At 53.9% G+C, this 57,671-nt stretch carries 54 protein-coding genes and 1 other RNA gene (1 of these 55 running past the window's edge); 30 read left to right on the top strand and 25 right to left on the bottom strand.

Translation table 11 applies throughout. The features are described 5' to 3' along the window. Nucleotides 1-45 precede the first annotated feature (45 nt). The 4 genes from SPL01S_RS15825 (at nt 46) to SPL01S_RS15840 (ending at nt 2,277) form a co-directional block, all read left to right on the top strand. Nucleotides 46-172, top strand: a non-coding RNA gene (locus SPL01S_RS15825) — RtT sRNA. A gap of 178 nt (nt 173-350) precedes the next feature. Continuing rightward, a complete protein-coding gene (locus tag SPL01S_RS15830; RefSeq protein WP_063201117.1) occupies nt 351-923 on the top strand; it encodes an LOG family protein in 573 nt (190 codons plus the stop codon). Between the two features lie 100 nt (nt 924-1,023). Next, nucleotides 1,024-1,830, top strand: a complete 807-nt coding sequence (gene xthA, locus SPL01S_RS15835; RefSeq protein ID WP_004945359.1) for an exodeoxyribonuclease III — start codon at nt 1,024-1,026, stop codon at nt 1,828-1,830. A 45-nt stretch (nt 1,831-1,875) separates the two neighbouring features. Continuing rightward, nucleotides 1,876-2,277, top strand: coding sequence for a pyrimidine (deoxy)nucleoside triphosphate diphosphatase (locus SPL01S_RS15840; protein ID WP_063201120.1), 402 nt, complete (start codon nt 1,876-1,878; stop codon nt 2,275-2,277). 17 nt (nt 2,278-2,294) lie between these two features. Here the strand turns inward: SPL01S_RS15840 and SPL01S_RS15845 are convergent, their stop codons facing one another. From SPL01S_RS15845 to SPL01S_RS15865, 5 genes are all read right to left on the bottom strand, one after another. Continuing rightward, nucleotides 2,295-2,588, bottom strand: coding sequence for a DUF1496 domain-containing protein (locus tag SPL01S_RS15845; RefSeq protein WP_006325803.1), 294 nt, complete (start codon nt 2,586-2,588; stop codon nt 2,295-2,297). Further along, nucleotides 2,585-4,510 carry a DNA topoisomerase III gene (locus tag SPL01S_RS15850; protein WP_063201124.1) on the bottom strand — a complete coding sequence of 642 codons (1,926 nt, stop codon included), beginning with the start codon at nt 4,508-4,510 and terminating at the stop codon, nt 2,585-2,587. The genes SPL01S_RS15845 and SPL01S_RS15850 overlap by 4 nt, the downstream gene beginning before the upstream one ends. Continuing rightward, nucleotides 4,510-5,628, bottom strand: coding sequence for a tRNA 2-selenouridine(34) synthase MnmH (gene mnmH / locus SPL01S_RS15855; protein WP_063201128.1), 1,119 nt, complete (start codon nt 5,626-5,628; stop codon nt 4,510-4,512). The genes SPL01S_RS15850 and mnmH overlap by 1 nt, the downstream gene beginning before the upstream one ends. Continuing rightward, nucleotides 5,628-6,671: a selenide, water dikinase SelD gene (gene selD / locus SPL01S_RS15860; protein WP_063201132.1), complete on the bottom strand. Its 1,044-nt coding sequence runs from the start codon at nt 6,669-6,671 to the stop codon at nt 5,628-5,630. Before selD ends, mnmH begins: the two co-directional genes overlap by 1 nt. A 154-nt stretch (nt 6,672-6,825) precedes the next feature. After that, the gene (locus SPL01S_RS15865) at nt 6,826-7,377 is read right to left on the bottom strand and encodes an NAD(P)H nitroreductase (RefSeq protein WP_062871040.1); all 552 of its coding nucleotides are present in this window, start codon (nt 7,375-7,377) and stop codon (nt 6,826-6,828) included. A 160-nt stretch (nt 7,378-7,537) separates the two neighbouring features. Here SPL01S_RS15865 and sppA point away from each other — a divergent pair, with 160 nt between their 5' ends. From sppA to chiD, 4 genes are all read left to right on the top strand, one after another. Further along, nucleotides 7,538-9,394 (top strand): signal peptide peptidase SppA, encoded by a 1,857-nt coding sequence (sppA, locus tag SPL01S_RS15870; protein WP_062791851.1) that lies wholly within the window; start codon nt 7,538-7,540, stop codon nt 9,392-9,394. 94 nt (nt 9,395-9,488) lie between these two features. Then, nucleotides 9,489-10,505 carry an asparaginase gene (gene ansA, locus SPL01S_RS15875; protein ID WP_063201135.1) on the top strand — a complete coding sequence of 339 codons (1,017 nt, stop codon included), beginning with the start codon at nt 9,489-9,491 and terminating at the stop codon, nt 10,503-10,505. A gap of 24 nt (nt 10,506-10,529) precedes the next feature. Beyond that, nucleotides 10,530-11,162: a bifunctional nicotinamidase/pyrazinamidase gene (gene pncA / locus SPL01S_RS15880; RefSeq protein ID WP_063201138.1), complete on the top strand. Its 633-nt coding sequence runs from the start codon at nt 10,530-10,532 to the stop codon at nt 11,160-11,162. Nucleotides 11,163-11,394: 232 nt separating this feature from the next. Further along, nucleotides 11,395-12,675: a chitinase ChiD gene (gene chiD, locus SPL01S_RS15885; RefSeq protein ID WP_063201142.1), complete on the top strand. Its 1,281-nt coding sequence runs from the start codon at nt 11,395-11,397 to the stop codon at nt 12,673-12,675. Nucleotides 12,676-12,713: 38 nt separating this feature from the next. Here the strand turns inward: chiD and SPL01S_RS15890 are convergent, their stop codons facing one another. Continuing rightward, nucleotides 12,714-12,986 carry a YeaC family protein gene (locus SPL01S_RS15890; RefSeq protein WP_004945385.1) on the bottom strand — a complete coding sequence of 91 codons (273 nt, stop codon included), beginning with the start codon at nt 12,984-12,986 and terminating at the stop codon, nt 12,714-12,716. Nucleotides 12,987-13,049: 63 nt separating this feature from the next. Next, entirely contained in the window at nt 13,050-13,463 is a 414-nt protein-coding gene (gene msrB, locus SPL01S_RS15895) for a peptide-methionine (R)-S-oxide reductase MsrB (protein ID WP_062871044.1), read from the bottom strand. Nucleotides 13,464-13,811: 348 nt separating this feature from the next. On the opposite strand from msrB, the gene gapA reads away from it, so the two are divergent. Then, nucleotides 13,812-14,807, top strand: a complete 996-nt coding sequence (gene gapA / locus SPL01S_RS15900; RefSeq protein WP_004945391.1) for a glyceraldehyde-3-phosphate dehydrogenase — start codon at nt 13,812-13,814, stop codon at nt 14,805-14,807. Nucleotides 14,808-14,889: 82 nt separating this feature from the next. Beyond that, complete coding sequence (locus SPL01S_RS15905) at nt 14,890-15,765, top strand: D-hexose-6-phosphate mutarotase (protein ID WP_063201146.1); 876 nt, start codon at nt 14,890-14,892, stop codon at nt 15,763-15,765. A 182-nt stretch (nt 15,766-15,947) separates the two neighbouring features. Here SPL01S_RS15905 and SPL01S_RS15910 read toward each other — a convergent pair whose 3' ends face one another. Beyond that, nucleotides 15,948-16,712, bottom strand: coding sequence for a MipA/OmpV family protein (locus SPL01S_RS15910; RefSeq protein ID WP_063201149.1), 765 nt, complete (start codon nt 16,710-16,712; stop codon nt 15,948-15,950). 428 nt (nt 16,713-17,140) lie between these two features. Between SPL01S_RS15910 and yeaG the strand changes: the two genes are divergently transcribed. Next, nucleotides 17,141-19,075, top strand: a complete 1,935-nt coding sequence (gene yeaG / locus SPL01S_RS15915; RefSeq protein ID WP_006325823.1) for a protein kinase YeaG — start codon at nt 17,141-17,143, stop codon at nt 19,073-19,075. A 64-nt stretch (nt 19,076-19,139) separates the two neighbouring features. Next, nucleotides 19,140-20,411: a YeaH/YhbH family protein gene (locus tag SPL01S_RS15920; RefSeq protein WP_006325825.1), complete on the top strand. Its 1,272-nt coding sequence runs from the start codon at nt 19,140-19,142 to the stop codon at nt 20,409-20,411. A 28-nt stretch (nt 20,412-20,439) separates the two neighbouring features. On the opposite strand, the gene SPL01S_RS15925 is transcribed toward SPL01S_RS15920, so the two are convergent. Beyond that, the gene (locus SPL01S_RS15925) at nt 20,440-20,871 is read right to left on the bottom strand and encodes a GNAT family N-acetyltransferase (protein WP_063201152.1); all 432 of its coding nucleotides are present in this window, start codon (nt 20,869-20,871) and stop codon (nt 20,440-20,442) included. A 612-nt stretch (nt 20,872-21,483) separates the two neighbouring features. On the opposite strand from SPL01S_RS15925, the gene SPL01S_RS15930 reads away from it, so the two are divergent. Then, nucleotides 21,484-22,056, top strand: a complete 573-nt coding sequence (locus SPL01S_RS15930; RefSeq protein WP_063201155.1) for a type 1 glutamine amidotransferase family protein — start codon at nt 21,484-21,486, stop codon at nt 22,054-22,056. Nucleotides 22,057-22,104: 48 nt separating this feature from the next. Here the strand turns inward: SPL01S_RS15930 and SPL01S_RS15935 are convergent, their stop codons facing one another. Together SPL01S_RS15935 and SPL01S_RS24725 are read right to left on the bottom strand one after the other, a co-directional pair. Further along, nucleotides 22,105-22,356 carry an alpha/beta hydrolase gene (locus tag SPL01S_RS15935; protein ID WP_232245998.1) on the bottom strand — a complete coding sequence of 84 codons (252 nt, stop codon included), beginning with the start codon at nt 22,354-22,356 and terminating at the stop codon, nt 22,105-22,107. 666 nt (nt 22,357-23,022) lie between these two features. Then, on the bottom strand, nt 23,023-23,181 hold the full coding sequence (locus tag SPL01S_RS24725; RefSeq protein ID WP_004945416.1) for a YqaE/Pmp3 family membrane protein: 159 nt from the start codon (nt 23,179-23,181) through the stop codon (nt 23,023-23,025). 358 nt (nt 23,182-23,539) lie between these two features. On the opposite strand from SPL01S_RS24725, the gene SPL01S_RS24730 reads away from it, so the two are divergent. Continuing rightward, on the top strand, nt 23,540-23,716 hold the full coding sequence (locus SPL01S_RS24730) for a GhoT/OrtT family toxin (protein ID WP_004945419.1): 177 nt from the start codon (nt 23,540-23,542) through the stop codon (nt 23,714-23,716). 50 nt (nt 23,717-23,766) lie between these two features. On the opposite strand, the gene SPL01S_RS15940 is transcribed toward SPL01S_RS24730, so the two are convergent. Then, nucleotides 23,767-25,884, bottom strand: coding sequence for a TonB-dependent siderophore receptor (locus SPL01S_RS15940; RefSeq protein WP_062791855.1), 2,118 nt, complete (start codon nt 25,882-25,884; stop codon nt 23,767-23,769). Between the two features lie 1,053 nt (nt 25,885-26,937). Between SPL01S_RS15940 and SPL01S_RS15945 the strand changes: the two genes are divergently transcribed. Next, entirely contained in the window at nt 26,938-27,270 is a 333-nt protein-coding gene (locus SPL01S_RS15945; protein WP_232245997.1) for a hypothetical protein, read from the top strand. A 10-nt stretch (nt 27,271-27,280) separates the two neighbouring features. Here the strand turns inward: SPL01S_RS15945 and SPL01S_RS25490 are convergent, their stop codons facing one another. Further along, nucleotides 27,281-27,436, bottom strand: a complete 156-nt coding sequence (locus SPL01S_RS25490; protein ID WP_004945427.1) for a hypothetical protein — start codon at nt 27,434-27,436, stop codon at nt 27,281-27,283. A gap of 152 nt (nt 27,437-27,588) precedes the next feature. Here SPL01S_RS25490 and SPL01S_RS15950 point away from each other — a divergent pair, with 152 nt between their 5' ends. From SPL01S_RS15950 to SPL01S_RS15975, 6 genes are all read left to right on the top strand, one after another. Next, nucleotides 27,589-28,398, top strand: coding sequence for an ATP-binding cassette domain-containing protein (locus tag SPL01S_RS15950; protein ID WP_063201162.1), 810 nt, complete (start codon nt 27,589-27,591; stop codon nt 28,396-28,398). Between the two features lie 3 nt (nt 28,399-28,401). Next, entirely contained in the window at nt 28,402-29,184 is a 783-nt protein-coding gene (locus SPL01S_RS15955) for an ABC transporter ATP-binding protein (protein ID WP_063201166.1), read from the top strand. 24 nt (nt 29,185-29,208) lie between these two features. Next, nucleotides 29,209-30,717, top strand: coding sequence for an ABC transporter substrate-binding protein (locus tag SPL01S_RS15960; RefSeq protein WP_063201169.1), 1,509 nt, complete (start codon nt 29,209-29,211; stop codon nt 30,715-30,717). A 23-nt stretch (nt 30,718-30,740) separates the two neighbouring features. Continuing rightward, nucleotides 30,741-32,444 carry an ABC transporter permease subunit gene (locus SPL01S_RS15965; RefSeq protein ID WP_063201172.1) on the top strand — a complete coding sequence of 568 codons (1,704 nt, stop codon included), beginning with the start codon at nt 30,741-30,743 and terminating at the stop codon, nt 32,442-32,444. A 62-nt stretch (nt 32,445-32,506) separates the two neighbouring features. Then, nucleotides 32,507-33,067: a 3'-5' exonuclease gene (locus SPL01S_RS15970; RefSeq protein ID WP_013813244.1), complete on the top strand. Its 561-nt coding sequence runs from the start codon at nt 32,507-32,509 to the stop codon at nt 33,065-33,067. A gap of 110 nt (nt 33,068-33,177) precedes the next feature. After that, nucleotides 33,178-34,371, top strand: a complete 1,194-nt coding sequence (locus tag SPL01S_RS15975) for a multidrug effflux MFS transporter (RefSeq protein ID WP_063201176.1) — start codon at nt 33,178-33,180, stop codon at nt 34,369-34,371. A 3-nt stretch (nt 34,372-34,374) separates the two neighbouring features. Here SPL01S_RS15975 and dadX read toward each other — a convergent pair whose 3' ends face one another. Continuing rightward, nucleotides 34,375-35,448, bottom strand: coding sequence for a catabolic alanine racemase DadX (gene dadX / locus SPL01S_RS15980; protein WP_063201179.1), 1,074 nt, complete (start codon nt 35,446-35,448; stop codon nt 34,375-34,377). A gap of 72 nt (nt 35,449-35,520) precedes the next feature. After that, nucleotides 35,521-36,825 (bottom strand): D-amino acid dehydrogenase, encoded by a 1,305-nt coding sequence (locus SPL01S_RS15985; RefSeq protein ID WP_063201182.1) that lies wholly within the window; start codon nt 36,823-36,825, stop codon nt 35,521-35,523. Nucleotides 36,826-37,361: 536 nt separating this feature from the next. On the opposite strand from SPL01S_RS15985, the gene SPL01S_RS15990 reads away from it, so the two are divergent. Next, the gene (locus SPL01S_RS15990) at nt 37,362-38,897 is read left to right on the top strand and encodes a SpoVR family protein (protein WP_004945446.1); all 1,536 of its coding nucleotides are present in this window, start codon (nt 37,362-37,364) and stop codon (nt 38,895-38,897) included. A 269-nt stretch (nt 38,898-39,166) separates the two neighbouring features. Then, nucleotides 39,167-41,131 carry an acyltransferase family protein gene (locus SPL01S_RS15995; RefSeq protein ID WP_063201185.1) on the top strand — a complete coding sequence of 655 codons (1,965 nt, stop codon included), beginning with the start codon at nt 39,167-39,169 and terminating at the stop codon, nt 41,129-41,131. A 443-nt stretch (nt 41,132-41,574) separates the two neighbouring features. Here the strand turns inward: SPL01S_RS15995 and fadR are convergent, their stop codons facing one another. After that, entirely contained in the window at nt 41,575-42,294 is a 720-nt protein-coding gene (fadR, locus tag SPL01S_RS16000) for a fatty acid metabolism transcriptional regulator FadR (protein WP_062871059.1), read from the bottom strand. 243 nt (nt 42,295-42,537) lie between these two features. On the opposite strand from fadR, the gene nhaB reads away from it, so the two are divergent. Both nhaB and dsbB read left to right on the top strand, forming a co-directional pair. Beyond that, on the top strand, nt 42,538-44,109 hold the full coding sequence (gene nhaB, locus SPL01S_RS16005) for a sodium/proton antiporter NhaB (RefSeq protein ID WP_062871060.1): 1,572 nt from the start codon (nt 42,538-42,540) through the stop codon (nt 44,107-44,109). A 123-nt stretch (nt 44,110-44,232) separates the two neighbouring features. Beyond that, entirely contained in the window at nt 44,233-44,763 is a 531-nt protein-coding gene (dsbB, locus tag SPL01S_RS16010; protein WP_004945454.1) for a disulfide bond formation protein DsbB, read from the top strand. 511 nt (nt 44,764-45,274) lie between these two features. Here the strand turns inward: dsbB and ycgN are convergent. After that, nucleotides 45,275-45,721, bottom strand: a complete 447-nt coding sequence (gene ycgN, locus SPL01S_RS16015) for a cysteine cluster protein YcgN (protein ID WP_062871061.1) — start codon at nt 45,719-45,721, stop codon at nt 45,275-45,277. A gap of 407 nt (nt 45,722-46,128) precedes the next feature. On the opposite strand from ycgN, the gene SPL01S_RS16020 reads away from it, so the two are divergent. After that, nucleotides 46,129-46,377, top strand: coding sequence for a CsbD family protein (locus SPL01S_RS16020; RefSeq protein ID WP_004945460.1), 249 nt, complete (start codon nt 46,129-46,131; stop codon nt 46,375-46,377). A 69-nt stretch (nt 46,378-46,446) separates the two neighbouring features. On the opposite strand, the gene SPL01S_RS16025 is transcribed toward SPL01S_RS16020, so the two are convergent. The 3 genes from SPL01S_RS16025 to SPL01S_RS16035 all read right to left on the bottom strand — a co-directional run bounded on the left by SPL01S_RS16025 (nt 46,447) and on the right by SPL01S_RS16035 (nt 48,594). Then, entirely contained in the window at nt 46,447-47,103 is a 657-nt protein-coding gene (locus tag SPL01S_RS16025; RefSeq protein ID WP_004945462.1) for a fumarylacetoacetate hydrolase family protein, read from the bottom strand. 82 nt (nt 47,104-47,185) lie between these two features. Beyond that, nucleotides 47,186-48,259, bottom strand: a complete 1,074-nt coding sequence (locus tag SPL01S_RS16030; RefSeq protein WP_063201189.1) for a lytic murein transglycosylase — start codon at nt 48,257-48,259, stop codon at nt 47,186-47,188. A gap of 62 nt (nt 48,260-48,321) precedes the next feature. After that, complete coding sequence (locus SPL01S_RS16035; protein ID WP_013813309.1) at nt 48,322-48,594, bottom strand: YcgL domain-containing protein; 273 nt, start codon at nt 48,592-48,594, stop codon at nt 48,322-48,324. Between the two features lie 136 nt (nt 48,595-48,730). On the opposite strand from SPL01S_RS16035, the gene minC reads away from it, so the two are divergent. From minC to minE, 3 genes are read left to right on the top strand one after another with little or no spacing between them, the layout of a single operon-like run. Further along, nucleotides 48,731-49,432: a septum site-determining protein MinC gene (gene minC, locus SPL01S_RS16040; RefSeq protein WP_004945469.1), complete on the top strand. Its 702-nt coding sequence runs from the start codon at nt 48,731-48,733 to the stop codon at nt 49,430-49,432. Between the two features lie 25 nt (nt 49,433-49,457). Then, nucleotides 49,458-50,270, top strand: coding sequence for a septum site-determining protein MinD (gene minD, locus SPL01S_RS16045; protein WP_004945470.1), 813 nt, complete (start codon nt 49,458-49,460; stop codon nt 50,268-50,270). A 3-nt stretch (nt 50,271-50,273) separates the two neighbouring features. After that, entirely contained in the window at nt 50,274-50,543 is a 270-nt protein-coding gene (gene minE, locus SPL01S_RS16050) for a cell division topological specificity factor MinE (RefSeq protein WP_004945472.1), read from the top strand. 239 nt (nt 50,544-50,782) lie between these two features. Here the strand turns inward: minE and rnd are convergent, their stop codons facing one another. From rnd to yoaA, 5 genes are all read right to left on the bottom strand, one after another. Further along, entirely contained in the window at nt 50,783-51,904 is a 1,122-nt protein-coding gene (gene rnd / locus SPL01S_RS16055) for a ribonuclease D (RefSeq protein WP_063201220.1), read from the bottom strand. A gap of 89 nt (nt 51,905-51,993) precedes the next feature. Further along, nucleotides 51,994-53,682: a long-chain-fatty-acid--CoA ligase FadD gene (gene fadD / locus SPL01S_RS16060; protein WP_006325859.1), complete on the bottom strand. Its 1,689-nt coding sequence runs from the start codon at nt 53,680-53,682 to the stop codon at nt 51,994-51,996. Between the two features lie 208 nt (nt 53,683-53,890). Further along, nucleotides 53,891-54,481, bottom strand: coding sequence for a Slp family lipoprotein (locus tag SPL01S_RS16065; RefSeq protein WP_004945481.1), 591 nt, complete (start codon nt 54,479-54,481; stop codon nt 53,891-53,893). A 101-nt stretch (nt 54,482-54,582) separates the two neighbouring features. Next, a complete protein-coding gene (tsaB, locus tag SPL01S_RS16070; protein ID WP_063201192.1) occupies nt 54,583-55,284 on the bottom strand; it encodes a tRNA (adenosine(37)-N6)-threonylcarbamoyltransferase complex dimerization subunit type 1 TsaB in 702 nt (233 codons plus the stop codon). 65 nt (nt 55,285-55,349) lie between these two features. Then, entirely contained in the window at nt 55,350-57,254 is a 1,905-nt protein-coding gene (yoaA, locus tag SPL01S_RS16075; protein WP_004945486.1) for a DNA repair helicase YoaA, read from the bottom strand. A gap of 181 nt (nt 57,255-57,435) precedes the next feature. On the opposite strand from yoaA, the gene SPL01S_RS16080 reads away from it, so the two are divergent. Further along, nucleotides 57,436-57,671, top strand: the 5' portion of a protein-coding gene (locus SPL01S_RS16080) for a RidA family protein (protein WP_004945489.1). The gene runs 109 nt beyond the window's last position; 236 of the gene's 345 nt are visible here — the first part of the coding sequence; it begins with the start codon at nt 57,436-57,438; its stop codon lies beyond the right edge, outside the window.

The raw sequence follows: 57,671 nt of genomic DNA on the forward strand, positions 1-57,671 counted from the left end.
TCCTTGCAGACTCTCCTTAATTTAAATCAAACTCAACCGTAGCCTATTATTCCCTATCGGGGAAGGATGAGAAGCTTCGACAAGGTTCGAGTCTCACACAGTGAGACAACGCGCTTCAGCGCGGCCCGCAGGGTGAGGAACGAAGAGACGAATAATCCTTCCCCCACCACCATCCTTGTACTTCCCCCTTAATTTAAATCAAACTTAGCCGTAGCCTGTCACATCACTAATCAAAATAGCTGCACATCACATTTATCAGTTACCTTAACCATTCGCCTCACGCTCAGCTTGAACTCCGGTCAACAATTCGCTATACCACTGACTTCTTTAATGCAGTAAGGAAAAAGTGCATGCGTAACAATATCTGCGTTTTTTGTGGTGCCAGCGAAGGCGCTAACCCTGCTTATGCCGATAATGCCCGGCAATTGGGCCGGACGCTTGCCAGCCAGGGTAGACGTCTGATCTATGGTGGCGGTAAAAAAGGGTTAATGGGCATTGTGGCGGACGCAGTGCTTGAAGCAGGTGGTGAAGCCGTGGGTATCATCCCTGAACGGCTGGTAGAAGCAGAAACCGCGCATCGTGGCCTGACCGAATTGGAAGTCGTGCCTGACATGCACACCCGCAAAGCGCGGATGGCGGCCCTGGCGGACGGTTTTATCGCCCTGCCTGGCGGTATTGGTACTTTGGAAGAACTGTTCGAGATCTGGACCTGGGGCCAGATCGGTTATCACAGTAAGCCGGTTGGCCTGCTGGATGTAAACGGGTTCTATCGCCCGTTAAACAATTTCCTGCAGCATGTAGCCGATCAGGGCTTTATGCGCCATGACTACCTCGGCACCCTGCACCTCAGCGAATCACCGCATACCCTGCTGCAACAATTCGACGATTACCAACCGAAGAATTACGATCGCTGGGCAAAATAATCCCACTCCGCTGGCGGCAGTTGCCGCTGGCCTGCGTTACATTTCCGGCCAAACTCTGCTACTATCTCAACACATTTTTCTCGCGAAAACGGCACCGCTCATGAAGTTTGTCTCTTTCAATATCAATGGACTGCGCGCGCGTCCGCATCAACTGTCCGCAATTATCGAACAACACCAACCCGACGTGATTGGCCTGCAGGAAACCAAAGTTCACGATGACATGTTCCCGCTGGAAGAAGTCAGCCAGCATGGCTATCACGTGTTCTATCACGGCCAAAAAGGCCACTACGGCGTCGCACTGCTGACTAAAGATGAGCCGATTGCCGTACGCCGCGGGTTCCCTACCGACGATGACGACGCACAGCGCCGCATCATCATGGCCGATCTGGCCACACCTCAAGGTACATTGACCGTAATTAACGGCTATTTCCCGCAGGGAGAAAGCCGTGACCATCCGACCAAGTTCCCGGCCAAATCACGCTTCTACCAGGATCTGCAGAACTACCTGGAGCAGCAACTTTCCGTGGAATCGCCGGTGCTGGTGATGGGCGACGTAAATATCAGCCCAAGTGATTACGATATCGGAATCGGTGAAGAAAGCCGTAAACGCTGGTTGCGCACCGGCAAGTGTTCCTTCTTGCCGGAAGAGCGCGAATGGATGGACCGCTTGCTGAACTGGGGTCTGGTAGATACCTACCGCCATGCCAACCCGGGGCGCAACGATGAATTCTCATGGTTTGACTACCGCTCACGAGGGTTCGATGAGAACCGGGGTCTGCGCATCGATCTGCTGCTGGCCAGCACGCCGCTGGCAGCACGCTGCACCGCAACCGGCATCGATTACCAGATCCGCGGGATGGAAAAACCGTCGGATCACGCCCCGGTCTGGGCAGAATTCTCGCTGTAATTCCTCCACCCCCGGCAATTGCCGGGGTTTCACTCTGTGGTACGCATGAAAATTATCGACGTCGTCGCCGCCATCATTGAAAAGAATGGCAAAATTTTACTGGCTCAACGCGATGCAAACAGCGATCAGGCCGGCTTGTGGGAGTTTCCCGGCGGTAAGGTCGAGGAAGGCGAAAGCCAGCCGCAGGCGCTGGCACGTGAACTGGATGAAGAGTTGGGGATTATGGCGAGCGTAGGGAATTACGTCGCCAGCAACCAGTGGCAACACAACGAACGCATTATCCGGCTGCATGCCTGGCGTATTGAAGCATTCAGCGGCGAATTGCAGAATCGCTGCCATTCTGATTTTGTTTGGCTAGCACCGGAACGGGCGTTCGACTATGCCCTGGCCCCGGCAGATGTGCCGCTGCTAGCGGCCTATATTGCCTCTTTGCCGCTCAAGAGCTAAACGGCAACGTTACCTCGTCACTTTTTCAAGCGGATCCAGATCAACGGATTGGTGCCAACCACGTTGGGATCGCGAGTGCATTGCAGCACTTCCCCTTCGACCTTGAGCACCGCACCTTCAGAATAGTGTTGATCCTGATAAATGCAGCACCGGCTGCAAGGCTGTGCTGCCGGCTGGGCGGCGGCGTCTTTCGCCGTGCCCCAGATTTCCGGCGCCACCGGCAACACTACATCCACATCACCACGATTGGCCGCCGCAACAGTGGAAAACAACAGCCCACCTGCGGCCAGCATCAGTAACCCATGATTCACTCGCTTTTCTCCCGCGCCTTACCGGCGCTTTTCTTGCGTTTTTTTGCCCCGGCGGAAGGCGACGGCGGCAACCCGCGAAACGCCATACTTGCCCGGCTTTGCTTGGCCTGATAAATCAGCTCCTGCAAAGTGCCTACCAAGGGTTGCATAAAGTCCTGATAGCGGCAGGATTTTTCACTGATTTGCGTCAGCGTAGCCTCCCAGTTGGCCGTCATATCAGGGCGAGCGGCAATATCCGGCAGCGAATGGATCAACGCCCGACCGGTCTCGCTGGAATGAATATAACGCCCTTTCTTGTACAAAAACGCCCGCTTGAACAGCAACTCAATGATGCCAGCACGCGTCGCCTCGGTACCTAAACCATCGGTCGCTCGCAGGATTTTCTTTAGCGCTTTATCTTGTACGAAACGCGCTATGCCAGTCATGGCAGAAAGCAGACTGGCATCGGTGAAAGGCCGCGGAGGCTGAGTCTGGCGTTCCACCACCTCACCACGTTCGCACAATAGCTCATCATCTTTTGCCACCACCGGCAACGGAGAACCTTCGTTTTCTTCGTCGCGTTCTTTGCTGCCCAGCAGCGTCCGCCAGCCCGCTTCGGCCAGGAAACGCGCCTTGGCAACGAATTTCCCCCCGGCGATATCCAGCTCAATCACGCATTTGCGGAACATGGCATCCGGGCAAAACTGCATCAGGTACTGGCGCGCCACCAACCCGTAGACGTTCAATTCGTCCTGACTGAGGCTCACTTTGCTGGCGCGGGCAGTAGGAATAATGGCGTGGTGGGCATCAACTTTTTTATCGTCCCAGCAACGGTTGCGGCGATCGTTGTCGATCACCGGCTGCGGGTAAAGATCCGGTTGATGAGCGCTGATCGCGTTAAGCACCGCATGACGCCCGGCAAAATGTTCTTCCGGCAGATAGCGGCAGTCGGAACGCGGATAGGTGATCAATTTATGCGTTTCATACAACCGCTGGCAGACATCCAGCACCTGCTGCGCACTCAGGTTGAAACGTTTGGAAGCCTCAATCTGCAGCGTCGAGAGCGAAAACGGCAGCGGAGCGGTATCTGATTCCCGTTTATCATTATAGGACGTGACCAGCGCAGGCTGGCCCTCGATGCGTTTAAGCACGTGCTCCGCCAGCGGCCGGTGCAGCAGACGCCCTTCTTCGTCCTGATAAGGCTCACAAGAGTCACTCGGCTGCCAAAGCGCGACAAAGCGCTCTTCCTTTGGCGTCACGATGTGCGCTTTGACTTCAAAGAAGTCTTTTGGCACAAAGTTTTCAATCTCTTCATCACGCCGCACCACTAACCCCAACACCGGCGTCTGCACCCGCCCAACGGACAACACGCCGTCATAGCCGGCATTTCGCCCTAAAATGGTATAGGCGCGGGTCATGTTGATGCCATACAGCCAGTCAGCGCGGGAACGCGCCAGCGCGGAGACGCACAGCGGGATAAAGTCGCGGTTGTCACGCAGCCGTTCTATAGCGCGCTCCACCGCCTGCGGGTTGAGATCGTTAATCAGGCAACGGCGCACGCTGTGACGTTTTTCCGGCGTCAACGCCAGATAGTCCAGCACCTCGTCCACCAGCAATTGTCCTTCGCGATCCGGGTCACCGGCATGCACTACCTCGTCAGCATCATGTAATAGCTTTTTAATCGCATTAAGCTGTTTACTGACCGAGGGACGCGGCTGCAGTTGCCACTTTTCGGGGATAATGGGCAGATCCGCCAGCGACCAGCGCGCATAGCGGCTATCGTAGGCATCCGGCTGCGCCTGCTCTAGTAAATGGCCCACACACCAGGTGACCACATCATTGTTGCCACAGGCAATAAACCCGTCACCGCGACGATGCGGCTTGGGAAGAACGTCGGCAATGGCGCGCGCCAAACTCGGTTTCTCGGCAATAAACAGTCGCATTATTCACCGTTATTCTGGCTGTACGTCATCAGGAATTCTCTTACTTCAGCATAATTCCCGCGGAAGATAATCCGCCGGGATTTCTTTTCCAATTGATAGTGATACATCGGATCATAGTAGTGCTGCAACAACGGCACCAGCCACTCCTGATGCGCGTCACTATTACCGCCGGCATACTGGAATTGCAACGCCCATTCCAGCCGCTGCGTCAGCAGTTGGAAGCGCTCCATTCCCAGGCGACGGCGAATGGCGAACAGGCCGTGATGCAGATACTCAGCGTATTTCTGCCAGCCCAGCTCCGCGCCGTAGGTCTGTTCAAACCCTATGCGCATGCGAACGATATATTCATCCTGCAACCGCGCCAGACGCACCTCAAAGGGATCGTCAATAACGGCCACCGGCGCTTGCTGCATGCGGTTGAAGATCGGTAGCGGCAGGTTATTGCTGCCGATAATGCGCCCTTCATCCTCCAGTATCCAACGGCGGCAGCCACCATGCTGTTTTTTCAGCAATAACACAGCCAGACGATTCTCAAAATCAATCTGCGAGCTCTGCGCCACCAGCGTTCGGCCAAAAGATGAACCGCGATGGCGCGCTGCGCCTTCCAGATCGATACCCTCTGCCAACTCGTTGACCAACAGGGTTTTACCGCTGCCGGTGTTGCCGCCGACCAGCACCATGGGCAATTTTGCGCTCTGTTCCAGCGTGTCGAGCAGGAAATGACGCAGCGCCTTGTAGCCGCCGCTGATGCGCGGGTACGCCACCCCAGCCTCACGCAGCCACTGCTGTACCAGCTGTGAACGCAGCCCACCACGGAAACAGTAGATATACCCTTCCGGCCATTGGGCGCACTGTGCCAGCCAGGCCGCCGTGCGCTGCTCACGCAACCTGCCGTTTACCAAACGGTGGCCCAGCGCTATCGCCGCATGCTGCCCCTGCTGTTTGTAGCAGGTGCCCACCGCCTGCCGCTCGCTGTCATTCATTAGCGGCAGATTCAGCGCATTGGCGAAAGCGCCCTGTTGGAACTCAACCGGCGCTCGCACATCAATCAGCGGAATATCCTGCAAAAAAATACGACGATAGTCGTGGGTGTCGGCCCGTGGTGGAGTAGATGACACTACACAACCTCAATCAGTGGCTTACCCGGCGTTGCCGTATGCAGTTCACCGATGGCGGTTAGCTGAATACCGTGGCGTTCGGCAATCGCCAGCACCTGCTGTTCCGCTTCAGGAAGTACCGCCAGCAACAGACCACCGGAAGTTTGCGGATCGCACAACAACTGGCGCTGCAGATCGGTCATGTTACCAATCAGGTGCCCGTAGCTGTCAAAGTTACGCCCAGTGCCGCCCGGCACGCAGCCTTCGGCAATGTAGCGTTCGACATCCGGCAGTTTCGGCACCTGATCAAACCATAACGTCGCCTGCAAATCTGAACCCTGACAAACTTCGCTCAGATGGCCCAGCAGCCCGAAACCGGTGACGTCGGTCATCGCCGTCACGCCGGCGACCTCGGCAAAATCCGCCCCCGGTTTGTTCAGTTGACACATCACTTCCGTCGCCAAGCCTTCATGTTCAGGGCGCAGTTTGCTTTTCTTCTCCGCGGTGGTCAGCACGCCAATACCCAGCGGCTTGGTAAGGAATAATTGGGCGCCGGCTTTCGCTGCGCTGTTTTTCTTTACCCGGTCAGTATTGACGATGCCGGTTACCGCCAGGCCAAAAATGGGTTCGGGGGCATCAATCGAGTGGCCGCCGGCCAGTGCAATACCCGCCTGTTGGCAGGCGTAACGCCCGCCGTCAATGACCTGCTGCGCCACTTCCGGCGGCAGTGTGGCTATCGGCCAGCCGAGAATGGCTATCGCCATGATCGGTTTACCGCCCATGGCATAGACATCGCTGATGGCGTTGGTGGCGGCGATGCGGCCGAAATCGAACGGGTTGTCGACGATCGGCATAAAGAAGTCAGTGGTACTGATGATGCCAACGCCGTTGCCGATGTCATACACCGCAGCATCGTCACGGGTCTCATTGCCAACCAGCAAGCGCGGATCGACAAACTTTTCCCGTTCGCTGTGCAGAATGGTTTCGAGAACTTTCGGTGAGATTTTGCAACCGCAGCCGGCACCATGGCTGTACTGGGTCAAACGGATCGCTGGCGATGTCATATACCACTCCCTTCGATTAACGGCATTCAAGATATCATAGGGTAGCGCTTGCCGACGGGATTGATAAGAGCGGGCTGCCGATAACCGTACAGCCTGCTCAGAAACAACGCAAAATTGCGGGATTCGGCGCATTTTAGCGCAACCCCGCAGGGGATCAGAAGTAACTGACGAACGGTGTGCTGTCGGGGGCGACAACTTTAGTAGCGGCTTTCAACTGTGGCGTGCCCAGATAGAGGAAACCGACGATTTCGTCTTGCTCACGGCAACCAAAGGCTTCGCGAACCAGCGGGTGTTCGGTCCAGGCACCCGTGCGCCAAATCCCGTTGAAGCCCTGCGCCAGGGCGGCCATCTGCATCGCCTGTACCGCGCAACCGGCAGAAACCACCTGCTCCCAACGCGGCACCTTGGTTTCTTCGTTGCAATGCGCCACCACCGTGATGATAAGCGGGGCGCGGAACGGTGCCTTTGTGGCCTTTTCTATCGCAGCGTCGTCCAGTTGATCCTGTTTCGCAGCAGTTTGTAACAATTGGCTGAAACGCTCCAGACCCTGATTCTCGATCATCACAAAGCGCCACGGCTGCAGCGCACCGTGATCGGGCGCACGAAGGCCCGCATTGATGATATTCTGGCGAATATCCCCCGTTGGCGCTGGGGCCGCGAGGCGTGATGCAGAACGGCGATTCAGTAAAAGATCCAGTGCATCCATCGTAAACTCCCAATAATAATTTTCATTACGATCACGTTAACATAGCTCAACGGTGAGTTACAGCCTCGGCGATAGCCCCCGTGACTCACGATTTAAAGCTGACTTTTCTTCGGCCGCTCATTAGGATAGCGGGACATTCTCGACTCTTGTTGGAGAGCACATGCGCACATTGTGGCAAATCATTGCCGGCGTTTTCAGGTGGACATGGCGTCTGCTGAACTTTATCAGGGAACTGATCCTTAATCTGTTCTTGGTGTTGCTGATCCTGGTTGGGGTCGGTATTTATCTTTCATTCCAGAGTTCCACTACCCCTGCCGTCCCGACGAGCGGTGCGCTGCTGGTTGATTTGAGCGGCGTGGTCGTTGACCAACCGTCAATGAACAACAAAGTACGCCAGTGGGGCCGCGAACTGCTGGGCGCTTCCAGCAACCGTCTGCAGGAAAACTCGCTGTTCGACGTGGTCGACAGCATCCGCAAGGCCAAAGACGACAAAAACATTACCGGCATGGTATTGCAGTTGAATGACTTTGCCGGCGCCGATCAGCCTTCGCTGCAGTACATCGGCAAAGCACTGCGAGAATTCCGCGATAGCGGTAAACCGATCTTCGCCATCGGCGACAGCTATAACCAGACGCAATATTATCTGGCCAGCTACGCCAACAAGGTTTACCTGTCGCCGCAGGGCGCGGTCGATCTGCACGGCTTTGCCACCAACAACCTTTACTACAAATCGCTGTTGGAAAAACTCAAGGTCACTACCAATATCTTCCGCGTCGGCACCTACAAGTCAGCCGTGGAACCCCTGATCCGCGACGATATGTCACCGGCGGCGCGCGAAGCCGACAGCCGTTGGATCGGCGGGCTGTGGCAAAACTATCTGGATACCGTGGCGGCCAACCGTCAGATCACCCCGCAGCAGCTGTTCCCGGGCGCGGCAGGTGTACTGACCGGCTTGCAGGCGGCCGGCGGGGATACCGCCAAGTTTGCGCTGGACAGCAAATTGGTGGATGAACTGGCGTCACGCACCGTTATCGAGAACCAACTGATCAAAACCTTCGGTTGGGATAAACAGGCGAATGATTTCAACGCCACCAGCATCTACGATTATCAGCCAAAACCAACGCCGGATCAGGGCGGCAAAATCGCCGTAGTGTTTGCCAATGGCGCCATCATGGATGGCCCGCAAACGCCGGGCGCCGTTGGGGGGGATACCACCGCCGCAGAACTGCGCCAGGCTCGTCTTGACCCGTCAATCAAAGCGGTGGTGTTCCGCGTGAACAGCCCAGGCGGCAGCGTCAGCGCCTCCGAAGTGATCCGTTCTGAACTGGCTGCAGTGCGTGCCGCAGGCAAACCTGTGGTGGTGTCGATGGGCGGTATGGCGGCCTCTGGCGGCTATTGGGTCTCTACGCCGGCGGACTACATCATCGCCAGCCCGAGCACCCTCACCGGTTCCATCGGCATCTTCGGGGTCATCAATACCTACGAGCAAACGCTGGACAGCATCGGCGTGCATACCGACGGCGTCGCAACTTCGCCGCTGGCGGACCTTGCCGTGACCAAGGCGCTGCCGCCGGAGTTCTCGCAAATGATGCAGTTGAATATCGAGAACGGGTATAAGAACTTTATCGATCTGGTTGCCAAATCACGCAAAATGACGCCGCAACAGGTCGATCAGATCGCTCAGGGCCACGTGTGGCTTGGCAGTGACGCCAAAGCCAATGGCCTGGTCGATCAGTTGGGCGATTTCGACGATGCGGTGAAGAAAGCCGCCGAGTTGGCGAAGCTGAAGCAGTGGCAGCTTAACTGGTTTGTCGATACCCCAAGCCTGACCGACATGGTGCTCAGCCAGTTTGGCGTGTCAATTCACGCCATGTTGCCGGCGGCCATTCAGTCGATGCTGCCGGCTCCACTGGCATCCGTCGCCATGGCGGTGAAAGAACAACCTGGATTGTTCAATAATCTGAACGATCCGCAAAACCGCTATGCCATCTGTTTGACCTGCGGAGAGGTTCGCTAACAAAATAATCCTGAGCCCGGCACACGCCGGGCTTTTTTTCTGCCGTTATCCCCCTATAATTCAGCCCATCTTATTTTCTGTTAAAACAATTACTATGCAAAAAAAATCCATTTACGTCGCCTACACCGGCGGGACCATCGGCATGCAACGCTCTGAACAGGGCTACATTCCGGTTTCCGGCCACCTGCAACGCCAACTGGCGCTGATGCCTGAGTTTCACCGGCCGGAAATGCCGGACTTCACCATTCATGAATACGCACCGCTGATCGACTCTTCAGACATGACGCCGGAAGATTGGCAGCACATCGCCGACGACATCAAACGCAATTACGATAGCTATGACGGCTTCGTCATTCTGCACGGCACCGACACCATGGCCTTCACCGCTTCAGCGCTGTCGTTCATGCTGGAAAACCTGGACAAACCGGTGATCGTGACCGGCTCGCAAATCCCGCTGGCAGAACTGCGCTCAGATGGCCAAACCAACCTGCTGAACTCGCTCTATCTGGCCGCCAATCATCCGGTAAACGAAGTCAGCCTGTTCTTCAACAACAAGCTGTTTCGCGGTAATCGCACCACCAAAGCGCATGCAGACGGTTTCGACGCCTTTGCTTCGCCCAATCTGCCCGCGCTGCTGGAAGCCGGTATTCACATCCGCCGCCAGAACGGCATCGACAGCCCGGTTTGCAACGGCGAACTGCAGGTCCACAACATCACGCCGCAACCGATCGGCGTGGTGACGATTTATCCGGGCATTTCCGGCGCTGTGGTGCGCAACTTCCTGCTGCAACCGGTGAAAGCGCTGATTCTGCGCTCTTATGGCGTGGGCAATGCGCCGCAAAAAGCGGAGCTTGTCGATGAATTACGCGATGCGTCCGAACGCGGCATCGTAGTGGTGAACCTGACCCAATGCATCTCTGGCCGGGTGAACATGGAAGGTTATGCCACCGGTAATGCCTTGGCCCATGCAGGGGTCATCAGCGGCTTTGACATGACCGTCGAAGCGGCGTTGACTAAACTGCATTACTTGCTGAGCCAACCGCTGACGCCGGAGCAAATCCGCAGCCAGATGCAGCAAAACCTGCGCGGCGAGCTGAGCATTACGGGCTAAGTCTACCCAGATTACGGAGCCGAGATGAAAACCGCCCTGTTGTTAATCGATTTGCAAAATGATTTTTGCCCCGGTGGCGCGTTAGCGGTGACGGACGGCGATGCCACCGTTATCGCCGCCAATCAGGCGATTGCCGCCTGCGTGGCGCGCGGTGAACCGGTAGTCGCTTGCCAGGATTGGCACCCCGCCAATCATCGCAGTTTTGCGGTAAATTCAGGGACTGAGGTCAACACGCAAGGTGAGTTGGCAGGATTGCCGCAGGTGTGGTGGCCGGTGCACTGCGTGCAGGAAAGCCACGGGGCGCAATTGCATCCGCAGTTGCACCGAGAGGCCATTGCCGAGGTGTTCCGTAAAGGTCAAAACCCGGATATCGACAGCTACAGCGCCTTCTTTGACAACGGTCACCGAGCGCAAACCGCGCTGGACGGTTGGCTGAGGGCGCAGGGTGTCACTCACCTGGCTATCATGGGGCTGGCGACCGATTACTGCGTGAAGTTTAGCGTTATGGATGCACTGGAACTGGGATATGTGACCTCAGTGATTACCGACGGCTGCCGCGGCGTCGATTTACAGCCAGGTGACAGCCCAAAAGCGTTCCAGGCAATGGAGCTGGCCGGAGCACAACTCGTTACCCTGTCACAATTCATCGCACATTGATTCCAGCGGGCACCCCCGGCGCCCGCTTCTTCTCCCTCGGTGCAAATCTCGACATCGCTCACATTCCAACCATTCTCCCGTGATTACATCTTGTTCCCAGACGTCGCTTTTGCTGTTATGACCGCTGATGCCTTCGCATCAATCGGTTATACGCATCCGGGGCCCCCTGAGCCCGGCTTTATGTTACCGCCTCAGGCGGTTTCGGTCGGCCTTGCCGACCAAAGGAGATAACATGGCATTACCCCGTAAACTGCTGCCTTTGCTGGTAGCGGTGCAGTTAGGCATGGCCGGAGCAGGCATGGCTCACGCGGCTTCTTATCTGTCCGTCGGTTATTTTAACGGTGGCGGCGACGTCACTGCCGGCCCCGGTGGCGATATCAACAAGCTGGATGTCACCCAAATCACCCACCTCAACTACTCTTTCGGCCTGATTTACAACAACGAGAAAGAGGAAAACAATCCGGCGCTGAAAGACCCGGCTCGGCTGCATCAGATCTATTTATCGCCGAAGGTTGAGGCCGATCTGAAACTGTTGCCGGTGTTGCGTAAGCAAAACCCAGAATTGAAGGTGCTGCTTTCCGTTGGCGGTTGGGGAGCGCGCGGTTTTTCCGGCGCCGCCGCCACACCGGAAAGCCGGGCAATATTTATCCGTTCGGTACAACAGGTGATTAAACAATTTCACCTCGACGGCATCGATCTCGATTGGGAATATCCGGTCAACGGTGCCTGGGGCCTGGTCGAAAGCCAACCGGCGGACCGCGCCAACTTCACCCTGCTGCTGGGGGAACTGCATAAAGCGCTGGATAAAAGCAAATTGCTGACCATCGCCGTCGGCGCCAACGCAAAAAGCCCGCAGGAATGGGTAGATGTGAAAGGCATTGCGCCCTATCTCGATTACATCAACCTGATGACCTACGACATGGCGTATGGCACCCAATATTTCAATTCCAACCTGTATGACTCTAAACAGTGGCCAACCGTCGCCGCCGCCGATCGTTACAGCGCCAATTTCGTGGTGGATAACTACCTGGCAGCCGGACTGAAGCCCGCACAGTTGAACCTGGGCATCGGCTTTTACGGCCGGGTGCCCAAACGGGCTACGGAGCCGGGTATCGATTGGGATAAACCGGATGCAGCCAAAAATCCGGTTACCCAGCCCTATTTCACCGCACGTGAAACCGCCGTGTTCAAGTCACTGGGGTTGGATCTGACCAAGGACAGCTATTTTAAGTACAACGATATCGTCAGCAAGCTGCTGAACGATCCACAGCGCCGCTTCAGCGCCCATTGGGACAACGACGCCAAGGTTCCCTACCTGACCCTGCAATCCGCCGAGGGCAAACCGTTGTTTGCTATTTCGTATGAGAATCCGCGTTCGGTCGCGATCAAGGCTGACTACATTAAAAGCAAGGGGCTGGGCGGCGCCATGTTCTGGGAGTATGGCGCAGACGACAACAATCGGCTGGCACACCAGTTGGCGGAATCATTGGGGATAAACGGCGGGAAACGCTAAACCGGCAGGGCGATGGTTGCATCGCCCTGCCTTCGGATTTATTGCGGCTTCAACTTAACCAGCGGTTCGGCAACGAACTGCTGTTTCAGTTCCTGCTTGCTCTTCATCACTATCTGGCCGTCGGTGCCAATAGTCATATGCTGCGGATCGGCATTGTTCAACGATTGCCACAACATCACCGCCTGCAGACTGTTTTCTTTCTGTTCCGGCGTCAGCGCAACGCCGTCTGGCCATTTACCCAGTTCTACCGCCTGTACCAGGCGCTGATAGATCTCCGGGGTCATTGCGGCAATCAGGTCTTTCACGTCCATCAGAGCATTTCCTCACTCGTGGAAGAATAATTAGCTGAATCGATTTTTCTGGCAGAATAATCCTCAGCCGGCTGTTTTTTCGCCGTTCTCGCCGTCGGTAAAACTCAACGAAGCCGAGTTAACGCAGAAGCGTTCACCGGTAGGCTGCGGGCCATCGGGGAATACGTGCCCCAGATGAGCGTCGCAGTGGCCGCAGCGAATCTCGATCCGATGCATATTGTGTGAATTATCATCAATATAACGAATCGCATCGTCGGATACCGGCTCATAGAAGCTTGGCCAGCCACAGCCGGAGTCATACTTGCTGTCGGAATAGAACAGCGGATAGTTGCAACACAGGCAATGGTATACACCCTCGCGCTTATTGTGCAGCAATTTACCGGAGTACGGCGCTTCAGTGCCCCGTTCCTGGGTCACATAACGTTGGATTTCATTCAGTTCCGTGGCCGGATGGTCAGGGGTTGTGTCTTTAGCCATTTGCGTGATTCTCTGAATGTGGATAATGTCAACGAAAACAATGAGTAATAATAACAAAAAATTAACAACATTGCAGTGCTTTTTGGCCTAAACTGTAGCGCATAAAGGTCACGCCGCGGCATTATGTGATACCGATCACATATATGAAGCAGGGTGACTTTATACTTGGCGGTTTGACCCCATATAACGGATGAGGCCGAACGCAAACGGAATGTGCAATAAGCAAGCAGATCAAGCCCCGTGATTTGATTTGCAGCAAGAATTGACACGATTCCGCTTGACGCTTGGTAAGGTTTTTGTAATTTTACAACCAACCTTTTATTCACTAACAAATAGCTGGTGGAATATATGACTATCAAAGTAGGTATCAACGGTTTTGGCCGTATCGGTCGCATTGTTTTCCGTGCTGCTCAAGAACGTTCTGACATCGAAATCGTTGCAATCAACGACCTGTTGGACGCAGAGTACATGGCTTACATGTTGAAATTTGACTCTACTCACGGCCGTTTCAAAGGCACTGTAGAAGTCAAAGACGGCCATCTGGTTGTTAACGGCAAAACCATCCGTGTTACCGCAGAGAAAGACCCGGCTAACCTGAAGTGGAACGAAGTGGGTGTTGACGTTGTTGCAGAAGCGACCGGTATCTTCCTGACCGACGAAACTGCACGTAAACACATCACTGCAGGCGCTAAGAAAGTTGTTCTGACCGGCCCTTCAAAAGATGCGACCCCAATGTTCGTACGTGGCGCAAACTTTGAAAAATATGCTGGCCAGGATATCGTTTCCAACGCATCTTGCACCACCAACTGCCTGGCTCCGCTGGCTAAAGTTATCAACGACAACTTCGGCATCGTCGAAGGTCTGATGACTACCGTTCACGCGACCACCGCTACTCAAAAAACCGTTGATGGCCCGTCTCATAAAGACTGGCGCGGCGGCCGCGGCGCATCCCAGAACATCATCCCTTCTTCTACCGGCGCAGCTAAAGCAGTTGGCATCGTTCTGCCAGAACTGAAAGGCAAACTGACCGGTATGGCGTTCCGCGTTCCAACTCCAAACGTGTCTGTAGTTGACCTGACCGTTCGTCTGGAAAAAGCAGCGACCTACGAAGAAATCAAGAAAGCCATCAAAGCCGCTTCTGAAGGCTCTATGAAAGGCGTTCTGGGCTATGTTGAAGACGAAGTGGTTTCTACTGACTTCAACGGCGAAATCCTGACTTCCGTGTTTGATGCCAAAGCGGGTATCGCGCTGAACGACAACTTTGTGAAACTGGTTTCCTGGTACGACAACGAAACTGGCTACTCCCACAAGGTTCTGGATCTGATCGCTCACATCTCCAAATAATGGAATGATGGAAAGCTGATAATGAGGGGCGACATTTTTTGTCGCCCTTTTTTTGTTTCTGCGGCGAACTAAAGGCAACCTAATGAACGAAAAAATTTTCACCCTGCCCGTTACCGAACAAATTTCACCTTACATCAGTCAACGTCAGCTCGAAGAACTACCGGTAGTGCTCGTCTCCCACCCGAAAGTCCGCGCCGCTGTTGCGCTGCAAGGCGCACACCTGTTAGCCTGGCAACCTGCCGGTGATAAGCCGGTTATCTGGCTGAGCAACAACACCCCCTTTAAAAAAGGCAGCGCCATTCGCGGCGGTGTGCCTATTTGTTGGCCCTGGTTTGGCCCGGTAGCGCAACCCTCGCACGGTTTCGCCCGCAATCAGCCCTGGAACCTGACTGCGCACGATGAAGACGACAACGGTGTCATTCTGACCTTTACCCTGAAAGACAATGAGCAAACCCGCAAGCTTTGGCCGCATGCCTTTACGCTGATTGCCCGTTTCAAGCTGGGTGAAGAATGCGAGATTGAGCTGGAGTCACACGGCGACTATCAGGCTACCGCAGCGCTGCATACTTATTTCCAGATTGGGGATATTGAACAAGTAAAAGTGGCGGGCCTCGGCGAACCTTATATCGACAAAGTGGCCGGTGGAGCAGAAGCTCGTCAGACCGGAGACCTGGTATTTATTGGTCAAACCGATCGGGTCTATACCCAACCGGACGCTTTCAGCCTGATCAAAGATCCTTCTCTGCAACGCACCATTGAGGTTCATCACCATCATATGAGCGATGTGATTGCCTGGAACCCAGGCGTGGAGCTGTCCTGCAGCATGGCAGACATGGCGAATGACGGTTATAAAACCATGGTTTGCGTGGAAACCGGCCGTGTCAGTAAACCGTTGGTGGCCGCTGGCGAACAACCAGCCCGGCTGGCGGTAACCTTCCGCAGCCGTAAAAAGGCTTGACGCTTATAGGGCGGCGAGCCAGTCGCCCTGTTTCCCCCCTTGCCCCCCTCGAACGACATATCGCACTATACCCGCGTTATGCCCGCACTTAACGCACACTGTGCGCGCACCACGGATGTGCAAAAGGAGCGCAAGCGCCCCTTTATGATGCAATCATTGCACAATATTCGTGCAATTTTCTTTTAGAAGCTGTAGCTCACACCTGCCATCAGCAACCCGGTGTAAGATTTATCCACCATTGGGCTGTCTTTCACTTCATTAGACAGTTGGATGTAACGCCCGGTGAAGAAAGCATCCCAGTCCTTGTTGATCTGATAATTGGCGCTCAGTTCAACGTAAGGTGCCCAGCTGTCGCCCGGCTTGTAGCTGTCCAGACCACTGCGGCGAGATTCGTTATCGCTGACACCGTAGTAGTATTTGTTCTGGTTTTTGCTGTTCCACATCACGCCCACACCAGGAATCAGGGTCAAGGCGTCTAAATCGAATTTGTAGAGATAAGCGACATCCGCTTCCAGACCGTTGCTGTTGTCCAGAGTATCACCGGTAAAGGTGGAGCGGATCGAGCCCCAATCGGCATTATGGGTATAAGCCAGGCCAGCCATCAGCGTGCCGCGTCGTTTATCCAGACGCTTCATGCGGTCGTCATCGCTGTCGCCGGGACGAAAACCAAACGGCGAGTAATAACCCATTACGCTCAGTTGGTTTTCCTGATCTTTCCACAGGTAGTAACCGGCTGTCAGCGTACGGAAGTAGAAGTCGTCGCCTTCATAGTTAATGACAGGCATCGGATAGACGCGAGTCTTATAACCACGGTACACGTCAGGGCTAACCAGCGCTGCAGCACCGAGTGACCAGGTTCCTGCCTGAGCACTTTGCGCAAAAACCATTGCGGAAGCGACAATTGCTAACGTTTTGAGTTGAAAATTTTTCACTGGTTCTTTTTCCATAAATAACAGAGTTAATTGCCGACTTAGTTTATGTGAAAACGCCGTTACGCGCCTAATCTTTACAATAGAAAACAACCAAGATCGAATAAGTTAGATCAGAAATATGAATTAATCATGGCGGAACAATGACGTTTTTTGCCGCAAGCCGCGCCAGACAAGGCGTTTGCTCATCCTTGTCACAACTGAGTCATTGATATGACTTAAAAAAAGCTTTTTATGACGCAGGAAATTTTCCGGTATGCCAACTAAGCTTAATCAGAAGGCGAATTTATCCTGAGCCCAGTGGCAATACAACGCAACTCGCGATAATAAGCGTATCAAGTTGGCATACGGGTTGCTGTACTCAGGTAATAACTTCTTCTTTCGGGAGCCAAAACACTATCACCAGCTCCCTTTAACCTGTGCTAATAACGAAAAGGACGGGCATCATGAACATATTTGACCACTATCGCCAGCGCTATGAAGCTGCCAAGGACGAAGAGTTCACACTGCAGGAATTTCTTACCATTTGCCGGCAAGATCGCAGTGCGTATGCCAATGCGGCCGAACGTCTGCTAATGGCTATCGGTGAACCTGTTATGGTCGACACCGCGCTTGAGTCACGCATGTCACGCCTGTTCTCCAACCGCGTGATCGCACGCTATCCGGCTTTCGAAGAGTTCTACGGTATGGAAGAAGCTATAGAACAAATAGTTTCTTACCTGAAACACGCCGCGCAGGGGCTCGAAGAGAAGAAACAAATTCTTTACCTGTTGGGCCCGGTGGGCGGCGGGAAATCATCGCTGGCAGAACGTCTGAAAGCGCTGATGCAACGCGTGCCGATTTACACTTTGAGCGCCAACGGCGAACGCAGCCCGGTCAACGACCATCCGCTGTGCCTGTTTAATCCGCAGGAAGATGCCAATATTCTGGAAAAAGAATACAACATCCCGAACCGCTACCTCGGCACTATCATGTCGCCGTGGGCCGCAAAACGCCTACATGAATTTGGTGGCGACATCACCAAATTCAAAGTAGTGAAAGTGCGCCCTTCCATTCTGGAACAGATAGCCATCGCCAAAACGGAACCGGGTGATGAGAATAACCAGGACATCTCTGCGTTGGTCGGTAAAGTGGACATCCGTAAACTGGAGAACCACGCCCAGAACGATCCGGATGCCTACGGTTATTCAGGCGCTCTGTGCCGTGCCAACCAAGGGATTATGGAGTTCGTAGAGATGTTCAAAGCGCCGATCAAGGTGCTGCACCCTCTGCTTACGGCTACCCAGGAAGGTAACTACAACGGTACCGAAGGCATCTCCGCCCTGCCGTTCAGCGGGATTATTCTGGCTCACTCCAACGAATCCGAGTGGGTGACTTTCCGTAACAACAAAAACAACGAGGCCTTCCTCGACCGCGTTTATATCGTCAAGGTGCCGTACTGCCTGCGGGTGTCGGAAGAGATGAAAATCTACGACAAGCTTCTTGATCACAGTGAACTGACCCATGCGCCTTGCGCCCCCGGTACGCTGGAGACGCTGGCACGCTTTACCGTGCTCTCTCGCCTGAAAGAGCCGGAAAACTCGAGCATTTACTCGAAGATGCGCGTCTATGACGGTGAAAGCCTGAAGGACACCGATCCAAAAGCCAAGTCGTACCAGGAATACCGCGACTACGCCGGGGTCGATGAGGGCATGAATGGCCTGTCCACCCGTTTCGCGTTCAAAATCCTGTCGCGGGTATTCAACTTCGATCACGCCGAGGTAGCCGCCAACCCGGTGCACTTGTTCTACGTACTGGAACAGCAGATCGAGCGTGAACAGTTCCCGCAGGATCAGTCGGAAAAATATCTGGAACACCTGAAAGGCTATCTGATCCCGAAATACGCCGAATTCATCGGTAAAGAGATCCAGACCGCTTATCTGGAATCCTACTCGGAATACGGTCAAAACATTTTTGACCGCTACGTGACCTATGCAGACTTCTGGATCCAGGATCAAGAGTACCGTGATCCGGATACCGGCCAGCTGTTCGATCGCGAATCCCTGAACGCTGAACTGGAGAAAATCGAGAAACCGGCCGGCATCAGCAATCCGAAAGATTTCCGCAACGAAATAGTCAACTTCGTGCTGCGTGCCCGTGCTAATCATAGTGGCCGTAACCCTAACTGGACCAGTTATGAGAAGCTGCGTACCGTGATCGAGAAGAAAATGTTCTCGAACACCGAAGAGTTGCTGCCGGTGATTTCGTTTAACGCTAAAACCTCAACGGATGAGCAGAAGAAACATGACGACTTCGTCGACCGCATGATGGAAAAAGGCTACACCCGCAAACAGGTTCGCCTGCTGTGTGAATGGTATCTGCGGGTCAGAAAGTCTTCATAACGGCTAATGAGAATTAGCGTCATGGAGATGGCGTAGAAAGTTGGCAACGTCGTTTGGGGGAAGTATGGCGTATTTTATTGACCGACGGCTTAACGGCAAAAACAAGAGCATGGTGAACCGCCAGCGCTTCTTGCGCCGCTACAAGTCGCAAATCAAACAGTCGATTGCCGAAGCCATCAACAAGCGTTCGGTCACCGACGTGGACAGCGGGGAGTCGGTTTCAATCCCCAATGGCGATATCAACGAGCCTATGTTTCATCAAGGCCGCGGTGGCACTCGCCACCGCGTTCATCCCGGTAACGACCATTTTGTGCAGAATGACCGTGTCGAGCGCCCTCAGGGCGGCGGCAGCGGCGGGGGTGGCGGTCAGGGAAACGCCAGCCAGGATGGCGAAGGCGAGGATGAATTCGTCTTTCAGATATCCAAAGACGAATACCTTGATCTGCTGTTTGAAGATTTGGCGCTGCCGAACCTGAAAAAAAATCAGTATAAGCAGCTTACCGAGTACAAAACTCATCGGGCCGGTTACACCGCCAACGGCGTGCCGGCCAATATCAGTGTGGTGCGTTCGCTGCAAAACTCATTGGCGCGACGTACCGCCATGACCGCCGGAAAGCGGCGTGCCCTGCATGAGCTGGAAGGCGAGCTCACCCAGTTGGAAAACACCGAGCCGGTGCAATTGCTGGAAGAGGAGCGGCTGCGCAAAGAAATTGCCGAACTGCGCAAAAAAATCGAAAGCGTGCCCTTTATCGATACTTTTGATTTACGTTACAAGAACTATGAACGTCGTCCTGAACCTTCCAGCCAGGCGGTAATGTTTTGTCTGATGGACGTTTCCGGCTCCATGGATCAGGCAACCAAGGACATGGCTAAACGTTTCTATATCCTGCTCTATCTGTTCCTGAGCAGAACCTATAAAAACGTCGACGTGGTGTATATCCGCCACCACACCCAGGCGAAGGAAGTGGATGAACAGGAGTTCTTCTACTCGCAGGAAACCGGCGGCACTATCGTTTCCAGCGCGCTAAAACTGATGAATGAAGTGGTTGAAGAGCGTTACGACCCGGCTCAATGGAACATTTATGCCGCACAAGCCTCGGATGGCGATAACTGGGCCGATGACTCACCGCTGTGCCACGAACTGTTGGCAAAAAAACTGCTGCCGATGGTGCGTTATTACAGCTACATTGAAATCACCCGCCGTGCCCACCAGACGCTGTGGCGTGAATATGAAGACCTGCAGGCCAAATTCGATAACTTTGCCATGCAGCATATCCGTGAGCCGGACGATATTTATCCGGTATTCCGCGAGCTTTTCCATAAGCAAACGGCATAATATTTATTAAAACAGCCAGTTAATCTTGTTAGCTGGCTGTTCCTTTTACAGGAAAAAAGAACACCCTCTCAGGATCGTTTTCATCCAGGTTTTCAATACAACCGCTCTCAGTAAAACCGGCTTCCAGTAACAGCCTCTTCATGGGTAAATTCGAACCGTTAGCTGAGGTAAACAGCTTGGGGCGCTCGCAAAGCGATTTTAATTGTTCGAGTAACTTTCGCCCCACGCCTCTGCGTCGGAACCGCTCATCGACCATAAGAATGTCGATAAACCCATAACCGTAAAAGTGATAGTGCAGCACGCCATAAGCCACTATTTCGCCAGCAAGCTCTGCAACATGGCAGACACCGGCCTCGCACCACTCACGGATCTCGGTGTGGCGGTGCAGATCATGCGATGCAAGGGTATCAAAACCGATCAACACATTAATATCCTGCATTGTTGCAAGACGAAAAATCATTTTTCCCATCCTCGTCTTTCTTGCCATTAGCACAATCAGCGCTGAGGTAATTCCTAATTACGTTTTCTTTACGCGTTGCTCATTGCTTAGATTGGGAATATTCCTATTTAATGGATTGCCAAATTGCAATCTTAGGTGAGAGCTATGGAACTACTTCCAATCGCAATCATCGTCGTTTTGATGGCAGTTGTCGTATTTTCCTTTGTCCTCTATTGGCGGCAAAGAAGAACAAGTACTTTCAACACCAAGCGGAAACGACGTTAGGACGACTATCCACAAGGAAGTGGTCTAACAGTAACGCTTACAAGCTGGCCCACCACCGCGTAAAACCCTCTTTGAGGATATTCTGATACATGCAGCGCCTTGAACCTTTCACTTGTCCATAAAGTTTACGTGGGTTAGTGTCACCTTCTGAAGGTCCACACCACCTCATAACCAGAATAAAATCCAATAGCTAGGCTATCATCCCTTAATCCCGCCGTCGTGCGGGATCTTTTTAACGCCAGAAAAAATCACCCCTGCCAGAAATTGACAGTAGCGCCCATTAAGCTTGGAATTCTGCGGCAAACCATTCCGCGGGCCATTTTCAGCATCATAGGGAAATACACGCCAATGACACGTGCCATAACGCTTCTTACCGATAATTTTTCCGATTGGGAAACCGCTCTGATCAACTCCACTTGTCGAGGCTATTACGGTTTCGATACCCGTTTTGCTTCGCCCAAAGCCACCCCCATCGTTTCCTCTGGAGGGATGCTTGTTACCCCGCAGCTATCCATTGAAGCCATCGAACTCGACGAGGTAGACCTGTTGATCGTCTGCGGCGGCACGGCATGGCAAAGTGGACAGGCGCCAGACATCACCGCGTTGGTCGCCGAGGCTCACCGAAAAAACATCGTCGTCGCCGGTATTTGCGATGGAACTCGCGTATTGGCACAGTCGGGCGTGCTCGACAATCTCCGCCATACTTCCAATTCAGCGGAAAATCTGTCGCAACTGAACTATGCGGGAGCCGCGTACTATCAGGATGTGCCTTATGCCGTTGCCGATCAACGCGTCGTCACCGCGCCCGGCACCGCGCCCGTCAGCTTTATGGCCGCGATCCTTGGCGTGCTTGGTTTTAACGACGAGAATCTTAAAGCCTATTTGGCGATGCATGCGGCCGAACACAGCAAGCCGGTTTAAGCGGCCTGCGGCAAAAAACCGCTGTTGCAAGGCCTTGGTAAGGATATTTCATGAGGTGCTCGCCGCTTCATCAATCAAAGCGACCACGTCTTTTGGGTGCGAGGCAAGCGACGCATGGCTGGCATTCAATGTAATCACTTTTTTAGCGTTCAACCGAGCCGACATGCGCTGCTGATTCTCAGGCGAAATCATCCGGTCGTCGCTGGAAATTTGGTACCAGGAAGGTTTGTGCTTCCACGCAGGCTCATTGATAACGTTACCGAAGGTGCTTGCCAGCGGAGCCTTTTGCGTCACCGCCATCACCAGAGCCTCATGAGTGATAACCTTTACGTGACAATTCGCCAATCACCTTACTCCAGTGCGCGGCCCCCCCCCAAAAAAATCCATGCACCAGGACTACTGTAGGTTTTGTATTCATACCTGATTCCTTCTTTAAGATGACGGCGTTACACCGGCCCGCCTGTGCAAGGTCAAACGCCGTTTAGACCTATGATATATAGTTCACCCCAGCAGATTCCGGCAATAGCTACGAATAGTTAACGCGGCTGGCCGCTCCTCCTCCTGACGTTCCATTCACCCCGCGTCATTTCCCAGATGTCTGATGACATGCCCAAGCAGACACCTCCCATAACCAAACCTAAACGCAGTTTCAAATCAGCATGAAAACCACTTTAAAACTAGGATTTTTACCCATTAGGATATAAAATCCCATGTAAAAACAATGGGAAGTAAAAGTATCAAACATCAAAAGGGAATTTTCACGTGAAGGAAATGATCTCCATCCTTTTCATCGTAAGTCTGTTGGCGATGCTTTTTTCGTGGTTGTTTGTCTACGGCCTCAACATTTATTAGACGGCGGAACGGCGTAAAAAAACCCCGGCATGCGAACGCATACCAGGGTTGAGAGTCTCGGACTACATGAACATGTCCCCCAGTGCAAAACGGCTGGGCCAGATGATGGCGCCACTACTGTTTAGTCTGGATCCAGAAGGCATGAATCAATCCAGGGAAATAGCCCAACACAGTCAGGATAATGTTGAGGATAAAAGCCCCGCCGATACCTTTATCAAGCAACACACCCAGCGGCGGTAGAATAATGGTAAATACGATTCGCCAAAAACTCATACTCTCTCTCCTCACTTTCTCCAGGGCCTACCAACATATTATATCTGCCAAAGGCTTTCAAATTATCCGATTAATTGGGCAACCGCGAGCAGTGGGGAATTATGTTCTTCCGCTTCGCCAATACGGCCGCCGAACAATTTCCCCCAACGAAGATTCCTGAGTTTCCCCCGCGGGTAAACCTATGTCCTGATTTCTCCCATTATCGCCAACAGGAGCCGTCCCTTGCACGTCAGAGCCTAATAGAAGCATTAATAATGTGGTTATAAATAATAAACTAAATAAACAACTAATAAGCATTGATTATGTGGAATTAAGCCCCTAGAATTCGCGGCTTAAAAATACAACTGGGATAGGTTTCATGTCACCGCTGTGGGTTGCGACACAATATTTCTATTTAATAGGCCTTTTAGTTTCTATGGTTTTTACCTATTTAGTCAGCCGGGATACCATCAAAATTCGTTTTATCAGCGCGTTGACGATTGGTTTGACCTGGCCGCTAAGCCTGCCGGTGGTGTTGCTTTTCTCCCTGTTCTAGCAATGTAAAACCGCCCCGTCGGTAAAGCGACGGGGCGATACTGCCTTTCCTCAGAAATCGTACCCCAGGGTAGCCACCACAGAACGCTCCGCCCCCCAATAGCAATAGCCGGTGCCATAACAGGCCGCGACGTATTTCCTGTCGGTCAGATTATTGACGTTCAACTGAACGTAGGCGCCTTTCATTGATGGGTTCACGCTGCCCAAATTCATCCTCACTGAGGCATCCACCAGCGTCACCGAAGGAATGCGCAGCGTATTTTCATTGTCTGCCCACTGCTTGCCGATATAACGCACCCCAGCGCCAAGATCCACGCCGAATCCGGCCGCGTATTTACCCCACAGAGAAGCCATTTGGTCAGGGGCCAGATACGGCGTATTGCCGTTGTTGCCATCGATCGCGTCTTTAAACTTCACCTTGTTGTAGCTGTAGCCGGCAATCAGATCGAAACGTTCGCTGATCTTGCTGCGCGCTTCCAGTTCAATCCCCTGCGAATGCACTTTGCCGGCCGGCAGATAATAACTTTGCTGCACCACCCGGTTGGCAACGTCTTTCTGCGTCAAATCGTACAATGCCACGCTGTAAATCGATGAACTGCCTGGCGGCTGATATTTCAACCCCACCTCATACTGCTCACTGGTGCTCGGTTTCAGCATGTGCCCGTTTTGATCGGGCAGCGCCTCAGGCGTTACCGCCGTACTGTAGCTGGCGTAAGGTGAAAGACCGTTATCAAAGTGATACAGCAAGGAGGCACGGCCGCTGAAATTATCATCGCTGCGCGCATCGCTGGTGCCGGTATTGAGCGTCGTATTTTTAGACTCGATACGATCGAAGCGGCCGGACAGGTTCAGATACCAGTTCTGTAAGTTGATTTCATCCTGCAGATATACGCCGCTCTGCTCGTAGTGGCGCCTGGAGTCGGTATGCGTCAGGCCGGTTAACGCCGCCCCGCCGGACACACCGGTATAAGGATTCAGCTGCGATGCGCCGGCAGATTCTTCCCACAAATTATTGCGAAAGCGCTGGTAGTCCAGCCCCAGCATGACCTTATGATCCAGCGCCCCGGTGGTAAAATCGGCTTCCAGTTGGTTATCGACGGCAAAGGCGTCCAGCGAAGTGGCAGAACCGCTGTAATAACGGTTCAGCAAACGGTGATCGTCATTCCAGCCAATCTGATACACCTGTTGCAACTCAACATTGGAATGGGTGTAACTGGCATTCTGACGGAAAGACCAGACGTCGTTAAAACTGTGGGAGAAAGCATAGCTGTAGATTTGCTCCCAGCGCTTGAACACATTCCGGCTGCTCTCACCGTCAAAGAATCCGCGCCCCAGTTTGTCGCCCGAGCTGGAATAGAGGCTGCCATCGGCCGGCACGGCACTGTGGTAACCGCCGGAAGGATCCTTCTGCAGGTAGGCTTTGAGCAACAGCGAGGTATTTTCATCCGGCTGCCACAGTAATGAGGGGGCGACGGCATAGCGTTCTTCACGCTGATGGTCGTACATGGTTTCGCTGCTGCGCGTCATGCCAGTCAGCCTGTAAGCCCACTGTTCAGACAGCGGTCCGGTCACATCGAAGGCGCCGCCCTGAGTACTATTGTTGCCTGCCATCAGGTTAACGTGCCCTTCCGTGGCGAACTGAGGCCGCTTGGATGTCAGCGCGACCAATCCACCCGGAATGCTTTGCCCATACATCACCGAAGAGGGTCCTTTGATGACGTCGACACGTTCCAGGAACCAGGGATCAACCTGCAAGGCGTTATAAGTGCCACCGTCACTCAACAGACGCAGGCCATCGAGGAAAGTGTTATTGACGTCACCGCCATGAAAACCGCGCAATGCAATGGTGTCATAGCGGGTGGCGCCACCGGAAAAATTGGTGAAGACGCCCGGAGCATATTTCAGCGTATCGTTAACCGTCTGGGCATTCTGATCGGTCATCTGCTGCCGAGTCACTACCGAGATCGACTGGGCCGTCAGGGCTAACGGTCTGTCCGTTTTCGTCGCACCCTGGCTGGTCGTAGCCTGATAGCCCTGCGTCGCCGCCTCCGCCGTATCGGCAGATTTGGCAGTGACAACCAAAGTATCCTCAGCCAACGAGGTTAGTGGCAGGAACATGGCGAGCGCGCAGAACAGGCGCGATCGTTTAACCGGAAAATGCATCGACATCTCTGTAACCCCTGGTAAATACTCAAAATCACGCCGAATAAGATTCTCTGTCAGCAGCGCTGGCTGACAACGTCTGCAGCGGATCTATCAGCGCACTGAATCCAATGAAAAGATAATATTAATGATAATTATTATCTTTATTGACAAAAAGTTTCAAGCATGGTGACGTTTTTTATGAGCCGGAAAAGTGTTTCATCGTCACTGAAAAACCAAGGGTGTAAGCTGGGTTAGTAGACTGAAATAAAAGAAGTAAAAAAAATGCCAGCACGAGGCTGGCAACAAAGATTGGAAGCAATGTGAGCAATGTCGTGCCGGCTTGGGTGGCACATAAGGAGACAATCCTTCTACCCTTACCGACCATCAAATGATAACGACTATCATTATCTATTGTAAAGTGCTTTTTATCTACCCCTTTTTGTCAGCGCACAAGGGTGGCTCATCGATGCTTTGTCCTGCCAAGCCAACGATATAAACCCAATATCGCAAAAAAAATGGCCGCCACCAGGGCATTGATTGAAAGCCATAGCACTAATATGGGCACAACGGTCTGATAGATCGGAATCCCGCGTGCAGCAGCGAAGGGATTGAGATGCCAGGATCTAATAAGAAAAAAGGGGTTCAAGTTAAACCATTGGCAGAACAAGGCGAGGAGCGTCGGCGGCAGGAAAAAGTAAAGTCCCAACGTGGCAACCAGTAAACATACCGTAGAGTGACCGTTTTTATAATTTTTCATATCAATGTATTGTCATTACTCTTTCGCTGAAAATACCCTGGACGTTACCGTTTGAACAGACCCAGCAGGCGCTGATTAGTTCCCGTTTGGGGGTAAAATAAAGCCCGTTTTGCGTTTAATTTTCATTTAGCTCTTCGGTGTTATAACGCTATCCAGCTCAGGAGGCCCCAATGATACCGGACTATTGCCCTATCTCGCCAAACACCCAAAAACTCAAAGTCATCTATGGTTGGTATATATATGCCGTCTATACACTGTTGATCTTTAATATCTACCTGGCCGTGTATAACGTCTGCGTCAGGCATCCTATTGAATCGCCAATGATCTCATGGTGTCACAGCCTGTTCATCGCTTTTATACTCTACCAATTGCTGAAAAAACGAACGCGTTTTGCCTGGTTAATGCTGGCCTATTTTATTCTGATGCGACTCTATTACGCCAACATATTGCATATCGAATTTAATTCCTGGAGCCGGGGATTGGTATTCGTGATCCTGACAGTGATGTTCACCGGTACGGTTGCTCTGGGACAACTCGCAACGCCGCCGTTGCGTCAGGATTGGCTGGCGCGATTAGGCTGGCGGCAATGGGCTACGTTAGCCTGCCTATCCGGGATACTGACGCCATTGATCACTACCGATTATCTGGGTTGACGACGGTCATTTATTTTGGAATATGCGGCTCGGAGATATCAACCATACGGCACAACTTGGTGTAGTTACTGGATTGCTCGCACAGTTTATCGGTGACGTAAACACCAAGGTAACCCAGTACCAGCACATAGGCGGCCATGCACAGAATAAAAATCAACGTTCTCACCGATAGAACCAACCTGACAACAATACCTTAAGCATCATACCTTGATTTCCCTGCTTTAGACTATTTCAAAGTATTTCAGAAATCTGCTGGTCATTTCACGCCAATAAATGTTATGTTATTACATATCATAACCGCTTCACACAGACACGCTAATGGAAAACCAAAGCCCGCCGTTACTCACCGTAGAACAATTGACACTGTCGATTAACGGGGAAGTCAAAATCAGCGATCTGAACTTCACCCTACATGCCGGCGAACGGCTATGCCTGCTGGGCGCATCAGGCTCAGGCAAATCACTCACCGCCGCTGCCATTTTGGGCACGCTGCCGAACGGTGCCGAACTCAGCGGGTCGATACGGCTATTGGGGCGAGAAATCAGCGGCCAACGTTTACAACAGCGCAAGTCACTCTCGCTGGCAGCCATTTTTCAAGATCCTTTTACCAGCCTCAACCCCCTGACCACCGTGGGTAAGCAATTGATCATGGCTCTGCGTGGCCGGAGCGGCATGAACAAAGAACACGCCCAACGCTGCGCCACAGAACTCTTGGCTGCGCTGGGCCTGCCGCCGGAGAGCATCATGATGCGCTACCCCGGGCAATTGTCCGGCGGCCAATGTCAGAGGATCTGTGCGGCTCTCGCACTGAGCGGCGAGAAAAGCCTGCTGATAGCGGATGAACCTACCACCGCACTGGACATGGTCAGCCAGCATCAGTTAATCGATATCCTGAGGCGCTACACCGAGCGCCCCGCCGCGCCCGCCCTGCTGTTTATCACCCACGACCTTGCCGTCGCCGCCAGCCTGTGCCAACGAGCCATCGTGCTGGCGAACGGCACGATAGCCGAGCACGGCTCTGTCGCGCAGCTGTTGCGCCACCCTGTACATCCATACACTCAGCGGCTGGTTGCCACGGTACTGCGCCCGGCATTCGGTCATGACTCCTCTATGAGTATGGCGGGATAACCAATGAGTCACCTACCGGTCAACGCCGCACTGCCTTTTATCAGCCTGCAGAATGTCTGTCGGCAATATGCGTCGGCGTCTGGTGGCCTTAGCCCTACCGATCTGAATCTGTATGCCGAAGAACGCATCGGGTTGGTTGGCTGCTCCGGCGCAGGCAAATCCACCTTGCTCAAGCTGCTACTAGCGCTCGATGCGCCGGATTACGGTCATATCTTCTGCCAGGGTACCGCGATTCGCCCAGCGTCCGTTCGTCGGCTGCGTTGGTACCGACGTTTGGTGCAGTATGTCCCGCAAGACGCCCACGCCTCGCTCAATCCACGCCATACGGTCGCCGAACTGATTATTGCCCCGCTGCGCCAACTCGGTCTGCCGCAGGATCCGGGTATCACTGCAGAGCGTGCTCTGCGTCAGGTCGAACTGGATGAACACCTGCTGTACGTCAGGCCGGGCCAACTTTCCGGCGGGCAGGCACAGAGGGTGGCGCTGGCACGCGCCATCGCGCTGCAACCTCGTTTTTTACTGGCCGATGAGCCGGTCAGCGGCCTGGATCTGCCCTTGCGCAAGCAGATCATCAACCTGCTCGATCGTATTGCCCGTCAGCAACGGATGGGAATGCTGCTGGTCTCCCATGATATTTCCTTGGTGGCCGCCTTGTGCCACCGCACGCTGGTGATGGATCACGGTGCCATCGTGGAAGATCGCCCAACCCACGATCTGTTGCAATCGCCCCGGCATGTCGCTACCCGCGCGTTGATCGCCGCAATCCCATCATTACCCCCCTTTTAGCCCTGAGACCTTGAGGAATTCTGCATGTTGAATCCGCGTATTATTGGCCCGACCGGCTGCCTGCTAGCCGGCAGCTTGCTGCTTGGCGGTTGCTTTGAACCTGCAAAACCAAAAGAAAGTGCCGCCGAAGAAAAACGTATCCGGCTGGCCATGCTGCAGCCGCCCCGCTCCGGGTTAACGCCGTTGAGCGACGATGCCTTTAAACTCTCGCGCTGGAGCAATGCCGAAACCCTGGTGGTGCTGAACGCCAATGGTGATGCCGAGCCGGCACTGGCGACTGAATGGCAGCAAATCGATGAACGCCGCTGGCGCTTTGTGCTGCGTCAAGGTGTCAGTTTCCACGACGGTAGCGTAATGACGGCGCAAAGCGTAGTGCGTTCACTTTCAGCGGCGATAAATGCCGCGCCGAAACCACGCATTCTGGACGGCGTTGAGCTGTCGATCACCGCCGAAGGCGATAATGCCGTGCTGATCGCTACAGCCCGCCCCGATCCTTTAATTCCGCAACGGCTGTCCAGCCCGCAACTGGCGATCCTCGCTGAACGGGCCTACACCGCCAACGGCGTGGTCAATCCGCTGCAGGCCGGAACCGGCGCTTTCGTGTTAACAGAAATCAACGGCACCAGCAGCGCACGGCTAAATCGTTTTGACGGTTACTGGGGCGAGAAAGCCGCCGCACCGGGGATCGACGTCAGTTTTGTGCCGGACAGCAATGCGCGTGCCGCCGCCCTGAGAACCGGCAGCGCCGATCTGGTTGAAGCTTTGCCGGTATCGCAGTTGCCGCTTATTGAAGCGGGGCTGATCCACGAAGTCCCAATGCCACGCACCAATACGCTGTATCTGAATACTCGTGTCGGCGCTTTCCGCGATCCTGCGGTGCGCGCAGCGGCGGCGGCAGCGGTTCAACGCCAACAGTTAGTGGACAACGTCTACGAAGGCCGTGCCGATCTTGCCACCGGGTTGCTTGGCCCCGCATTGCCCTGGGCCGCCTCATTACGGCAACCGCAACCGGCTATCCCGCCGGCGGCGGTGAAAGGCCAAACCATTACCCTGGCGACCTTCAGCGATCGGGCAGAGCTGCCCGAAGTCGCGGTTTATCTGGCGCAACAGCTCAGCGCAGCCGGTTTTACAGTAAAGCAGGAGGTGCGGGAATACGCCCACATTGAAGCCGATGCGTTGGCGGGCAAATTCGATGCGTTCATTTTGTCGCGCGCCACAGTGTTGGATTCCGGCGATCCGGTAGCCTACATGTACAGTGATTTTGCCTGCCGGGGATCGTTCAATATCGCTCAACTCTGTGACCCCGCGGTGGACAAAGCCTTAACCCACGCGGCGACCATCCCGGCCGGCGCGCAAAGACGCCAGGCGATTATCGAGGCGGAGAGCCTCATCCTCGCCACGCATGCGGCTATCCCCTTGTTGCATGAAAGAGTTATCCAGGGTGAAGCCGCCACCCTGCAGCACGCAGAGCGCGATCCGCGTGAACGTCGACTGGTGACACCGCGCAGCGTTATTTCCGCCGGGCAGCCCTGATCGTGATAAAGAGCTCGATAAAGATGTTGTTGCCACTCGCCTCACGCCTGCTTGCCCTACTGGCAATGATTTTGCTCATTGGTCTGATGCCTTGGATTTCCGGCCGCGATCCCGCGCTCAGCCTGCTGCGGGCTCGCTCAAGCGAGCAAGAAGCGACGCCGGAAGCCCTGAACGCCATTCGCCAACGATTCGGTTTGGATGACGGGCCGCTGGTACTGCTTGGCCGGTGGTTTTCCGGGTTATTGCGGGGGGATGCCGGTAACTCCTGGATCTCGGGTCAGCCCGTGCTGGAAGGCATGCTGCAGGCCGCCGGAGTGTCTTTGATCCTGATGGCCTGCGCGCTCACGGTGGCGCTGTCGGTAGCACTGTTGTTGGCGTTGCCAACCCTGTGGCATGGCATGCGCGGCGACAGTCAGCGCCCTGTTGGCGTTCTGGCCGTAGCGCTGACCTCCCTGCCGGAATTTTTGCTGGCGGCACTGTTGCTGATTGTCGGCGCCGTCTGGTTGCGCTGGTTCCCGCCCTACGGCTGGCAAAGCCTCCAACACGCCGTTCTGCCCGCGCTGGCGCTGGGCCTGCCCGCTGGAGGATTGTTGGGCCTGTTGTTCAGCGACGGGCTGGCCGCAACCTTTTCTGAACGCTGGTTGATCACCTGGAGTCTTGCCGGTATCTCCCGGAGGCAACGTCTCTTGGCGGTATTGCGCCGCACGTTGCCCGCCCTGTTGCCACAGATTGGTTTGGTGCTGGTAGGGCTTACCGGCGGTGCCATTGCCGTCGAGAAGGTCTTTGCCATTCCCGGTCTTGGTCGGGCGACCTTAGGCGCCGCCATCGCACAGGATCTGCCTGCGCTGCAGTGCGGTATCCTGATTCTGCTGATGATCGCCTTCAGCGCCGGTTTCCTGGCGCAGGGAGCGCATTATCTGCTGCTGGGCCGCATCGCCGCGTCCCTGCCTAATGTGCAGCAACCCCAGCACAGCGCCAAAGGCAGTTATCTTGTCGCCGCAATCGCCGCGCTATTGCTGTGCCTACTGGTGCTGAGCGGGATCATCCGCGATCCGTTCGCGTCCCTGCATATGCGCCTGCAACCGCCCGGCCTGGCGTTACCCTTTGGCGCCGACGCCACCGGCAGGGACATTCTGGCGCGGGTCGCCCACGGCGCGGTGAATACCAGCCTGCTGGCGTTGGGCGTCAGCTTCGCTTCACTGATCCTCGGAATGCTATTTGGGTTGATGCCACGCCTGATGTGCGGGGTGATTGAACTGGCCAACGCCACGCCCCCCATCATGGCAGGCCTGTTGGTCATCGCCATTACAGGTCCTTCAGCCTACGGCGCCGCGTGCGCGGTGATGTTGGTCAGTTGGGCGCCGTTGGCGGCACACTGTGCCTCGTTATTGACGGAGGCGCGTACGCAGCCCTATATCCGCATGCTCCCCGTATTGGGGATAGGCCGCCTGCGTACGCTGACGCACTACCTGCTGCCGGCGTTAGTCGGGCCGTTGCTTCGTCACGCCATGCTTCGCTTGCCGGGTATTGCGCTGGCGCTGGCCGCGCTGGGTTTCCTCGGCCTGGGGCCTCAGCCGCCGGGTGCAGAATGGGGGCTGGTGCTGGCCGAAGCCATGCCTTATATCGAACGAGCGCCCTGGGGCGTTGTAACCCCGGTGGCCGCCCTGGTGTTACTGGCAGTGTTGGCGGTAACGCTGGCTAATGCCGCAGGCCAGCGCCGTGGCTGACTGCGCATCCTCGCCCGGTTTGTAGTAACATACTACGATGACTCAGCCTGCGGAGATCGCCAATGCACCATCTGATGCTAGACATTGAAACTCTGGACATAAAACCCAGCGCAGTGATCCTGGTGGTTGCCGCCGTATTTTTTGATCCCAAGACCGGCCAGCTCGGCGCGGAATTTGAAAACGCCGTCAGCAGCCAAAAAGATCAGCCTGGCAGAACCATCAGCCTGGATACCGTGGCCTGGTGGGCAAAGCAGTCTGACGAAGCACGCAAGCTGGCCTTTGCCGGAACCGAAAGCCTAAAGCGCGTACTGACCAGCCTGAGCCGTTTTATCCATATGAACAGCACAGACAGAGTGAAGGTCTGGGGGAATGGCAAGGAATTCGATTGCGCGATCCTCGAGCATGCTTTCCAGCAGTTGGAAATGCCCTGCCCATGGAAGTTTTGGGACACGCAGGATGTGCGTACGGTGATCACCCTGGCCGAACTGCACGGCTTCAACCCGAAGAAAGAACGCCCTTTCGAAGGCACACCGCATCGGGCGCTGGACGACGCCAAACACCAGGCGCGTTACGTGGCGGATACGGTTTCCGCACTTTATTATCGCCAAGCCTCTGCCGTGTAATGGGGGGTCGGCAAAATTAGCCCGTCGAACGCTTGTGCTTTGCCTCTTTCTATTTGACGCCAGAATCTCTACTCTACCTCTCTTTGTCACTAGGACGTGCTGTTTTTGTTATGCAAAAATTTCTGTTTCTGCTTCTTAGCCTGGTGCTGCTCGGCCCGCTGGGCATCGATCTCTATCTGCCGACCATTCCCGCTATCGCACTTGGCCTTAACAGCAGCGAAGCGCTGATTCAGTCCACCATTTCACTGTTCATTCTGGTGTTGGGCCTGGGGCAGGTTATCGCCGGCCCGCTGGTGGATAACTATGGCCGCAAGCCGGTCGCATTGGCCGGCGTCGTTATCTACATGATCGGCGCGGCAATGGCGGCATTGGCGACCACACCAACGGTGTTTGTTGCCTCACGCCTGCTGCAGGGCGTTGCAGTGTGTTGTACGGCGGTAGTGGCGTTCAGCGGCGTACGTGACCGACTGAACGGCGACGACGCTGCACGTGCCTACGGTTTTCTCAACGGCACGCTGAATATTATTCCTGCGCTGGCGCCGCTGCTCGGCGGGTTGCTGGCGGAAGCTTTCGGCTGGCGCGCCCCGTTCTGGTTCCTGGTTTGCTATGCCCTTGCGGTGCTGGTACTGATCGCCCTGCGTCTGCCGGAAACCCGGCCGGCGGATACCGTTAGAGTCAAAGGATTGCCGGTGCGGCAATATGCACGCATCCTCAGCGATCGCAACTTCCTGTCCTTCGCCGTGGTGAACTCAGGGGCAATGGGAATGGCGTTAACCTATGTTTCGCTGGCGCCGAACGTGCTGATGGGCACCGCCGAGCTGACGCCGCTGCAGTTCTCGCTGGTATTTGGCGCCAACGGCTTTTGGATCATGCTGGTGAGTTATTTCGCCAACCGCATTATTCACAAAGTCGGCCGGCCGATTTGCCTGGCGACCGGCGGAGTATTGATGGGGATCGGCTGCATTGGGCTGTTATTGGGCGTTAGCCTGCTTTCCGGCGCGGCGCAAACCCACTGGCTGGCGTATATGCTCCCGGTCGCCTTCGCCTGTGCGGGCCTGGCGTTTGTGATGGGCCCGGCAACCAGCTACGCGCTGGAGCCATACTCCAATGAAGCCGGCGTCGCTTCGGCGTTGGTGGGCTTTGTGCAGATGGCCGGCGGCGCAGCGCTGGGCCTGTTGGCAATGGCAATGCCGTTGCCACCGAAGCTGTCGCTGGCGTTGGTCATGCTGGCGGGCTGCTTGCTGGCGCTGCACGCACGGCAGCGCAGCAAGCAAATTAAAAGTCAGTTGAAGAAAATTGCCTGAGGTTTACGCCTCGACGGTGACTGGCACTCTCGCGGCCAGCGCCGTCAGCAACTCATAACCCAACGTGCCTGCCGCTGCGGCGACATCGTCAACCGGCAGGTGCCGCCCCCACAATTCCACTTCCGCACCAATGTCAGCGCCTGGACAGGGCGTCAGATCAACCGCCAGCATATCCATGGAGACCGTGCCCACCGTATGCGTCAACACGCCATCTACCCAAACCGGCGTGCCGCTCGGCGCATGGCGAGGATAACCGTCCGCATAACCGCAGGCCACTACGCCGATACGCTGCGCAGTCTTGGCGCTGTAACGCCAGCCATAACCGACACGATCACCACTTTTCAACGTCTGAACGCCAATGATTTCGCTACTTAACGTCATGGTAGCCTGCAAGCCGCTGTCGGCGATATCACGCCACTGGCCGCTTGGCGATGCGCCATACAGCACTATGCCTGGCCGCACCCAACTGCCGTGAGTTTGCGGATGCCACAACGTAGCGGCGGAGTTCGCCAGGCAGCGCGGCAAAGGGATTCCAGCCGCCGCACCCTCAATGACAGTCATTTGCTCTGCCACGCCCTGCGGGCCGTCGGCGGTGGCAAAGTGGCTCATCAGCGTCAGGCTGGCGATATTGCCCATCTCCCGCGCTTGCAACCAAACGCTGTGCAAACGATCCGGGGAAAAGCCCAGGCGATTCATCCCGCTGTTCACTTTCAGATAAACATCCAGCGGCGCGGACAGTTTGGCTACCGCTATCGCTGCCAGTTGCCAGTCGCTGTGTACCGAGGTAGTTAAACGATAGCGGTCGAGCAGGAGCAAATCTTGTGGCTTGAAAAAACCTTCCAGCAGCAGAATCGGCCCTTGCCAGCCGGACTCTCGCAGTAAAATGGCCTCGGCGAGATCCAGCAAGGCGAAACCGTCGGTTTGCCCCAGGCTACGCCAGACATGTTTGATTCCGTGGCCATAAGCATTGGCTTTTACTACCGACCAAATTTTGGCGCTGGGGGCGAAACGACGAATCACCTGCAGGTTATTTTCAAAAGCGGAAAGATGCAGCGTGGCGGTAATCGGGCGAGGCATGGATTCTCCTGCGGACTGGCGGTTGACGTCACGGGCCAGCGCCCGTGACGTCAGCATTATAAATTAAGAGGATTAACGCGCTGGATGCACATCGTTCAAGGGTGTGGGGTGCTCGTTGCGAAAGTCGGCGCTGTATCGCGCCACCGCCAGATCGTCTGAAGGGATAGCCGGCGTGATTCCGGAAATCAGATCGGAAAGCAATTGCCCGGAGCCGCACGCCATGGTCCAGCCCAAAGTACCGTGCCCGGTATTGAGGAACAGGTTTTTCAACGAAGTCTTGCCGACAATCGGCGTGCCGTCCGGCGTCATCGGACGCAGACCGGTCCAGAAAGTCGCCTCTTCAATCCGCCCGCCGTTAGGGTAGAGATCGCGTACCACCATTTCCAGCGTTTCCCGACGTTTCGGCTCCAACTGGGTATTAAAACCGACAATTTCCGCCATACCACCGACGCGAATGCGTTTGTCGAAACGGGTAATGGCGATTTTGTAGGTTTCATCCAGCACGGTCGAGAACGGCGCCGCAGCTTCATCCGTAATAGGAATGGTCAGTGAATAGCCTTTCAACGGATAAACCGGGATCGAGACCAGATCGCGCAACAGTGCGGTGGAGTAAGAGCCGAAAGCCACGACGTAGCTGTCAGCCTTGAACACTTCTGCACCGCACTGCACACCGCTGATCTGATCGCCGTCGACCAGCAGACGATCAACACTGCGGTTATACAAGAAGGTGACGCCCGCCTGCTGTGCCAACTTGGCCAGTTGCTGAGTAAACAGCTGGCAGTCACCGGTTTCATCATTGGGCAATTGCAGACCGCCGGTCAGCTTGTGCGCGACCTGCGCCAGTGCAGGTTCAACCGTCGCCAGTTGGTGAGCTTCCAGCAGTTTATAGGGCACGCCCGCCTCCTCCAGCACGGCAATGTCTTTCGCCGCACTTTCGAACTGCTGCGGGGTGCGAAACAGCTGCAGCGTGCCACCCTGACGCCCTTCATACTGGATGCCGGTATCCTGACGCAGCGCCTTGATGCAGTCACGGCTGTATTCCGCCAGCCGCACCATCCGCCCTTTATTGGTCATGTAGTGTGAGGTATCGCAGTTTTTCAGCATTTGCCACATCCAGCTCAACTGGAAACTGCTGCCATCCAGGCGCACCGCCAACGGCGCATGGCGTTGGAACATCCATTTGATGGCTTTCAACGGCACACCCGGCGCAGCCCACGGAGCCGCATAGCCCGGCGAGATTTGGCCGGCATTCGCCGCGCTGGTTTCCATTGCCGGGCCAGGCTGGCGATCGATTACCGTCACCTCGTGACCGGCCTTCGCCAAATACCAGGCGCTGGCAACACCCACCACCCCACTACCTAAAATTACCACTCGCATCGCTGACTCCAGCTCAAGGCTTCACAAAGCATAATCTTCTGCTCACAGGAAATTAACTCAGTGGAAAAATCCGTCCAACATCTTCGTCATCAAACGTGACAACATTCACAATTAATTTATCGTTCATGGCCGCGCCTTTTGCAATACCTACCTATAAATAGCGATAAGATGTCGTCCAAGGCCAGTTTTAGAGAGCAACAGCCGCTGATATGCTATCAATGCTAGCATTGATAGCATCAAAAAAAACCGGGATGCGCAACAAGCTTTTAACAGAATATAAAAACGAAACACGCGCATTTAAACAGAATAAAAAACCAATAAAGCATCCTTTTATCGCCATAACCTTTTACCGATGGTCGAGTCTGCCATAGCAGAAAAAACTCAGGGCAAAATCCCCCCGGCTCCCCGTTGTGGAGAGGTTGCAGGCAGATCGTTGAATTTTTACGCTTTATATCATTATTCCCTACGCGCAGTTTGAGCTACGATTGATACAGGGTCTGCCGTTCGAGCAAGGTCCGTAATAAGAGGGTGCGCTGATGACTACTTCAACACATGATAAGGTCAAGGAAGATAAGCGTCTGAGCGATGGACCGGACTGGACGTTCGAGTTGCTGCAGGTGTATCTGGAGCACATCGATCGCGTAGCCAAACATTACAAGCTCGACACCTACCCGCATCAGATCGAGGTTATCACCTCAGAGCAGATGATGGACGCCTATTCGAGCGTGGGCATGCCGATTAACTATACCCATTGGTCATTCGGTAAAAAATTCATTGAAACCGAGCAGCGCTATAAGCATGGGCAACAGGGGCTGGCGTATGAAATCGTTATCAACTCCAACCCCTGCATCGCCTATCTGATGGAAGAAAATACCATCACCATGCAGGCCCTGGTGATGGCGCATGCCTGCTATGGGCACAACTCCTTCTTCAAAAATAATTACCTGTTCCGCAGTTGGACCGATGCCAGTTCGATCGTCGACTACCTGCTGTTCGCCCGCCATTACATCAGCCAATGCGAAGAGCGTTACGGCGTTGAGGAAGTAGAAAAACTGCTCGACTCCTGCCATGCGCTGATGAACTACGGCGTGGACCGTTACAAACGGCCGCAGAAAATTTCGCTGATAGAAGAAAAAGCGCGACAGAAAAGCCGTGAGGAGTACCTGCAAAGCCAGGTAAATACGCTGTGGAAAACCCTGCCGCGGGTCGAACGCGAAGAGGCGCCTGAACAGGCCCGCCGCTATCCGAGCGAACCTCAGGAAAACATTCTCTACTTTATGGAAAAAAATGCGCCACTGCTTGAGCCTTGGCAGCGTGAGGTTCTGCGCATCGTGCGCAAAGTGAGCCAGTATTTTTATCCGCAGAAACAAACCCAGGTGATGAACGAAGGCTGGGCGACATTCTGGCACTATACCATTCTCAATCACCTGTACGACGAAGGCCGGGTCACCGAGCGTTTCATGCTGGAATTCCTGCACAGCCACACTAACGTGGTGTACCAGCCGCCGTACAACAGCCCGTACTACAACGGCATCAACCCTTATGCGCTGGGCTTTGCCATGTTCCAGGACATCAAGCGCATTTGCCAATCGCCGACGGAAGAAGATCGTTACTGGTTCCCGGATATCGCCGGTAAAGACTGGCTGGAGACCTTGCATTTCGCCATGCGCGACTTCAAGGATGAGAGCTTTATCAGCCAGTTCCTGTCACCCAAGATCATGCGTGATTTTCGGCTGTTCACCGTGCTGGATGACGACCGCAATAACTATCTGGAAATTGCGGCTATTCACAATGAAGCCGGTTACCGGGCGATTCGCCAAGAGCTGTCTGCGCAATATAACCTGAGCAACCATGAACCTAACATTCAGATTTGGAATGTGGATTTACGCGGCGATCGTTCGTTGACGCTGCGCTACATCCCGCAAGATCGCGCGCCGCTGGACAAGAGCCGTCGCGAAGTGATGAAACATCTGCATCGCCTGTGGGGCTTCGACATTATTCTGGAACAGCAGAACGAAGACGGTAGCGTCGAGTTGTTGGATCGTTGCCCGCCACGCCCGGCGCCACTGTGATTAGATATGCTATGGGTCGGCCACTTCGTGATTGCGAGGTGGCCAACACTTTCACGCAGCCTCTTATCAAAGACACTATGCATTGAAACTAATTACTCGTAACTTTCGATAAATAAATTTGCATGGTGAGGGAAAAATCCTAAAGCATCACTGAAAAGTGTTTTTTCTTTACAAACCCAACATGCCCTTGCACTATCCTTGCGTCCTCATTACAAGTAGCACTTACATTGTAATATTTTTATAAATCCTGTGGTTATCTAGGTGACTCAATGGAAAACGTAGTAAAAGAAACGGTTAAGAGCTATAGACGAGATATCGATGGCTTACGTGCCGTAGCGATACTGTTGGTAGTTCTTTATCACTCTGGCGTCAGTTTTTTGAGTGGTGGTTTTATCGGGGTAGACGTTTTTTTTGTCATCTCTGGTTTTTTGATTGGCGGTATCATTTATACTGAACTGAATAATAAAAACTTCTCCTACAGTCGCTTCTATGTCCGAAGAATAAAGCGAATTGCTCCAGCACTATTGGTCATGCTGTTTTTTTGCTCGGTATTCGCTTTCTTTTATCTATCACCTCTTGAGCTTAAAGATTTTAGCCTATTCTCTGGCTCAACGATATTATCAGTGCCCAACATTATGCTCTGGCACAAGACCAACTATTTTTCACCTAATGCCGAGCTAAACCCACTATTAATGACCTGGTCTCTGGGGGTTGAAGAGCAATTCTATATTTTCCTACCAATTATTTTATCGGTAATTATCAGGTTTAATAAAAAAGCCGTAGCCTCCATAGCAGTAATATCTATTGTATCATTTGTTGCTTGCGTTATCCTGACCAAAACAAACCCACTATTCTCCTTCTTTATGTTACCTACTCGAGCCTGGGAACTTGGAATTGGTGTTATGCTATCCATAATGCATAAAGAAGGAAGATTCAACAGCTTATCCATTTTAAAAAAAGAATTTCTACTAATTATTGGATTATCATTAATTTTATTTTCCGCTGTCGCCTTCAATAAAAACACGATGTTCCCTGGCTATGCCGCTCTATTGCCTGTTCTGGGATCTGCGATGATCATCCTTGGAAATGGACGAATCAGCGCACTTTTACTGGGCAATCGATTTATGGTATTCATCGGCTTGGTATCTTATTCTTGGTACCTGTGGCACTGGCCATTATTGTCTTTCGCACGTTTAGGCATAAATGGCCAACTACCGATGCACAGTGGAATAATAATTTCAGGCATAGCACTTTTCATTGCGTACCTGTCCTATTTATTTGTCGAAACGCCGTTCCGTAAGGGATTTAAGTTTTCAAATAACAAAATAATTTTCGGATATGTCGCAGCATCACTTATTTTGCTTTCACCTACTTTTGCCGCTTACCTGTTACAAGGTATTCCTCAGCGAGTGAACCCTGCCGTAGCACAGGCAGAAATTGATAAGTTGGATCGCATTGCCGATCGCTGCCTGGTAGGTTACGGCTCGACGTCTTATTCCAAGGATAAATCCTGTGTGCCAAACACCGGGCAAGATGCCGTTGCATTGGTTGGTGACAGCCACGCTGCAGCGCTGCGTGGGGGGGTTGACCAATATGCCAAGAAATCTAATATGGCCGTTTACCAATTAACTAAAGCATCATGCCCCATGTTACTTGGCGCCACAAAAGCAATGGGTGATTACCCTTCTCACGCAGCAGAATGTGAGTCCTACAATAGTAAGGTATTAGCACTTATTACTCGCAATGAGAAAATTAAAACCGTTGTTATCTCCGCATTCTGGGATTCTGGTGTTAATGACAAAAACGGGGACTATACAGCAATCAACTCCACGCAGAGCGGAATTGTCGCACTGACCACAGGGTTGAACAATGTTATCCAAAGACTGAATGACTCAGGTAAAAAGGTCATATTGGTTAAAGATGTTCCTTTCTTGAAATTCAACGTTGTCAGGGCGATAGACAATCAGCAAATCCCCTTACGCCGTACCATCAATGAGCTGATCCAACCGGTTTCATTGAATAGTGAATCAACAACTGACTATCGTCTACCGAAGGAGAAAGTCAACGCACTGCTAGCATCAGTAGCAAATGACCACAGTATTGAGATATTTAATCCGGTACAGAATTTATGTGATGTTACGGGATGCAAATTTAAAAGCAACAATCGACCACTTTACTATGACAATCAACATCTGACTTATTTAGGAAGCGCATACGCTTTACACGGTTTGTAGATAACAATTGCACTAACGCCCGATATACCCATCGGGCTTTTTTTTAATCTCTACGTGAATACTGCATCCCGTCATTCTGAATATAGGAAAACCATCTTGAATTAATTTATCAAGCCATTTCTTCAATGAAACATACTCAACGGAATATCCGGTGCTATATAAATATCATGGAGTAACCCGTTCGAGGACGAACAGGTATGACGATTATCAGAATGCGCTGATAAAAAGCTGACAAGATACTGAAGACAAAGTTTTTACTCAACGTCCGACATCGAACAGGCGCGACATGAAGGTAAAAGAGTTAGCAAAATTAACAACGCGCGGCAACCGCCTATATCGCTGGCATACAAAAGCCCGACGAGGTTCGTCGGGCGCGAAGATAATCAAAAGTGTCAATCTACAGCAAAACGAGTTAATCACTCAATTTTGGACAAGAGTGAGTACTAACGGCGGGCGTCGGTCAGGTCGCTCGGCATGGTGCCTTGCATGCTCTGCCAAATGGCACCGCTGTCTTTACCGTAGTTCCGCACGCAATCCATGACCTGATCGTAGGATTTATCATGGCACAGAGTCGACAGCTTGCTGTAGAAGGCCAGTGCCAGCTTGCGTGATTCCGGGTTGGAGAAATAGTAACGGCCAACGCGAGTATACAAGCCTTTCAGGCCGTTGAAGATCAAACCGTAGATCGGGTTGCCGGAAGCAAACGCCAGGCCGCGGAAAATTTCGTAATCCAGCCAGTTGAAGGCATCTGCCTGATCTTCCACTTGAGTAGCTTTAGCCAGCACTTCCAGAGCCTGCTCTGGATGATTACGCACTGCGGCGCGAATAAAGATCGAGGCGATATTGGTGCGCACCGACAACAAATTGTCGATCAATTGCGGGACGCTTTTATGATCGAGGCGCGCCAGGGTCTCAAGAATATTGAGGCCGGATGTTTCCCAGAAATTGTTTACTTTGGTCGGTTTGCCATGCTGAATGGTCAGCCAGCCATCACGGGCCAGGCGTTGTAAAACTTCACGTAACGTGGTGCGAGTGACGCCAATCAGTTCCGAAAGCTCACGCTCCGCGGGCAAAATAGAGCCAGGGGGGAAGCGATTATTCCAGATACTCTCGATAATGTATTCTTCCGCGAAACCGGCAGGACTCTGCGCCTTTATGACCATGTTTTTGACGTTCCGTTGCGACGATAATCAGTAATAGTAATCGGCTGATCATACCAGATCGCACCAGCATGACATAGCGTGAGCGAAAAACATTAAACGAAAGTGTGCATAAAGTGGCAAAAATTGTGCAAAAACACCGCTTCGGAGAAATTTCTCTTCGTAAAGCAAGGCCCTATTGTCTCCGCCCCTGCGACATTGTTAGGGTAATATGCAACCACTTATTTTCAGGACATGTCACGCAAAATGGAAACAACCCTACGCAGTGCTCTGGTGAAGAACTTTCTCGGGCAATCACCTGACTGGTATAAATTGACCCTCGTCGTTTTCTTATTGGTCAATCCATTGGTTTTCTTCCTGGTCGATCCCTTTATCGCCGGTTGGCTGTTGGTGATAGAGTTTATCTTCACCCTGGCGATGGCGCTGAAGTGTTACCCCCTGTTGCCGGGCGGCCTGCTGGCGATTGAAGCGGTGCTGATTGGCATGACCAGCCCTGCTCGCGTGGGCGAAGAAATTGCCCATAATCTGGACGTGCTGCTGCTGTTGATCTTTATGGTAGCCGGCATCTACTTTATGAAGCAGTTACTGCTGTTCGTGTTTACCAAACTGCTGCTCAATATTCACTCTAAAATGCTGCTTTCGCTGGCGTTCTGCCTGGCCGCAGCGCTGCTGTCCGCCTTCCTCGATGCGCTGACGGTGGTCGCTGTGGTGATCAGCGTCGCCACCGGGTTTTACTCGATCTACCACAATGTGGCGTCTAACCGCTCAGATGGCCATACCGACGTCGGTGACGACAGTGAACTGGCGAGCGACGATCACAAGCAAACGCTGGAGCAGTTCCGCGCCTTCTTGCGCAGCTTGCTGATGCACGCCGGCGTCGGCACCGCACTGGGCGGCGTAATGACCATGGTGGGTGAGCCGCAAAACCTGATTATCGCGAAAAGCGCCGGCTGGGGGTTTGCCGAGTTCTTCTTGCGAATGGCTCCGGTTACCTTGCCGGTGATGGTTTGCGGCCTGCTGCTCTGCCTGCTGCTCGAACGCTTTGGCGTTTTCGGTTACGGCGCCAAACTGCCGGAACGGGTGCGCGAGGTGCTGAAAGAGTTTGACCGCCAGGCCGCAGCAGGACGCAGCAAGCAGGAACAGGTCAAACTGGTGGTCCAGGCGCTGATCGGCATTTGGCTGGTTATAGCCTTGGCCTTTCACCTGGCGGAGGTTGGCCTGATCGGTTTGTCGGTGATCATTCTCGCTACCTCCCTGTGCGGCGTAACCGACGAGCACGCTATCGGCAAGGCTTTCCAGGAAGCGCTGCCCTTTACCGCCCTGTTGACGGTATTTTTCACCGTTGTCGCAGTGATCATCGAGCAACATCTGTTCAGCCCGATCATCCAGTTTGTCCTGCAAGCGGAACCCTCTTCGCAGTTGGCGCTGTTTTATCTGTTTAACGGCCTGCTGTCGTCAGTCTCCGACAATGTCTTCGTCGGCACGGTTTACATCAATGAGGCGCGCGCCGCATTCAACAGCGGAGCAATATCCCTGAAGCAATTCGAAATGTTGGCAGTCGCCATCAATACAGGAACCAACCTGCCTTCTGTCGCCACGCCGAATGGTCAGGCGGCATTCTTGTTCCTGCTGACGTCTGCACTGGCGCCGCTGGTGCGTTTGTCCTATGGACGAATGGTGTGGATGGCTTTGCCCTATACTGTGGTATTAACCTTGGTTGGGCTGCTGTGCGTACAGTTTACTCTGGCACCGATGACCGAGCTGCTAACCCAGTGGCACTGGCTGACGTTGCCTTCAATCGACACCGCTGCACATTAAAGTGCTAACCCACTCTGCTGTCGGCGACTATTTTTGTGCTGAATCCGGCCCAGGTGGCTGGCAGCGGGGTTGAATTGGTTTACACTGCCGGTTCAATTGCTTACTGCATGGAAGAATAAATATATGTTGCAATTCTTTAACCGTTGCTCGCAGGGGCGCGGTGCTTGGCTGCTAATGGCCCTGACTGCGCTGGCGCTGGAATTAGTAGCGCTCTACTTTCAGCACGTAATGCTGCTGCAACCCTGTGTGATGTGCATCTATGAACGCTGCGCGCTGTTTGGCATTCTGGGCGCCTCGCTGGTCGGTGCTATCGCGCCGAAAACGCCGCTGCGCTATGTCGCTATCCTGCTGTGGATTTACAGTGCCTGGGAAGGTTTACAGCTGGCATGGAAGCACACCATGATCCAACTGCATCCTTCGCCGTTTAATACCTGTGATTTCTTCGTCAGTTTCCCGTCCTGGCTGCCACTGGATAAATGGCTGCCGGCGGTATTTCACGCTTCCGGCGACTGTTCAGTGCGCCAATGGCAGTTCCTGTCGCTGGAAATGCCACAGTGGCTGGTAGGTATCTTTGCGGCCTATCTGCTGATCGCCATCGTCGTGTTGATCGCTCAGTTTGTTCGCCCGCGTCGTCGTGACCTGTTCGGTCGCTAGGCGCAGCATTACGACATAATGAAAACGGCGCCTCAGGGCGCCGTTTTGCATGGGGTTGCTTGTGATTTTCAGAGATAACCCGACGTCAAGTATGCGTAAGGTAATAAACGAGCACTATCAGTGCGCCAGCCACTGCAAACAGCCGTATCATTTTCATTATTGTACTCTCGAAACCAGGCGGGAGAGCGGTCAAAGTACCTAATATCATGACGATAAAGAAGCGCCCTGGCTGGATTTGGCAGGTAATTTACATAACATTAAGTTTGAACGGCATGGCACGTTAATCGCAGGGGGAATGTATTACCCGATCGTCCCTAAGATCGAGAAGCAAAGAGCGGTGATTTTGCACTCATTAAGTTCATACAAAAAAACTCATCATAGTGATGCATTATTGCATCAATATTTTGATGAACTTCTGTCAAAAAATCCTTATAGTAACCGCAAGTTGTATCCCGATTTCCCTGGTGTTGTTGTGTGTCTTGCCCCTCTCTCTTTGCAGGGGCTTTTTTCCTTATCTTGCCCAGCTTGGCTTGTTCAAAATATGGTCCTGCCAGTCCACCACTTCACTCTCGCGCACCGCAATGTGCCGTACCGTAATACGTTCACCGTGCATCGCCGCCTTGGAACCGCTTACCAGCGGGTGCCATGAAAACAGCGGTTTACCCTCGCCAATCAGGCGATACGCACAGGTCGGCGGCAGCCAATCAAACGTGGTGAGATTTTCGCGCGTCAGCTTGATGCAGTCTTCTTCCAGCTCGAAGCGGCGTTCATAGTTGCGACACTGACACGACTTAATATTCAACTGGTTGCAGGCTACGTTGGTGAAATAAATCTCGTCGGTATCTTCGTCGATCAGCTTATTCAGACAGCACTGCCCACAACCGTCGCACAGCGATTCCCACTCTTGTTCTGACATTTCCGCCAGCGTTTTTTGTTGCCAAAAAGGGATTTGTGACATGTTCGCGTCCGGTATAGGTAAATGAATAGATAACCTGCGTACAGGTTTTGAGGGTGCACTATATAGATATCAGAGCCAATTGGAAAGGCCGAAAATACAATATAATCATAATGATAACCACAATGCCGCTTAAAAAAAACGCTATTTAAAACAATAACGTCCACCATTGAGCAACAAGAATATCATGGTGTTACCGGTTGTATCCGGTGAATAAAATCACAGCCACTGCCCTCAATTATACGTACAAATTACAGGTCCAACACCTTTTGGTGCATCCCGTCTGACGCCATCGGCCTTCCCCTCGACAATGTTCGGAATCATCTCATTAAGCACGTTATGCCGCCGGGAACGGAATAATGCTGCTATGTTTAATGTTCGCCTTTAGAACAGAAGATAAGGAGCTAAACATGTTTGGAAAAGCAGAAGACAAGGTCAATGAAGCTGCTGGCGCTGTTCAGGAAGCCTTCGGTGAGGCAACAGATTCGCCGGAGCATCAGGTCAAAGGCGCGGCCCGCAAGTATGCCTCTCAGGCCAGCTATGCGGCTCGCGACGCGGCTGACACGGTGCGGACCCAGGTTGAGTCCAACCCGCTTGCCGGCGTAGCTATCGCCGCAGCCGTAGGTATCGTTTTCGGTTTCTTGTTGGGCCGTAAATAATCCGGTGCCAGAGCGGAAACAGACAAAAGGCCCTTTCGGGCCTTTTTTAATTTTGTGCCGCCGGCGGTTTTAAATCACGCGGGTGCTCAGTGATTTACCGTTAAGGGTAATCTTCAACATATCACCAGAGCTCATCGGACCGACGCCCTGTGGCGTGCCGGTAAGAATGATGTCGCCCGCACGCAGCGTGAAGAAACGGCTCATATAGCTGATCAGCGGCAAGATTGGGGTAATCATATCGCGAGTGTTGCCCTGCTGACGCAGTTGGTCATTCACCGTCAGCGACAGCTCGGCATTTTGCGGATCGCCAAACTCCGCTACCGGAATAAAACCGGAGATCGGGCATGAACCGTCAAAACCCTTGGCTTTTTCCCAGGGTTGCCCGGCCTTCTTGAAACCCGCCTGCAATTCGCGCAGCGTCAGATCGAGTGCCACGCCATAACCGGCGATAGCACGCGCTACGCGATCTTCATTCGCCTGCTTTAACGGCGTACCGATAAGCACGGCCAACTCCACTTCATGGTGCACCGACCCGAACTCTTTTGGGATCGCCACCGGCTGGCGAATGTCGCACAGCGCTGTTTCAGGCTTGATAAACACTACCGGCTCTGCCGAGGCCGCACTGCCCATTTCCTTAATATGATCGGCGTAGTTACTGCCGACGCAGACCACCTTATTAACCGGGAAATCAAGTAGTGAACCCTGCCAGTCTCTATGTTGATACATACCGCCTCTCCCTACAATCATGTAGGGGCTTAGCATGCTAAGCCCGTTATTCCACGCTCTGGTGGGGTACCGTAGCGCTAATTTATTGCCCGATACCGTCAGCCATCATACCCACAGCTATCGCAAAATAGTAAGAGCGATTCCAGTGCATGATGGTCCGAAAATTATCATAAACCAGAAACGCGCGGCCCTGCATGTCATCTGGTGTGATAACCCAACTGCGCAAGGTTGAGTGCGGAAGCGCTGAACCGTCAGGCCGCCTTACACCGCGTTTTTGCCATTCGTTTACACTGCGAGCCTGACGATCTTTCAACCCCAGGCTATCGGTGCCAAAACCCGCCGGCAGCGTCACTTCCCTGCCCCAACCAATGCCCCGTTGCCAGCCCTCACTCGCCAAATAGTTGGCGGTGGAAGCGAACACGTCGTCAGGGTTGTTCCAGATATCGATACGGCCATCGCCGTCGCCATCCGCCGCATAGCTCAGGAACGAGGTCGGCATAAACTGGCATTGGCCCATCGCGCCGGCCCAGGACCCCTTTAGCTGGGTACTGCCGACCCGGCCCTGTTCCACGATCTGCAGCGCCGCCATCACTTGTTGGGTGAAGAAGGCTTCACGCCGGCCTTCAAACGCCAAGGTGGCAAGCGCCGAAATAACATCTTCACGCCCCTGAATCTTGCCGAATGCGCTTTCCATTCCCCACAACGCCACGATATAACGCCCTGGAACGCCATAACGCGCGGTGACGCGGGTCAGTTGCGGCCGATATTGCCGGGACAACGTCCGGCCTTGCTCGATTTTGGCGGGTGGCAGTACGCGTTTGAGGTAATCATCCAGCGTGATTTTCTTTTCCGGCTGATTACGATCGGCCTTGATGACACGGTCAACAAAATGCGCGTTGGCGAACGCGTTATCGAGGGTTGCCTGACTAATCCCCTGCGCCAACGCCTGGCGCTTCAGTTGCTCTACATAAGCCGGGAATTGCGCAGGATCGCGGCCAGTTTCAGCCAATGTGGCCACAGTAGCGGTCGTTGTCGGCGCAGGCGCACCCGACGGGGCTGACTCTTCCAGAGCAGCGGCTTGCGCAGCTGTCTGCTGACAGACGCCGCATCCCAGCATCAACAGAGTTAACGCCACCGTTATCGCCGACAATTTCATCACACTGTTCCTTAGTCGTTTTGGGGTACTGATTCAGCCAGGCCCCTGCGCGCCAGCAGTGATTATTTTTTGTCCTCTGACAAATGCTGGTTTAATAAATTTTCCACTGGCGGTGGGAATTGCAGATAAAACCCTTCCTCTTTCAAGGCTTCTTTCACTTTCTCAATATCCGCCGAGGCTAACTTTTCCCGACCTTCGAGGGAAATCACCATCGCCAATTGCGGCGTACCGAAACTTTTCATCAGATCTTCCGGCACTCGGGAGAAATCGTCTTTTTTTTCGACATAAAGATAAGTTTGATCCCGTTTTGGGCTTCTATAGATCACACAAAGCATTTTTTTAACTCTATTTAATTGGGGCAGCGTCTTGCCTGGATATAACTCTGACTATAACATGCTTATAGTACTTCGGAATATCGCACCCCGATTGGTATTCCGGGGATTTAAAGTTGCTGAGACTGAGTCAGGATAGATGTCACAATCGCCAATTGAGCTAAAAGGCAGCAGTTTTACCCTATCGGTTGTTCATTTGCATAATTCGGAACCCGAGGTAATTCGTCAGGCGTTACTGGAAAAAGTGGAGCAAGCGCCCGCTTTTTTGAAAAACGCCCCTGTTGTTATCAACGTTGCAACGCTGAACGGCGATGCAAACTGGAAAGAACTTCAACAGGCTGTCACGGCTGCGGGTCTGCGCGTTGTTGGCATCAGCGGCTGCAGAGATGAGCGTCAGAAACGCGCTATAACCCGTGCCGGGCTGCCGTTACTGAACGAAGGCAAAGGCCAAAAGATGGCCGCCCCGGAACCGGCCCCTGCGCCTGCCCCGGTGGTGGATATCAACGCCCCTGCCAAAACGCGCATCATCAGCGCCCCGGTCCGGTCCGGCCAACAAATTTATGCCCGCAACTGCGATCTGATCGTGACCAGCAGCGTCAGTGCCGGGGCCGAATTAATTGCCGATGGCAATATTCACATTTACGGCATGATGCGCGGTCGTGCGCTGGCCGGCGCCTCAGGAGATACGCAGTGCCAGATTTTTTGCACGCACCTGGGTGCTGAGCTAGTCTCTATCGCAGGGCAGTACTGGTTGAGCGACCAAATCCCGTCCGATTTTCTCGGGCAGGCAGCACGACTCAGCCTGTTGGATAACGCTTTAACCATACAACCTTTAAATTAAGCCCTTTTGACAAGGAATCCATTTCATGGCACGCATTATTGTTGTTACATCGGGTAAAGGGGGCGTTGGCAAGACCACTTCAAGCGCGGCCATCGCTACCGGCTTAGCCCAAAAAGGTAAGAAAACCGTAGTGATCGATTTCGATATCGGCCTGCGGAACCTTGACCTGATCATGGGCTGCGAACGCCGGGTGGTGTACGATTTCGTCAACGTGATTCAGGGTGATGCCACGCTGAATCAGGCGTTAATCAAAGACAAACGCACTGATAACCTTTATATCCTGCCGGCGTCGCAAACCCGCGACAAAGACGCACTGACCCGCGAAGGCGTCGAGAAAATCCTCAACGATCTGGGCGAGATGAATTTTGACTTCGTGGTCTGTGACTCACCTGCCGGCATCGAAACCGGTGCGCTGATGGCGTTGTACTTCGCCGATGAAGCCGTGATCACCACTAACCCGGAAGTCTCCTCGGTGCGTGACTCTGACCGTATTCTGGGCATCCTGTCTTCCAAATCACGCCGCGCCGAGAAAGGCGAAGCACCTATTAAGGAACACCTGCTGCTCACCCGTTACAACCCGGGCCGCGTCAGCCGTGGCGACATGTTGAGCATGGAAGACGTACTGGAAATTCTGCGCATTCCATTGGTCGGCGTTATCCCTGAAGACCAGTCCGTGCTGCGTGCGTCTAACCAGGGCGAGCCTGTTATTCTTGATGTCGAGTCTGATGCCGGTAAGGCCTATGACGATACCGTTAGCCGCTTGTTAGGAGAAGAACGCCCCTTCCGCTTCATTGAAGAAGAGAAGAAGGGCTTCCTGAAACGCCTTTTTGGGGGATAAACCATGGCATTACTAGACTTCTTTCTGTCCCGCAAAAAACCGACAGCCAATATAGCCAAGGAACGGCTGCAAATTATCGTCGCAGAGCGTCGTCGTGGGGACAGTGAGCCCCATTATCTGCCTGATCTAAAACGCGATATTCTGGCGGTAATTTGCAAATACATTCAAATCGACCCTGAAATGCTGCACGTGCAGTTTGAGCAGAAAGGGGATGATATTTCGGTACTTGAACTCAACGTGACATTACCGGAATCGGAAGAAGCAGCTAAATGATTGCGACGCATTAATTACCCCCTGTATATTTTTCTACAGGGGGTAACTGTATGCACATCCAGTTATTGCGATAAAAACCACCCATTAACCGTTTTCTCCCTTTGAGATTAATCTCAATTAATCTTGCGCCGCAGTTGTTTAGAGTAAAGGATGGCGATAAAAGTATTTTCTTCGGCTATTCCTAATAAATAACCAGAGCAGCGTTTCCTTACCCTGCCCTCTGCTTTTCTACCCATCGATTAATAATTTTTCAGAATGTCCTGAAGTGGCGTCGCTAATAAATCACCGCGCCAACCGCTGACTAATTCCGGCAGGCTGTCACCGCTTTTCAATTTCCAATGCCAATTCAGCAGTTGGTTAATCTGCCGACGCGATGCCAGCAATTCACTGCTCAACCCGCTTTGTTCACTGACGATAACGATCGCCGCTTTGATATCCTTGAACACTTTCTTATAGCCTGGCTGGTCGATCAGGTTGGACAACGGTGCCGGCAGTGCAGTTTCGTCCAGCTCGCTGGCTTCTGCCACCAACGCCAGCAACGTCTTGCCGTGATAACGAATTTCCGGGCCGCTCAGGCCGAGCGAATCCAACTCTCCCAACGAAGTTGGCATATAGCGCGCCACCTGCCAGAGATTTTCCTCGCGTACCACAAAGTTTACCGCCAAATCACGTTCGCGCGCCTGACGCAGTCGCCATTCCGCCAGTTTCTGCAAGCAGCCCAATTGGCGCGGGCGCAGCTGCCAGGCGTTGGTGATTTCACGGTAGGCCAATTCCGGCGCCAGCGACTCGCTGCGGCGCTGACAGAGCAGCAGGCACTCATTGGCGGCGGCGGCAGTCCAACCGGCGTCTTCGGTTTCCTGCACCAGTTGCTTGGCCATCGGCAGCAGGTAGAACACGTCGGCTGCGGCGTATACGCACTGTTTTTCCGTCAGCGGACGCGCCAGCCAATCCGTACGGGATTCACTTTTATCCAGATCTACCTGCATATACTCCGTCACCAGAGTCGCAAAACCACAAGACAGCGGTCGACCGGTAAAGGCTGCCAGGATCTGAGTGTCGACCATCGGGGTCGGCAGCGTTTTGAACGCATTCAGGAATACCTCAAGGTCTTCGCTGCCGGCGTGCAGGAATTTCACAATCTGGGTATCGCTCAGCAGATCGATAAACGGCTGCCATTGCTTGATCGGCAAGGGATCGATCAGGGAGAGTTGTTCACCGTCGTATAACTGAATCAGGCCTAACTGCGGATAGTAGGTGCGCGTTCTGACAAATTCGGTGTCCAACGCAATCTGGGCATGGTTTCTTGCCTGCTCGCAGACCTGCTGCAATCCGGCATCGGTAGTGATCAACTGATAGTTCAAAACGTCATTCTCTTGGTCGCTTTCATGATTCAAACACAACAACGCCGGCATTCACCGGCGTCGTTGATCTGTAAGGCGTGGATGATAACCTAGGCGGCATCGGCCGCCCGCGTTTTTTTCTGCTCATCACGCAGTTCTCGCCGCAAAATTTTACCGACGTTAGATTTCGGCAACTCGTCGCGGAACTCAACAATTTTAGGCACTTTATACCCGGTCAGGTACCGGCGGCAATGGGTCAACAGCTCTTCTTTGGTCAGAGAGGCGTCTTTCTTCACCACGCAAATCTTGACCGTTTCACCGGACACGTCATTCGGCACACCAATCGCAGCAGACTCCAGCACCTTCGGATGCTGGCTGACCACGTCTTCGATCTCATTCGGGTAAACGTTAAAACCGGAAACCAGAATCATGTCTTTCTTGCGATCGACGACGCGTACAAAGCCCGACTCGTCAACTGTAACGATATCGCCGGTTGCGAGCCAGCCCTCTTTTAACACTTCATCAGTGGCGTCCGGCCGCTGCCAGTAGCCTAACATAACTTGCGGTCCTTTGACCCACAGTTCACCCGGCTCACCCACCGGCACATCATGGCCATCATCATCCACCAGCCGAATATCGGTGGACGAGACGGGCAGACCGATGCTGCCGCTGTAGTGCGTCAGATCGTGCGGGTTACAGGTAACCAGCGGCGCACATTCCGTCAGGCCATAACCCTCAAGCAAATGCCTGCCGGTGACCTTCTCCCACTTGTCCGCCACTGCCTTCTGCACCGACATCCCGCCCCCGACCGAGAAACGCAAAGTCGAAAAATCCAGCTTGTGGAAATCTTCATTATTGAGCAGCGCATTAAACAGCGTATTGACGCCGCTGATGGCAGTGAATGGATATTTGGCCAGCTCTTTCACCAGCCCCGGAATATCGCGCGGGTTAGTGATCAGCAAATTGCGACCGCCCAGCTCGAGAAACAGCAGGCAATTCACCGTCAGTGCAAAAATATGGTAGAGCGGCAGCGCGGTGACTATCAGTTCCTGACCATCGCGGAACAGCGGCCCGTAGGCGGCGTTGCACTGCGCCAAATTGGCCTGCATGTTACGGTGCGTCAGCATTGCGCCCTTCGCCACACCGGTGGTACCGCCGGTATATTGCAGAAACGCCAGATCGGAATTGATGATATCGGGTTTGACATACTGCAGGCGGCGCCCGCGTTGCAAGGCGCTACGGAAAGAAATTGCGGCCGGCAGATGGTATTTCGGCACCAGTCGCTTAATGTACTTCACCACAAAGTTGACCAACGTGCCTTTGGCGGTGGAGAGCTGGTCACCCATGCGCGTCAGAATCACATGTTTTACCTGGGTATTGAACACCACTTTTTCCAACGTATGGGCAAAGTTGGAGACGATCACGATAGCGCCGGCGCCACTGTCATTCAGTTGGTGTTCCAGCTCGCGCGGCGTATACAGGGGGTTAACGTTTACCACCACCATGCCGGCGCGCAAAATGCCGAACAGCGCGATCGGATACTGCAACAGGTTTGGCATCATCAGGGCAACGCGATCCCCCTTCTTCAAGCCCAACTCATTTTGCAGGTAAGCGGCAAAGGCCCGGCTGCGTTCCTCCAGCTTACGGAAGGTCATCATCTCGCCCATGTTGATGAAAGCGGGTTGATCGGCATAGCGCTGAACCGCATTTTCAAACATTTCGACCAAAGATGAATAATGATCGGCGTCGATCTCTGCCGGAACATCTGCCGGGTAACGTTTTAACCAGACCTTATCCAAGGTATTACTCCTGAAATCATTGCTCATTATCATCGCAACCCCTAACACGCAGCCAAATCATAACAATATTTTAACTCAGCAGACCAGTTTGGGTTTTAAACATTATTCAGGTTGCGATGTACATCACTAATTGGCGGTATTTCCCTATGCCAAAAGGAAAAGGCGGCCGGAGCCGCCCTGGTAAAATTTGTTAACTTCAAGCACAACCCTACTCGGTAACGATGGTTTGGATCTGCGTAGGACCAGGATTGTACCAGCCATACCCTACGCCCCACCCCGGGCCCCAGGTGCCGCTGCGCCAGCCCCATGGCCCCATCGGCGCCGGTGGCATCATCACCTGCTGGGTCAGGTGCCAGCGCTTGTAACCTGTGGCGTTCATCGTTACAAACTTGTACGGCGTCATGCCGATTTTGCCTTCTTTCACGCCGGTGATTGGCCCGACCACGGTAACCAACTGACCTTTAAAATCGACCGGCTCCAGGAAACCGTTGACCGTAGCGAGCAAACGGCCCCGTGATGGCTCGCCCAGAATCGGCCGGGCACCAGAATCGAGCGGCACCGCCGCGATCTCGAGCACTGTGCGCCCCTGTTCGTTAGCGACGTTCACTACGGTGCCGCCAAAGCGGGCTTCAGCTCCTGCAAACAGATTCGGCGCATTTTGCACCGAAGACAACTGCTGCACCGGCGTCGCCGTACTGCCTTTGATCGCATCCGGCACGGTTACGCAGCCTGACAACGCCAGCGCGCCGCCGGCCATGGCCAGCAGCGACATTTTTTTACTTACAGTGCGGGTTAACATCGTCGCAATCTCCTGAAATGGCTGTAACTTTGACATCAAATCGCTGAGCAAGTTGCAGTTCATTCATAGCCCGGATTCAACCACAGCACAATAGGCTGCCGTTATTCGCGCCCAGGCAGCTTTTTCCAGGTGACTTCGTTGCGCAGGTAAGTCGGTTCGGCATTTTCTACCGCCACCGACAGCCCTTGTTGCCAGGCATGCAGCGCCAGCGGCAACATGTCTTGCGCTTGCGGCAGCAGCATTTGCCCGTCGCGCAGGCCCAGGGAAGAGCCTGCAATCAGATCCGGGTAGGTTTGCCAGCCGGTGCCCACATGCGCCCAGTTGCCTTGCAGGCCTTGCGCGCGTCCCAGCGCTTGCTGTGGCGAAAGCACAGCTTCACCTTCGCTTTCCAGCCAAATGCCGTCTTGCCCGCGCTCAAACTGCCCCCAGTAGACCTCACCCATTCGCGCATCAATCGCCGCCAACACTCGATCAGCACCGGTAACGCGCCAGGCGCCCTGCGCCATGGTTTGCAGTGTAGAGATGCCCAGCATTGGCAACTCGGCACCCAACGCCAGCCCTTGCGCAATGCCGATACCGATACGTACGCCGGTAAAGCTGCCGGGCCCGCGGCCAAAAGCCAGCGCGTCGAGTTGATTAAGGGTTAAACCGGATTCCGCCAGCACTTGCTGCACCATCGGTAAAATGCGTTGCGTATGCTCACGTGGGCACAGCTCAAACAGGGCGTGGATTTCGCCTTGATTCCAGATGGCGACGGAACAGGCTTCCGTCGCCGTATCGATCGCTAAAATTCGCGTGGACATACCAACCTCTGGCGGGAAAAAACAGGGCGCGCATTGTAGCACAGCCCCGTGGCTGCGCCTATCCGCTAGCGTTCAGCCTGCAGGAAGGCAATCGCCTGAGCGATATCCCGCGTGCGCGGCGTCGGCGGCAGGCTATTGAGGAACACCTCGCCATAAGGCCGCATCACCAGACGGTTATCGCAGATCACCAGCACACCGCGATCGTCAGTATCGCGGATCAGGCGTCCGACACCCTGCTTCAGGGTAATGACCGCATCCGGCAATTGCACGTCGTTGAACGGATCGCCGCCACGCAGCCGGCAATCTTCAATTCGCGCCTTCAACAGCGGATCGTCGGGCGAGGTAAACGGCAGCTTGTCGATGATCACGCACGACAAAGCGTCACCGCGCACGTCAACCCCTTCCCAGAAACTGCTGGTCGCCACCAGCAACGCGTTGCCGGCCTCGACAAACTGCGCCAACAGTTGGCCTTTACTGGTTTCCCCTTGCAACAGTACCGGCAGCGTCATGGTGGCACGGAACTCCTCCGCCAGTTCGCGCATCATCTGGTGCGAAGTGCAAAGGAAGAAACAGCGGCCATTATTGGCTTCAATCAGCGGCCGCAGCATGCGCGCCAACTGGCGGGCGCCGCCGGGTTGATTCGGCGAAGGCAGAAAACGCGGTACGCACAGCAAGGCCTGGTTGGCGTAGTCGAACGGGCTGGCCAACAACAAGGTTTTGGCTTTGGTCAGGCCCAACCGCTCGGTAAAATGCCCCATCTGCTCGTTGACCGACAACGTTGCCGAGGTAAAAATCCAGCTGCCCGGTTTCTCATCCAGCAGCTCACGAAAACGATCCGCCACCGTCAGCGGCGTCAGTGCCAACACGAAATGGCGTGAATTGCATTCATACCAGTAGCTGAAGCCTGGCTCGTTGACCTCTTTCAATCGTTTGAGGCGTGCGCGATACAGCGTGGCGCGCTCGAAGGCGGCGTCCAGCAAGGCCGAGCGGCCAAGGGACAGTTTAACCACGTCGTAGCACAGCTCCAACGCGTCATCGAGCAGCAGCAGGGCGCGCTGCACGTTCGGTTGACCAAGCACGTCGCGCAGGTTGCCGCGAAACCCCGGCTCCCCCAACATCAAACGGAAATCCTGGGTGCTCTGGCTGAGGCGATCGGCGCTTTTTTGCAACTGTGCGGCGTCGCGCACTTCGGTGCGGTAGGCAATAGTAATGTCTTTAGCGAGATCCAGCAGTTGGCGGCTGGTCAGTTGCTTGCCGAAATACTGGCTGGCGATGTCGGGGATCTGATGGGCTTCGTCGAAAATCATCACGTCAGCCTCGGGGATTAACTCGGCAAATCCGCCCTCTTTCACCACCATATCCGCCAGAAACAGATGATGGTTCACCACGATAACGTCGGCATCCATGGCACGACGGCGAGCCTTGACCACAAAGCAATCTTTATACAACGGGCAGTCGCTGCCCAGGCAGTTGTCGTTGGTGCTGGTCACCAGCGGCCAGATAAAGCTGTCTTCCGCCACGTCGCTGCAACTGCTGATGTCGCCCTCTTTGGTCAATGATGACCATTTGCGCAAATGGACCAGATCGATCAGCGTCTGTCCGGCCAGCTCACCGCCGGCCATCGATTGTTGCTCCAGACGCTCCAGACACAGGTAGTTGGAACGCCCTTTCAACAGCGCCATCTTGCCTTTGTACTTGAGCGCTTTGGCGACGGTAGGCAGATCGCGCGCATAAAGCTGGTCCTGCAGGGCTTTTGAACCGGTGGAAATAATCACTTTGCGATCGGCACGCAGCGCCGGCACCAAATAGGCGAAGGTTTTACCGGTACCGGTGCCCGCTTCGACCACCAGTTCCTGTTTGAAATTAATGGCCTCGGTGACCGCTTCCGCCATCTGCCGCTGAGCTTCACGCGGTTTGAAACCCTTGATTGCCTGCGCCAGTGCGCCGTCTGTTGCGAAATCGTCCGTCACGCTATCTCTCTGCCAGTGTAATTCAGCGGTGATTATGCCAATCCTGCCGCACGGCTACCACAGACTTTTACCCTATGGCTTTCAAGCCGCACTGCAGCTTGAAAGACGACGGGTTCATCGTCGCGTATTTCTGCCGACGGCTGTGTTACCCTTAAGGTGATGATGATATGGAGATAACTGAATGAACATCGAACGCATTGATCCCGACCAACGCTGGTCCGAAGCTGTGATTCACAACGACACCGTCTATTACACCAGCGTACCGGAAAATCTGGATGACGACGCCACCGCACAGACGGCAAACACCCTGGCAGCCATTGACGTGCTGCTGGCCCGCGTTGGCTCCGACAAGAGCCGAATATTGGACGCCACTATTTTCCTGGCAGACGCCGCAGATTTCGCCGCGATGAACGCCGC

The organism is Serratia plymuthica NBRC 102599 (assembly GCF_001590925.1).
GTDB classification, from domain to species: domain Bacteria; phylum Pseudomonadota; class Gammaproteobacteria; order Enterobacterales; family Enterobacteriaceae; genus Serratia; species Serratia plymuthica.

Bases quoted from the DNA above. Each gene is read 5' to 3' on its own strand.
- SPL01S_RS15960 (WP_063201169.1), top strand. From the start codon at position 29,209: ATGTTGAATCCGCGTATTATTGGCCCGACCGGCTGCCTGCTAGCCGGC.
- SPL01S_RS16065 (WP_004945481.1), bottom strand. From the start codon at position 54,481: ATGTTAACCCGCACTGTAAGTAAAAAAATGTCGCTGCTGGCCATGGCC.
- gapA (WP_004945391.1), top strand. From the start codon at position 13,812: ATGACTATCAAAGTAGGTATCAACGGTTTTGGCCGTATCGGTCGCATT.
- SPL01S_RS15945 (WP_232245997.1), top strand. From the start codon at position 26,938: ATGATCTCATGGTGTCACAGCCTGTTCATCGCTTTTATACTCTACCAA.
- SPL01S_RS15830 (WP_063201117.1), top strand. From the start codon at position 351: ATGCGTAACAATATCTGCGTTTTTTGTGGTGCCAGCGAAGGCGCTAAC.
- dadX (WP_063201179.1), bottom strand. From the start codon at position 35,448: ATGCCTCGCCCGATTACCGCCACGCTGCATCTTTCCGCTTTTGAAAAT.
- msrB (WP_062871044.1), bottom strand. From the start codon at position 13,463: ATGGCTAAAGACACAACCCCTGACCATCCGGCCACGGAACTGAATGAA.
- pncA (WP_063201138.1), top strand. From the start codon at position 10,530: ATGAAAACCGCCCTGTTGTTAATCGATTTGCAAAATGATTTTTGCCCC.
- SPL01S_RS15910 (WP_063201149.1), bottom strand. From the start codon at position 16,712: ATGGAAAAAGAACCAGTGAAAAATTTTCAACTCAAAACGTTAGCAATT.
- SPL01S_RS15970 (WP_013813244.1), top strand. From the start codon at position 32,507: ATGCACCATCTGATGCTAGACATTGAAACTCTGGACATAAAACCCAGC.
- SPL01S_RS24725 (WP_004945416.1), bottom strand. From the start codon at position 23,181: ATGAGTTTTTGGCGAATCGTATTTACCATTATTCTACCGCCGCTGGGT.
- dsbB (WP_004945454.1), top strand. From the start codon at position 44,233: ATGTTGCAATTCTTTAACCGTTGCTCGCAGGGGCGCGGTGCTTGGCTG.
- ansA (WP_063201135.1), top strand. From the start codon at position 9,489: ATGCAAAAAAAATCCATTTACGTCGCCTACACCGGCGGGACCATCGGC.
- SPL01S_RS15990 (WP_004945446.1), top strand. From the start codon at position 37,362: ATGACTACTTCAACACATGATAAGGTCAAGGAAGATAAGCGTCTGAGC.
- SPL01S_RS15930 (WP_063201155.1), top strand. From the start codon at position 21,484: ATGACACGTGCCATAACGCTTCTTACCGATAATTTTTCCGATTGGGAA.
- SPL01S_RS24730 (WP_004945419.1), top strand. From the start codon at position 23,540: ATGTCACCGCTGTGGGTTGCGACACAATATTTCTATTTAATAGGCCTT.
- SPL01S_RS15965 (WP_063201172.1), top strand. From the start codon at position 30,741: ATGTTGTTGCCACTCGCCTCACGCCTGCTTGCCCTACTGGCAATGATT.
- minD (WP_004945470.1), top strand. From the start codon at position 49,458: ATGGCACGCATTATTGTTGTTACATCGGGTAAAGGGGGCGTTGGCAAG.
- selD (WP_063201132.1), bottom strand. From the start codon at position 6,671: ATGACATCGCCAGCGATCCGTTTGACCCAGTACAGCCATGGTGCCGGC.
- chiD (WP_063201142.1), top strand. From the start codon at position 11,395: ATGGCATTACCCCGTAAACTGCTGCCTTTGCTGGTAGCGGTGCAGTTA.
- SPL01S_RS15925 (WP_063201152.1), bottom strand. From the start codon at position 20,871: ATGATTTTTCGTCTTGCAACAATGCAGGATATTAATGTGTTGATCGGT.
- yeaG (WP_006325823.1), top strand. From the start codon at position 17,141: ATGAACATATTTGACCACTATCGCCAGCGCTATGAAGCTGCCAAGGAC.
- SPL01S_RS15905 (WP_063201146.1), top strand. From the start codon at position 14,890: ATGAACGAAAAAATTTTCACCCTGCCCGTTACCGAACAAATTTCACCT.
- SPL01S_RS15920 (WP_006325825.1), top strand. From the start codon at position 19,140: ATGGCGTATTTTATTGACCGACGGCTTAACGGCAAAAACAAGAGCATG.
- SPL01S_RS15850 (WP_063201124.1), bottom strand. From the start codon at position 4,510: ATGCGACTGTTTATTGCCGAGAAACCGAGTTTGGCGCGCGCCATTGCC.
- SPL01S_RS15975 (WP_063201176.1), top strand. From the start codon at position 33,178: ATGCAAAAATTTCTGTTTCTGCTTCTTAGCCTGGTGCTGCTCGGCCCG.
- SPL01S_RS15935 (WP_232245998.1), bottom strand. From the start codon at position 22,356: ATGGCGGTGACGCAAAAGGCTCCGCTGGCAAGCACCTTCGGTAACGTT.
- SPL01S_RS15865 (WP_062871040.1), bottom strand. From the start codon at position 7,377: ATGGATGCACTGGATCTTTTACTGAATCGCCGTTCTGCATCACGCCTC.
- SPL01S_RS16035 (WP_013813309.1), bottom strand. From the start codon at position 48,594: ATGCTTTGTGTGATCTATAGAAGCCCAAAACGGGATCAAACTTATCTT.
- SPL01S_RS15985 (WP_063201182.1), bottom strand. From the start codon at position 36,825: ATGCGAGTGGTAATTTTAGGTAGTGGGGTGGTGGGTGTTGCCAGCGCC.
- xthA (WP_004945359.1), top strand. From the start codon at position 1,024: ATGAAGTTTGTCTCTTTCAATATCAATGGACTGCGCGCGCGTCCGCAT.
- minC (WP_004945469.1), top strand. From the start codon at position 48,731: ATGTCACAATCGCCAATTGAGCTAAAAGGCAGCAGTTTTACCCTATCG.
- nhaB (WP_062871060.1), top strand. From the start codon at position 42,538: ATGGAAACAACCCTACGCAGTGCTCTGGTGAAGAACTTTCTCGGGCAA.
- SPL01S_RS16030 (WP_063201189.1), bottom strand. From the start codon at position 48,259: ATGAAATTGTCGGCGATAACGGTGGCGTTAACTCTGTTGATGCTGGGA.
- SPL01S_RS15940 (WP_062791855.1), bottom strand. From the start codon at position 25,884: ATGTCGATGCATTTTCCGGTTAAACGATCGCGCCTGTTCTGCGCGCTC.
- sppA (WP_062791851.1), top strand. From the start codon at position 7,538: ATGCGCACATTGTGGCAAATCATTGCCGGCGTTTTCAGGTGGACATGG.
- SPL01S_RS15840 (WP_063201120.1), top strand. From the start codon at position 1,876: ATGAAAATTATCGACGTCGTCGCCGCCATCATTGAAAAGAATGGCAAA.
- SPL01S_RS15950 (WP_063201162.1), top strand. From the start codon at position 27,589: ATGGAAAACCAAAGCCCGCCGTTACTCACCGTAGAACAATTGACACTG.
- fadR (WP_062871059.1), bottom strand. From the start codon at position 42,294: ATGGTCATAAAGGCGCAGAGTCCTGCCGGTTTCGCGGAAGAATACATT.
- SPL01S_RS16025 (WP_004945462.1), bottom strand. From the start codon at position 47,103: ATGTATCAACATAGAGACTGGCAGGGTTCACTACTTGATTTCCCGGTT.
- SPL01S_RS16020 (WP_004945460.1), top strand. From the start codon at position 46,129: ATGTTTGGAAAAGCAGAAGACAAGGTCAATGAAGCTGCTGGCGCTGTT.
- tsaB (WP_063201192.1), bottom strand. From the start codon at position 55,284: ATGTCCACGCGAATTTTAGCGATCGATACGGCGACGGAAGCCTGTTCC.
- SPL01S_RS15890 (WP_004945385.1), bottom strand. From the start codon at position 12,986: ATGGACGTGAAAGACCTGATTGCCGCAATGACCCCGGAGATCTATCAG.
- SPL01S_RS15995 (WP_063201185.1), top strand. From the start codon at position 39,167: ATGGAAAACGTAGTAAAAGAAACGGTTAAGAGCTATAGACGAGATATC.
- ycgN (WP_062871061.1), bottom strand. From the start codon at position 45,721: ATGTCACAAATCCCTTTTTGGCAACAAAAAACGCTGGCGGAAATGTCA.
- SPL01S_RS15955 (WP_063201166.1), top strand. From the start codon at position 28,402: ATGAGTCACCTACCGGTCAACGCCGCACTGCCTTTTATCAGCCTGCAG.
- minE (WP_004945472.1), top strand. From the start codon at position 50,274: ATGGCATTACTAGACTTCTTTCTGTCCCGCAAAAAACCGACAGCCAAT.